Source organism: Streptomyces sp. NPDC058239 (assembly GCF_042882185.1).
Classification (GTDB): Bacteria; Actinomycetota; Actinomycetes; order Streptomycetales; family Streptomycetaceae; genus Streptomyces.
Genome location: NZ_JBHVWS010000071.1, coordinates 1 through 42532, shown reverse-complemented (window position 1 = coordinate 42532; position 42532 = coordinate 1). Strand labels below are relative to the sequence as shown.

The following is a 42532-nucleotide window of genomic DNA, read 5'->3' as shown; positions in this document are numbered from 1 at the left end:
CAGCGTGAACGCGCGATGAAGGGCTTCCGCAGCGTCGGCGGAGCGCAACGCTTCCTGTCCGCGTTCAGCGGCATCTCACCCCACTTCCGGCCCCGTCGGCACCTGATGACCGCGCCCGACCACCGCGCCGAGATGACCGTCCGCTTCGCCATCTGGGACCAGGTCACCGGCGCTGTCGGCCGACCCACCACGGCCTGAACACAGGCCCGGAACCCGGGTCGCCCCACCCCGACACACCCTCAGACCACCACGTACCCAACAACGTGACAGTGCCGGCGACCGGCCTGAACGGCCGCACCCTGCCATCATCACGCTCGCCCAGTCGCAACCGGCTCGCCAGTGACCCGCTGGGCCAGGACCTCCTTGCCGAAAGCAGCGGCAACATAGGCGTTGATCGCCGGTTGGTCAAACCGGCGATTCTGTGGACCATTGTTCTTCCAACCGCTTCCCATCTCGCATGCGCTGATCCGGCTCAGCCAGATCATGCGCTGCTGGGCCAACTACTTCCGGTATGCCGTCGCGAAGCACACGTTCCGCATGCTCGGGGCCTTCCTCTGGCATTGCGTGATCAAGTGGCTCAAGACGATGCACCGCTGGTCGTGGAAGGACGTCCGCAACGGGGTTCTTGGCCCTCACGGGTCATGGTTGCCGATCACCGCGGACGGGGTCGAACTGATCAACCTGGCGCGGACACTGTCGATCACCGGTACCGCTACCGGGGCGACGCGATCCCCAGCCCCTGGCCCACGGCCTGACAACCAGCCCGACGAAAGGAACTGTGGAGAGCCAGGTACTCGGAAACGGGTACGCCGGGTTCGGAGAGCGGCCTGGAGAAACGGGCCGGTGGCAACACCGGAACCGCGCTTCAGGCCGACTCAACCGCACCGGCGGCGAGGCCAGGATCCGGATCGCCACCTGTGTTGCCGACTTCTGCAACACCCTTCGGCTGCACGGTGTGTCCGGGTACAAGAGTCCGATCGACTGCGATCGTGACCACCGAGCCACCCGCGCTGAGGGACTCGCCGTATAGATCGTCTCCACGCTGCGAGGGGACTGGCAGGGTGATGGCTACGCGACGCCCGAGGGTATTCGAGGGAATCCAAGCTGTTCATGGCCTACCCCGGTGTCTTCTACAGCGACGACGGCCAGATCCTGCGCGCCATGCAACGGGCCTCCCACAACGGCGGCCTGATCATGATGCACGCGGAGAACGGCATCGCCATCGACGTCCTCGTCGAACAGGCACTGGCCGAGGGCCGCACCGACCCGCGCTACCACGGCGACGTCCGCAAGGTGGCGCTGGAGGCCGAGGCCACCCACCGCGCCATCCAGCTCGCCCGCGTCGCCGGATCCCCGCTCTACGTGGTCCACGTCTCGGCCGAGGAGGCCGTGGCCGAGCTGGCCGCCGCCCGGGACAAGGGGCTGCCCGTCTTCGGGGAGACCTGCCCGCAGTACCTGTTCCTCTCCACCGACAACCTGGAGGAGCCCGACTTCGAGGGCGCGAAGTACGTCTGCTCCACCCCCCTGCGCCCCAGGGAGCACCAAGCGGCGCTCTGGCGGGGGCTGCGGACCAACGACCTTCAGGTGGTCTCCACCGATCACTGCCCGTTCTGCTTCCGCGGTCAGAAGGAGCTGGGACGCGGGGACTTCTCGAAGATCCCGAACGGGCTGCCGGGGGTGGAGAACCGTATGGATCTCCTCCACCAGGCCGTCGTCGACGGGCACATCAGTCGCCGCCGCTGGATCGAGATCGCCTGCGCCTCCCCGGCCCGGATGTTCGGCCTCTATCCGAAGAAGGGCACCATCGCCCCCGGCGCCGACGCCGACGTGGTCATCTACGACCCCGCGGCCGAACAGACCATCTCCGCCGAGACCCATCACATGAACGTCGACTACTCGGCGTACGAAGGAAAGCGCATCACCGGCCAGGTCGAAACGGTCCTCTCGCGCGGTGAAGTCGTCATCGACGGACGGAAGTTCACCGGCCGGGCCGGCCACGGAATGTACACCCCGCGCGCCACCTGTCAGTACCTGGACTAGGAGCACCCGTCATGGACTTCGGACTCGTCCTCCAGACCGACCCGCCCGCCTCGGCCGTCGTCGGCCTGATGCGCCGCGCCGAGCGCAACGGCTTCCGCTACGGCTGGACCTTCGACTCGGCGGTGCTCTGGCAGGAGCCGTTCGTCATCTACAGCCAGATCCTCGAACACACCGAACACCTCGTCGTCGGCCCCATGGTCACCAACCCGGGCACCCGCACCTGGGAGGTCACCGCCTCCACCTTCGCCACCCTCAACGACATGTTCGGCAACCGCACCGTCTGCGGCATCGGGCGCGGCGACTCGGCGATGCGTGTCGCCGGACGCAAGCCCAATACCCTGGCCCGGCTCGGCGAGGCCATCGATGTCATCCGCGACCTCGCCGAGGGACGCGAGGCCACCGTCGACGGGCAGCCGGTCCAGATCCCCTGGGTGAAGGACGGCAGACTGCCCGTCTGGATGGGTGCGTACGGTCCGAAGGCGCTCGCCCTCGCCGGACAGAAGGCCGACGGCTTCATCCTCCAGCTCGCCGACCCGTTCCTCACGGAGTGGATGATCAAGGCGGTACGGGACGCGGCGGCACAGGCGGGCCGCGACCCGGACTCCGTGACCATCTGCGTCGCCGCCCCCGCATATGTGAGCGACGACCTCGGCCACGCCCGCGAGCAGTGCCGCTGGTTCGGCGGCATGGTCGGCAACCACGTGGCGGACCTGGTCTCCCGGTACGGCAAGCACTCCGGACTCGTCCCCGAGGCCCTGACCGAGTACATCGCCGGCCGGTCCGGCTACGACTACAGCCATCACGGCCGTGCCGGAAACCCCGACACGACCTTCGTACCGGACGAGATCGTCGACCGGTTCTGCCTGCTGGGCCCCGCCGAGGCGCACATCGAGAAGCTCCGGGCCCTGCGCGATCTGGGCGTCGACCAGTTCGCCGTCTACAACATGCACGACGCACGCGAGGCGACGATCGACGCCTACGGCTCCGAGATCATCCCCGCCCTGTCCACCTGACCCGTTCGCCCCACGGTTGTACGCACCCACAGGGTTGTACGTACCCCGGTTGCACGTACTCGGTTGTACGTATCTCTCCGCGCCCCGCCCCGCACGGCACCGCTCCCGAGCGAAGGGTCCAGCCGCCATGACATCGACCGTCCCACCCACTCCACCCCTGCCACCGCGTCCACCGCAGGACCGGATATCCGGCCCGTCGGGCCGCGTCGAACTCTCCCCCGGCACCGCCCCCACCGACAACCGGTTCGTCAACGAGGACCTGCTGCCCGTTCCGCTGGAACGGCGCCGCTGGACGACGTACAACTTCGCCGCGCTCTGGGTCGGCATGGCCCACAACATTCCGTCCTGGCTGCTCGCCTCCGGCCTGGTGGCCCTCGGCATGGACTGGAAGCAGGCCGTCCTCACCATCGCGCTCGCCAACCTGATCGTGCTCGGCCCGATGCTGCTCACCGGGCACGCCGGCCCCAAGTACGGCATCCCCTTCCCCGTTCTGGCCCGCGCCTCCTTCGGTCTGCGCGGCGCCAACCTGCCCGCACTGATCCGGGCCGCGGTGGCCTGTGCCTGGTTCGGCATCCAGACCTGGATCGGTGGCGTCGGCATCTTCACCCTGCTCGGGAAGATCTTCGGCGGCTGGGCGGAGGCGTCCGAGATCGGCGGGCAGCCGTGGACGCTCTGGCTCTGCTTCATCCTCTTCTGGGCGCTCGAACTCGCCATCATCTACCGGGGGATGGACGCCCTGCGACGGTTCGAGAACTGGGCCGCCCCGTTCGTCATCGTCGGCGCCGTGGTACTTCTGGTCTGGGTCGCCGTCAAGGCCGGTGGTTTCGGCCCGCTGCTCGACCAGCCCTCCAGGCTCGGCTGGGGCAAGGAGTTCTGGCCGGTCTTCTTCCCGTCCCTGATGGGAATGATCGCCTTCTGGGCGACGCTCTCCCTGAACATTCCCGACTTCACCCGCTTCGGGGCCGGCCAACGCGCCCAGATCCGGGGCCAGTCGCTCGGGCTGCCGACCACGATGACGCTCTTCGCCCTGCTCTCGGTTCTGGTCACCTCCGGCTCACAGGCCGTGTACGGGGAGGCGATCTGGGATCCGGTCCAACTCGTCGCCAGGACCGACAATGTCTTCGGTCTGCTCTACGCCCTGGTCACGGTGCTCGTCGCGACGGTCTCCGTGAACATCGCGGCGAACGTCGTGTCACCCGCGTACGACCTGGCGAACCTCGCACCCAAACTCATCAACTTCCGTACGGGTGCCCTGATCACGGGTGTTGTCGGCGTTCTCATCATGCCGTGGAAACTCACCGAGACCCCCGAGCTGTACATCTTCACCTGGCTCGGTCTGGTCGGCGGACTGCTCGGAACGGTCGCGGGCATTCTGATTGCCGACTACTGGATCGTCCGCCGCACCGTGCTCGACCTCCCGGACCTGTACCGTCCCGGCGGCCGCTACTGGTACACGAACGGCTGGAACTGGCGGGCGGTCGTCGCGTTCGCCGTCGGCGGCATCCTGGCGATCGGCGGCTCCCACTCCGCCCCCGGCACGGGCCCGTTCCCGGCCGACGGCCTGATCCCGTTCCTCAAGCCGCTCGCGGACTACGGCTGGGCGGTCGGGCTGGCCTCGTCGCTGGTGCTGTATGTGGTGCTCAGCGGTCGGTCCGGGGTCACACCGGCGACATCGGGCGGCTCAGCAGGGCGTTGATGTCGTACGTCTGGTCCGGTGGCGGCGTGGTCGTGGGAACCGGCTTGTCGAAAGCCGAGAGGCCCATGACCGCGCTCGCCCCACCGCCCTGCACCGTGACCCTCAGCGGGTACGGCTTGCCCGTGGCGGCGACGTACGTGGTCATCGTCCTGCCGTCCCTGAGCCTGGTCAGCGGTACCACCGAAGCCCTGCCGAGCGTGGTCTTCCTGCCCTTGTTCAGCGTCCCACGGTCATTGTTCGCATGGTCGCTGACCAGTTTCTGGAAGGTGTCCAGATCGCAGCCGTTCACCAGATCGCGCAGTCTCGGGTCGTCGGCCGAGCCCTTCATGTACCGCCCGTTGAGGATTGCGGCGAAGGCCGAGCCGACGCCGGGAACCTGGCTCTTCCAGAAGTTCGCATCCGGCTTGACCCAGACGTCGTCGCCGCGCTTCACGATCCGGGCCGACCCCTGATCGTTGCCGAGGTTCACCGAACCGTTGCAATTGCCGTCCCGGTCCAGGGTGAGATCCAGGGCCGGCGCCGGGCTGCCGCTGTCGTAGTGGCCACGCGCGCTGAGGTGCAGGGAATGCACGCTCAGCAGCGCGTCACGTGACCGGTCGGCGATCTGCTGGGCGGGGAGCTTGTCGATGTCGTTGTCCGCCCGTGCCGCACCGCCGCCGATGACGCTGCCGCTGGTGAGTGCCAGTACGAGGACCGCCGCCCAGGCGGCCTGGCGTGTGCCGATGAGTTGGCCGGTCACGGCGCCTCCCTCGAAGGGCCCGTCGGGCCTGTTCAGGTGTGCGATCCGATCCTCTTGAGCGTACGTCGGAGCGGAGCTGGTCGCGCGACGGAGGGAGCCGCAGGCCCAGCCACCGGCCCCGGTGGCCGGGCCAGTCCTCATCGCGGCCGGGCGCTCCGCTCCAGCAGTCGTGGAACCGCACCCGCCAACCGCTCCCGCAGCCGGCCCGGATCGCTGTCCACCCATGGATGGACGGCTCGGAACGCGGCCCAGTCCACCAGCCAGTCCAGCACCGCTCCAGGCGTGAACCCCTCCGCGTGCGGGCCGAGCACGGTGCGCAACAGGCGGGGCGACAGCCGGGTCGACGGGTGCTCCGCGAGCAGCACCGCGTCGTACAGGTCCTTGGCCGCCGACCGGCCCTCGGCCTCCTGGTCCTCGGCGAGCCACAGCAGCTTCCAAGCGAGTGAGAGTCCCGGACTCGCGGTACGGACCGGCGTGGGCGGTCCGCCGTCGCCGCGCGGGCAGGCGGTCCACACCGGGGCCTGGGGCAACCGCTCGTCCTGGGCGAAGTCCATCCGCAGTTCGCCCGGCGGCAGCCCGTCGGCCTGCCAGGGGACGACGACGCGCGTGCCGGGCGTCTCGTACTCCCGGTACATCCACACGCCGTCCGAGGTCACCGTGTACGCATCGATCCGTAGCCCCTCGGGCGGCGGCGGACCGGCCTGCAGGGCCCCGATGACCTCCTCGGCCGGGGAGAGGGACGGTTCCATGTCGTCGGAATCGATCCAGTGCAGTCCCTCGGGCGCGAGTACGGGCCGGGCGCCGCCGGTGGCGTGGCACTCGCCGTCCGTCCACAGCTCTGGGGCCGCCGCGCCGTGCGCAGCCTCCGGCCACTGCTGGACGACATCGATCCCGGCGACGTACGGGTAGGGATCGAGGCGGTCGGTGAAACCGTCCGCCGGTGGCTCCAGGACGATCCAGTCCAGATCGCCCGGTTCCCGGGCGGCAGCGCCCACCCAGGCCTGGAGCGGGAGGCTGCCCCGCAGGATCAGGCCGTCGCCCCAGGGCGACTCGGCGATCACTTGCAGCAGATGGTCCTGGACACTGCGCCGGGCGGCCCGCCAGCGCGGCGCCAGGGACGGGTCGTCGAACACCGGCTCCCCGGGGTACGGCCGGTCCGTCATGCTCATACGGGCGCCCCGGTCCGCTCGTCGATCCAGCCCGCGTCCACCGCCGGATGGTCGTCGTGCACCACGAACTCCTCCTCGACCTCCAGTACTTCGAGCCCGGCGGCGCCCAGCGCGCCGAGGAGCGCGGCGAGCCGGGCGCGGGCCTGCGGCCGGCCGACCGCGCGGCAGCGCTGGGTGACGAACCGCTCGTGACGCCCCTCCTGGACAGCGCGGCGGGCATTGCGTGAGAGGTGAGCGCTGTGCCGCTCGGCCACGGCCCGTGCGACTGCGAGCTCCGGCTCACCGGAGAGCAGCAGCTTGATGTGGTGCTCGAAATGGCAGACGGGGGGCAGCGCGGCCGCTTCGTCGGCCGTCCGCGGTATGTCCTCGTTCCACGGAGCGGCCTCGATCTTCACCCGTACGACGGGGAAACCCGCCGCGCGCAGCTCGGCCGACCGGAGCCGGGCCGCGGACCGCCGTCCGGTGAGCGAACCACGTCCCTGCTCGGTCAGCATGGGCTGGTCCGGCACGGCGCCGCGGTCCAGGACGATGCGGGAGAACTTCAGGCCGTTGCGTTCCGCCCAGCGCTCCAGACGGGCACTCCCGTCCGCCTCGCCGCCGCCCCTACCGGGGCGTGGATCGAACCGCACCGTCAGATGCGTCTCGAACTCTCCCTCGAACTCCGCTTCCACACGCCCCCCAGCAGTACTTTTGCTGTCCACTTCCGTCAGCGAACGTAGCAAGCGGAACTGACAGCCTCCGGCCGCTCTCCGCCGAACGGTTGAGCGGACCGCCCACTACTCGTTACCCTCCGGTAAGTTCGTTCGGGCGTACAGGTGCGGGCGCGCGCACCTGCCGAGACGAGGAAGGCAGGCAGCCCATGTCCTCAACGGAAGCCGTCGAAACCACCGAACCGGCCGGCCCGACCGGACTGGCCGACAGCGCACTGGAGCTGGCCGAAGGCCGTACCACCTCGACCGAGCAGGTGTCCGCCGCCCTGCGCCGTATCGAAGCGAGCCAGGGCACCCTCAACGCGTTCAGGCACCTGCGCGCCGAGGCCGCACTCGCCGAGGCCGCCGAGGCCGACCGCCGGCTCGCCGCGGGGGAGCGGCTGCCCCTGCTCGGGGTTCCGGTCGCCGTCAAGGACGACACCGATGTCGTCGGGATGCCGACATACTTCGGCTGCGACGGCGATCTGCCCGCCGCCACCGCCGACAGCGAGGCCGTACGCAGACTGCGGGCGGCCGGGGCCGTGATCGTCGGGAAGACCAATTCCTGCGAGCTGGGCCAGTGGCCGTTCACCGAGGGCCCGGCCTTCGGTGCCACCCGCAACCCCTGGAACACCGGACACACCCCCGGCGGCTCGTCCGGCGGTTCGGCGGCGGCCGTCGCGGCCGGGCTCGTACCCGCCGCGCTCGGCTCGGACGGCGCGGGGTCCGTCCGTATCCCCGCAGCGTGGACCCACCTCGTCGGCATCAAACCGCAGCGCGGCCGGATCTCCGTCCACCCGAACAGCGACGCCTTTCAGGGCCTGACTGTCAACGGCCCCCTGGCCAGGACCGTCGCCGACGCCGCCCTGCTGCTCGACGCGGTCGCCGGACCCCACCCCGACGACCCGCACCGCCCGCCCCCCGTCGAGGCATCGGCCGCAGCCCGCCGCGATCCGGGCAGACTGCGCATCGCCGTGGCCTGGCGCCCCCCGCTCACCCTCACCGGCTCCACGCCCCACCCCGATGTGCGGCGGGCCGTCACCGCACTGGCCGAGGCCCTCGCCCGCCTCGGCCACGACGTCGAGGAGGCCAGGCCCCGCTACGGACTGATCGGCCTCGGCTTCGTCCCCCGCGCCACCGCCGGGATCGCCGAGCTGGCCGCCCGCCACCCCGACCCCGCCCTCCTCGACCCGCGCACCCGCAGTGCCCTGCGTACCGGCACCCGGCTGGGAGGCCGGGTGGTGCGCGCGGCCAGGGAGCGGGAGGTGCGCCAGCACCGCAGGATCGGCGCGTTCTTCCACACGTCCCGGGCCGGCTCCGGGTACGACGTGCTGCTCACCCCGACGACCGCCCTGCCCCCGCCCCCGATCGGCAGGTTCGACGGGCTGAGCGCCTGGCGCACCGATGTGACGATGGCCGAGGCCTGCCCGTACGCCTGGCCCTGGAACGTACTGGGCTGGCCCGGCATCAACGTACCGGCCGGGTTCACCTCCGACGGGCTGCCCGTCGGCGCCCAGCTGCTGGGCCCCTCCCGCAGCGAGGAACGGCTGATCTCCCTCGCGGCCCAGTTGGAGGCCGACCGCCGCTGGTTCGAGCACCGGCCCCCCGCCCCGTCCACCTCGGTCAGAGCGGGCGGCGGGCGCTGACCACCCACACCCCCGCCCGCATCAGCACACCCTTTGGGGTCTCGTGCGGCAGCAGCACATCCGTCATCGAGGCCCGGGTGGCATCGGAGACGGCGAGCCCCGGCGTCCGGGAGACGAAGAACTCCACCGCGTCCGCCGCGTCCCGGCCCCAGCGGGTGGCCGCGGTCACGCCGGCCGCGGTGATCTCCGTGAACCCGGCCGCCTCCAGGACCTTGTGGAGACGCTCCGGATCCGACAGGGAGGCCATCGCCGTCGCCACCGCGTTCTGCGACGCATGGTCCCGCCCCAGCAGCGAGGCCAGCAGACCCAGCGCCTTGCCTTCCTCGCCGTCGGCCTGCGGGGGCTGCGGGCAGATGAAGGCCAGCCTGCCGCCGGGCCGCAGCGCACCGGCGATGTGGGTGAACGCGGCGATGTGGTCGGCGAAGAACATCACACCGCCCCTGCTGATCGCCACGTCGTAGCCGCCCGGCTCCAGCGGATGAACCTGTGCGTCACCCAACTCATAGGAAACGAAGGGGAATCGATCTGCGGAGGTGAGGGAACGGGCCCGTTCCAGGAGCGGTGCCGAGATGTCCACGCCGGTGACCCGCCCCTGCGGGGCATGCCGCGCGGCCATCCGGGTCGTGAGGCCGGTGCCGCAGCCGATGTCGAGGACCCGTTCGGCGGAACCGATCGCCGCCGCGTCGAACAGTGGCGCGTCGAATCCGGCCAGCATGGCGTTGTAGCGCTCCGGATGGTCGGCCCAGTGCAGGCCGAGCGGCCCGTTCCAGGCGTCGGCGACGGTCATGCGTGCTCCTTCGTGGTGGTGAGGGTGGCCTCGATGCGTTCGACGGCGCAGATCGCACCGAAGGCGATCAGCTGGACCAGGCAGTGATCGGTGTGCGGCGGTACGAGCCAGGCGGCCACGTCGTCGTCGGTGATCCGGTACGGCGCGCGGGCCGCGAGCAGCGCCAGCCGGGCGCCCGGCAGCTCGTCCCGGTCCGGCAGCTGTGCGCCGTGCAGCGGCAGGGGAGTGACGCCGTCCCAGGCCGCCACCGACTCCCGTACGAGAGTCAGCTCCTCGTCGCTCAGCAGCCCCGCGCCGAGATGCGCCGCCGTACGCAGCGCGCCGAATGCCGTGCCGATCGCCGTGCCCGCCGCCCAGCACGGTGACTCGCCCTCCGTTTCGAGCAGAGCCAGGCTTTCCCCGGACATCAGCTCACGGCGCACGGTGCCGGCCAGGGAGCGGCCCGCCACGGTCCGCACGAGGCGGTACTTCTCGGCGCCGCAGGGCAGCATGTCCTCGGTCAGCAGCGACGACACGATCCGGTTGATGAAATGGAAGGCGAGCGCCGTCCCGATGTACTCCGCGGCCTGCTCGGCCGGGAACGGCTGAGGGGTGCTCATGTCCTTTCCCCAGGCGAGCAGTTGGCGTTGTACGGGGTCCTTCGGCTGCTTGCCGCGCGCGATCGTCTCGGCCAGCCGGTGGTCGCCGGTGGCATGCAGCAGCACGGTGTGCGCGGCCACGCAGAACGGGCAGCGGTTGACGAGCGACACCCCGGCAGCCACCACCTCCTTGTCCGTGCGCGGCGCCCGCCCGGCCAGCAGGGACTCCCGCATCACGGCCCAGGTACCGGCCAGCAACGGTGGCGCGGCGGACAGCACGACAAAGGTCGAGGCACGTTCGATGCCGAAATCGGTGCCCAGTTGGGCGTACACATCGGCGACCGTGCCGGTCGCCGACTTCGGCGGTACGGGTGAGGTGTAACGGAAAGGTCCGGTCATGGCGACGATGCTCACCCGCCGACCCGCCCCCGGTCGTCGTACACCCGAAGGCGGTTGCCGCTGATCCCGTGTGATTCACCGCCGCCGCGACTACTTCCCCGGGAGTAGTCGTGTCCCCGTCCCTGCGGGTGATGCCGCCGCAGCCGTTCGGAGGCTAGGGTGCCGCACATGCGGGGGGACACGAAGGGCATCGATGGGCGAACTCGCCTGCTGGACACGGTACTTGCTGTTGTCGTCGCAGCGGCGGTCACCGCCGCGGCTTTCGTCGCCCAGGCGCCCGGCGCCCTCGACCTGCTGCTCATCGCGGTCGGCGCACTCGCACTGGCCGGGCACCGCAGCGCCCCGCGCGCGGTCCTCGCCGTCACCACGCTCTGCATGCTCGGGTACGTGATTCACGCCCACCCGGGAAGCTGGGCTGCGTTCCCCGTGCTGGCCGCCGTGCACGCGGTCGCCCGCAACGGACACCGCGCCTGGGGCGTCGCCGCGGGTGCCCTCTTCCTCACCGGCTACTTCACGGTCCTCGCCGTCACCGCACCGGCCACCCAGGACACCGTCGAACGTACCCTTCTGCTGCTCGGCTGGTTCCTCTGCGCAGGCGTCACCGGACTCATCGACAAGAACTGGCAGGCATATCTGCGCCAGACCGAACAACGGGCCCTGGACGCCGAACGCAGCCGGGACGAGACCGCGCTGCGCCGGGCGGGGGAGGAGCGGCTGCGGATCGCCCGCGAGCTGCACGACTCCCTCACCCACTCCATCTCGATCGTCAAGCTCCAGGCAGGAGTCGCCGTGCACCTCGCCCGCAAACGGGGCACCGAGGTGGAACCCGCACTGCTCGCCATCCAGGAGGCGAGCGGCGAGGCGATGCGTGAGCTGCGGGCAACGCTGGAAGTGCTCCGGACCGATGTCGTGGAGCCCGGCACCGGGCTCGACCGCATCGACGAGCTGGCCGAGCGGGCCCGTACCGCGGGCATCGCGCTCGCCGTCACGGTCAGCGGCGACGAACGGCCTCTGCCCCCGGCCGTCGACCGGGCCGCGTACCGCATCGTGCAGGAGGCCCTCACCAATGTCGCCCGGCATGCCGACCGTGCCAGGACGACCGTCCGCCTCACCTACACAGAACGGGCCCTGACCGTGCACGTCGACGACCAGGGCCCCTGCGCCGCCGGTGACACCGTCACCGCGGGCACCGGCCTCACCGGCATGCGGGAACGCGTCACCGCACTCGGCGGCACCCTTGACGCCGCACCCCGCCCGGCCGGCGGCTTCTCCGTACGCGCGGAGCTCCCCCTGCGCACCGCCGGAACCGTCGGATGACCGACGAAGACGCCCCGGCCATCCGGGTGCTGATCGTCGACGACCAGGCGCTGATGCGGGCCGGATTCCGGGCGCTGATCGAAGCGGAGGACGGCATCGAGGTGATCGGCGAGGCCGCCGACGGCCGCCACGGCCTGGAACTCGCCCGGCTGCACACTCCGGACGTCGCCCTCGTCGATGTACAGATGCCGGTGATGGGAGGCATCGAGGCCACTCGCGAGATCGCCGCCGACCCCCTGCTGGCGGGCGTCCATGTCGTGATTCTCACCAATTACGGCCTCGACGAGTACGTCTTCGACGCGCTGCGCGCCGGAGCCGCCGGTTTTCTCCTGAAGGACACCGAGCCCGCCGAACTCCTGAGGGCCATCCGTGTCGCGGCCGGCGGTGACGCACTGCTGTCGCCCGCCGTCACCCGCCGGCTGATCGGCGAATTCGTCGCCAGACCACCCGACCGGACCACTGCGCCCGGCTTCGAGACCCTCACCCGCCGGGAACGCGAAGTCAGCGCGCTCGCCGCCCGTGGTCTCACCAACGAGGAGATCGCCGCGCACATGGTGATCAGCCCGTTCACCGCGAAGACCCACATCAGCCGCGCCATGACGAAGCTGGGCGCCCGCGACCGGGCGCAGCTCGTCGTCTTCGCCTACGAATCGGGCCTCGTCGCACCCCGGGAACCCCGCCCCTGACGGCGTGGCGACGGCAGCCCCGCACGACCGGTCCACGGCGGCGGACGCTCGCACCGGAGCGCCGTAGGCGGGATCATGGACTGGAACGGAGTGGATGGGTGGTGACCAGTATGGCGTCGGAAGGCCCGCCGTCGGCGCCCGGATCCGAACCGTCGCAGCCCAGGACCCCCCAGCACTCCTTCGACACGGCGAACGACGCGACCGCGGTCCTCGCCGCTGCCGGAACGGTCATCGGCTGGACGCAAAGCGCACAGGACCTGCTGGGGTACCGCGCCGCCGAGGTGGTCGGGCGGTCCGCCGGCTTCCTCCTCGCGATGCCCGAGGACCCGGCGAGAGTAGCGAGGATCGCCGAGCGGTGCCGTACGGGCGTGGGGTGGAGCGGTGTCGCCGACGTGCGGCGGCGCGACGGCCGGCGGATCGAAGTGGATCTGCGGATCTCGGCCTCGTTCCACCTGGACGGCCGGGAGTGCTTCCTGGCCTCCGCACGTGAACGGCGACCGGTGTGGACGGTCGGGCAGTCGGTGTTCGACGCCTTCCTGACCAGTGCGCCGATCGGTATGGCGGTGATGAGCCCGCAACTGCGCTACGTCTGGATGAACGAAACCCTGGAACGCATCGGCGGCGTCCCGCGTGAGCAGCGCGTGGGCCGCCGGATGGGCGAAGTGCTCCCGGGACTGGAGACCGAGGCCATAGAACCCCTGATGCGCCGTGTGCTGGACACCGGGGTCCCCGTCATCGACTTCGAGTACCGGGGCTGGAGCTGGGCCGATCCGCACCGTGAGCGCGCCTACTCCACGTCGTTCTTCCCCCTGACCGACGGCGACGGCACCGTCACCGGCATCTGCTACATGGTCCTGGACGTCACCGACCGGTGGAAGGCCCAGCAGCGCCTGGCCCTGGTCAACGACGCCGGAGCCAGCATCGGCTCCACCCTGGACGTGATGCGCACGGCTCAGGAGCTGGCCGACTTCGCGGTGCCGCGGTTCGCCGACTTCGTCACCGTCGACCTGCTGGAGCCGGTCGCCAGCCCCGAGGAGCCCGGCCCATGGCCTTCGGGCACAGCGCCTTACGGCACCGGAGCCGCCCGCTCCGGTGGCGGTGGCGCGCCGTCCCGTCCGACGATGCGCCGGGCAGGGATGAGCTCGGTGCGGGAGGGCTGCCCCGAGGCTGTCTACCGGGTCGGGGACCGGGTGGATTCCTTGCCCCCGCCCCACGACGTCCGGTTCCTCAGGGACGGCGAACCCGTCCTGATCCCGGCCCTCGGCGCCGTCAGGCATCTGTGGGCGGCCGAACAGCCCGCCAGGGAAGCGAGCATCGGCGAGTTCGGTCTCCACTCCCTCATCGCCGTTCCCATGCGGGCCCGGGACACGGTGCTCGGCCTGACCACCTTCGTACGATCGGTGAATCAGGACCCTTTTGAGCCGGGTGACGTGCTGCCGGCCCGCGAACTGGTGGCACGGGCGGCGGTGTGCGTGGACAACGCCCGCCGCTACACCCGCGAGCACGCCGCGGCGCTCACACTGCAGCGCAGCCTGCTCCCGCACATGCTGCCCGGAGGGATGGCCCTGGACGTGGCCTCCTCCTACCTCCCGGCGGACGCCAAGGACGGTGTCGGGGGCGACTGGTTCGACGTGATCCCGCTGTCCAGCGCCCGGGTTGCTCTGGTCGTCGGCGACGTCGTCGGACACGGCATCAGCGCCGCGGCGACCATGGGCCGGCTCCGCACCGCGGTGCACACCCTCGCCGACATGGACCTTCCCCCCGATGAGCTGCTGGCCCACCTCGACGACCTCGTAATCCGCCTGAGCGACGAGGAATTCGACGGTGAGTCGAGCGGCACGACCGTGCTGGGCGCCACCTGCCTGTACGCCGTCTACGACCCGGTCACCCAGCTCTGCACGATGGCACGCGCCGGCCACCCGCCCCCCGTCGTCGTCTCCCCGGACGGGCGCGTCGACTTCCCCGAACTGCCCGCAGGTCCCCCGCTCGGCCTGGGCGGGCTGCCCTTCGAGACAGCGGAGATCGAGCTGCCCGAAGGCAGCCTGATCGCCCTCTACACCAACGGCCTCATCGAAGGCAGGGACCGGGACGCCGACCTCGGGATGTCCCGCCTCGGCGGTGCCCTGGCCCAGCGTGGACTTCCGCTCGACACACTCTGCGCGACGGTCGTGGAGCAGCTGCTTCCCGTGCCGCAGCCCGACGACGTCGCCCTGTTGCTCGCCCGCACCCACGAACTGGGCGCCGACCACGTCGTCTCGTGGGAGGTACCCGCCGACCCGGCAGCCGTCGCGGGCGTCCGGGCCCGGACGGCCCGACTGCTGAGGACCTGGGGCCTGGAGGAGCTGCAGATGACGACCGAGCTGATCGTCAGCGAGTTGGTCACCAACGCGCTGCGCCACGCCACCGGCCCGATCCGGCTGCGACTGCTGCGCCAGTCCGTCCTGATCTGCGAGGTCTCCGACGCCAGCAGCACCTCACCCCGGCTGCGGCATGCCAGGACCACGGACGAGGGCGGTCGCGGCCTCTTCCTCGTAGCCCAGCTCACCCACCGCTGGGGTACCCGCTACACGCCAGAAGGCAAGATCATCTGGACCGAGCAGGAACTGCCGTCGACGGGAACGTGAGGACGCTCCGGGGGGAGCCGTTCACGGCACCGGCTCTGCGGCACCGGCACTACGGCACCCGAGCGGTCCACTCCTCGGTGCCGAACTTCGTACGTACGAGCTCCTCGGCCCTGGCCATCTCCTCGTCCGTCACCCTGCCCTGCGTGAGGCCGTGCCGGTCACGGAAGGAGGCGATCATTCGCTCGATGACGGCCTCGCGCGCCAGTCCGGTCTGGCGGCGCAGCGGGTCGACACGCTTCTTCGCGCTCTTGGTGCCCTTGTCGGAAAGCTTCTCCTTGCCGATCCGGAGCACCTCCAGCATCTTGTCGGCGTCGATGTCGTACGACATGGTCACGTGGTGCAGAACGGCACCCTCCCCGCCGGCCACACGCTTCTGCGCCGCGCCCGCGATCTTCCCGGCGTCCGTGGCGATGTCGTTGAGCGGCTGATACCAGGCCTTGATACCCATGTCGCCCAGCGCACCGAGCACCCAGTCGTCGAGATAGGCGTAGCTGTCGGCGAACGAGAGGCCGGAGACGAGGGCGTCCGGGACGGAGAGCGAGTACGTGATGGTGTTGCCGGGCTCCACGAACATGGCCCCACCACCGGATATCCGGCGCACGACCGTGATGCCGTGGCGTTCGGCGCCTGCCGGGTCGACCTCGTTGCGCAGGGACTGGAAGCTGCCGATGATCACGGCGGGCGCGGCCCACTCCCACACCCGGAGCGTCGGCGGACGCCGTCCCGCGGCGACCTCGGCGGTGATGACCTCGTCGAGGGCCATGTGGAGTACGGGGGACTGCGGGGCCTCGTGGATGAGCTGCCAGTCGTAGTCGCTCCACTCGGTGGCGTGCGCGAGTGCCCGGCGCACGGCGACGGCGACGCCCTCGGAGGTGAGGCCGAGCATCACGGTCGAGGCGGGGAGCGCCGCGTCGATCCGGGCGGCGAGAGCGGCGGTGTCGGTGTTGGCAGGGGCGCCCTCCAGTGCCGCGTCGATCGCGAGGATCGCCTCGTCCGGCTCCAGGAAGAAGTCCCCGGCCACCCGTACGTTGCGCAGTGCCCCGCCCTCGACGTCCAGATCCACCACGACCAGCTTGCCGCCGGGGACCTTGTACTCACCGTGCACAGCCATGCCTCCAGTCTCGCCCGACTCTCATCGCCATGAATCGGCTCCGGTCCAGGACAACTCCGCCGCCGTACGGTTTAATCCGCGCATTCGCTGTGATGGACGGGCCGTCCGGGATCACGCCGCCTGCCGTACGGACGCGGTCCCGATGACGCATCGCGTGGAGCGAGTGGCCATCCTGGAGCCTGCCGCACAGTCCGCCCGACCTGCGGTTCTCGGTCGCGCGTATCCCGTCGCGGTCGGGGGCACTAGCCTGAGGGCAGGGCGTGCGTACCGTAGGAGCTGCCGTGGACGTCGACCTGCGCAAGCTGCGCTATTTCGTGGCCGTGGCCGAGGAGTTGCACTTCGACCGGGCCGCCGAGCGGCTGCATGTCACGCAACCGGTGCTCTCCCGGCAGATCCGCGCGCTGGAGCAGGAGTTGCGCGCGCAACTGTTCACCAGGAACAAGCGGTCCACGGAGCTGACGGCCGCCGGGCGCCAATTGCTGGAGGACGCCGGGCCCCTGCTCAACTCCGCGCAGGCGTTGTGCCGCCGTGTCCGGCGGGCCTCGCACGGGACATCGACGTTCACGATCGGCTTCATGCCCGGGATCATCGTCACCGGCGCTGTGCGGGCCTTCGCCGTCAGACATCCCGAGCTGAGCGTGCAGGTGGTGCGTACCTCCTGGGACGACCAGGTCCAGGGGGTGCACGAGGGCCTCCTCGACGTGAGCTTCGTGCGGTTGCCGGTCGACCATCGCGGTCTGGCACTGCGCCCGGTCTTCCGGGAACCGCGCGTTGCCGTCCTGCCGGCCGACCACCGGCTGGCGGGCAAGCAGTCCATCGGTATCGCGGACCTGGCGGCCGAGCGCCTGCTGCAGGCCCCCGACGCCGTCCCCGAGTGGCGCGACCTCCCTGAGCGGACCGGCGGCGACGGGGCCGGGCCGTGGCCCGCCTTTCGTACTGTCGAGGAGAAGCTGGAACACGTCGCGACATCCGGGGGAGTCCTCGTCCTTCCGCTGTCGACCGCGGCCTACTACACCCATGCCGATGTCGCTCATGTGCCCATCGACGACATCGGCCCCAACGAGGTGTGCCTTGCCTGGAGCGCCGACCGGTACTCCCCGCTGCTGTCGGAGTTCGCCGACATCGCCGCTGCCCAGCGGTGATGCCCTGAGGACATCACCGCTGACGGAAGAGGTCTTGGACGCCGTACGGGGCACGGCGCGAGGGTGGAGGAGCGGCGGATCTCCCGCCGCCATCCGAAAGGACACCGAGGGCGATGCAGGTCTTCATCACAGGCGGCTCCGGCTACATCGGCCGCTCCACCATTCGGGCGCTGATCCGGCACGGCATCGAGGTCACGGCGCTGGCGCGCAGCGAACACTCCGCGCGCACCGTGTCGGACCTGGGCGCCGACCCCGTAGCGGGGGCGCTCACCGACACCGGCGTCCTCCGGGAGGCGGCCCGCCGGGCCGACGGGGTCATCCACCTCGGGGTGGACTACGCCGAGGGCACGGCGGACGTCGACCGCGCCGCGGCACAGGCGCTGCAGGACGGCGCGGGAAGCCGCCCCTATGTGCACACCGGCGGAGTATGGGTGTACGGCGACACCGACGGGATCGTCGACGAGGACGCCCCGCTGAGCCCGCCGCGCATCACCGCCTGGCGGATGGAGAACGAGAAGCGTGTGCTCGGCCGGGCCGTCACCGGAGGGTGCCCGGTGGTGGTGATGCCAGGGCTGGTCTACGGCCGCTCCGGCGGGCTGGTGCAGTCGTTCTTCGTCGAGCCGGGACGTGCCGCCGGTGCTGTGCCCTGCATCGGGGACGGCTCCAACCACTGGGCGCTGGTCCACGTCGACGACATCGCCGAACTGTACGTCCTGGCACTGAACGCCCCGGCCGGTTCCGTCTACGCCGGTGTCAGCGGACAGAACCTCCCGCTGGCGGCCATCACCCGAGCCCTCGGCCACGCTGCCGGATGCCCGGGCAGGATCGACTCACTGACCCTCGACGAGGCCGTGCAGCGGATGGGCCCGATCGCCGAGGCGTTCGCCCTCGATCAGCAGCTCACCGGCGCCCGGGCCCGTCGGGAGCTCGGCTGGACACCCACCCGTCTCGATGCCCTGGCCGAACTGGCTCAGGGCTGAACCGCACCCGCCCCGGCGGCGCTGTCCGGTCCCGGCACCGCCAGGTGTGGGGGCGGGCCCGTACAGCACTCCTTACTCCTTCACCGCCTGCCACGCCGCCCGACCGGCGCACCGGTCCCGGCGTGCAGGCGGGGCTCGAACTGCGCCGCGCCCTCCGGGCCGGCGAACGGCTGTGCCGCAGGATCCGCGTGGCCGCGGGCCCAACTTGCCTGTTGGAGCCGCTGGAGAAGGCTCCACCGGTGCCCGCGCGGGTGCCTCGCCCTCCGGTTGTCCGGGACGGCAGGTGCCGGTCTCGCCGTGCTTCGTGGTACCGCTGCCCGTTTCCGTTGCCGAGTGGTGGCTCCGTTGTCGCGCGGGAGACTGGGATCAGGCACAGCTCGAGCGGACGAGGCTGGTGGCGATGGGTGCAGCCGATGTTGCTTACAGTAGTGACGGACGTGGTGGGCCCTCGGCGCAGGTCCGGGCTCGTGTCGTGGTCGACATGCGCGGCATGGTGGCCGGATGGAGCGCCGCGGCCGAGCAGCTGCTCGGCCACACGGCCGATCGGGTGCTGGGCCGGCCGGTGACCGAGCTCCTGGCCACGGCGGGGGAATCGGCTGCCCAAACGGGGAGCGGGGTTGTCGCCCTGCGCCATTGCGACGGCCGGACGGTGTCCTGCCGGCTGGGCATCCGCCCCGAAAGGGGCCTCAGCACCGATGCGGGAGCCGACGCCGAGCCACGCTGGGAAGTGATGCTGGCCCCGGCCGACCTGACGGACGCGGCGGCAGGTCCGACGTCGGAACAGGAGCTCGACCGGGCGCTCCTGGAGGCGCTGTTCACGCAGTCCCCCGTGGGACTGTTCGTCCTCGACCCTCAGTTGCGTTTCAGGCGGTTCAACACCGCCGCAGAATGGATGAGGGGCACCCGGGTCGCGGAGGCGCTGGGGAAGCGCCCGACAGAAATATGGCCCGACTTCAACGCCGGACTGACCGAACGAGTGATGGGCCAGGTGCTCGCCTCGGGGCAGTCGGTGATCGGATTCGAGAAGCGCGGGCGGCCTCCGGGCGACCCCGGTCGCGAGCACGTCTACTCGGCCTCCGCGTTCCGGCTCCAGGACACGCACGGCCGGATCCTGGGGGTCGCCGACGCAGTCGTCGACGTCACCGAACGTCATCTGGCGCAGCAGCGCCTCGCCCTGCTGGCGGAAGGCGGTGCCAGGATCGGAACCACGCTCGATGTGTTGCGCACGGCCCAGGAACTGGTCGATGTGGCGGTGCCGCGGCTTGCCGACAGTGCCGCGGTCGAGGTCCTGGAGCCCGTACTCACGGGCGAGGACGTCGCCCCCGGGCCGGTACCCCCAGGTGCGGAACTGCGCCGGGCGGCTTCCCGTTCCTCTCGGTCCGATGTGTCGCCCGGGGTGTACGAGATCGGAGAGGTGAGCACGCTCCCGCTCGCCGCACAGTGCCTCCCGGTGCTCGCCGACCTCCAGCCCCGTCTGGTCAGCCCGGTGCAGGCCGTCAGCGAGTGGGTGATCGGCGATCCGGTCCGCGGCGGGCGGATGCTGGAGGAGCGGGTGCACTCGGTCATGTTCGTGCCGCTGGTCACGCAGAACCATGCCCTGGGTCTCGCGGCCTTCTACCGCTGGGGAGAGCAGGGCCCGTTCGACGAGAACGATCTGACCCTGGCCACGGAACTCGCCCGCCGCACGGCCGTGTGCATGGACAACGCCCGCCGCTACCTGCGCGAGCGCAACTCCCTCGTGGCACTGCAACGCAGTCTGCTTCCGGGGGAACTGCCCCATCACAACGGTGTGGAGGTGGCCCACGAGTACGTGCACGCCGGCGCGGGCGGCGACTGGGTCGAGGTCGTACCGCTGTCCGGAGCCCGGGTCGCGCTCGTGGCCGGCAGTGTGCCCGGTCGAGGTGTGCACACCGCCGCAGCCATGGGACGGCTCCGCGCCGCCGTGCATACGCTGTCGGACCTGGACCTGGAGCCCGACGAACTGCTCGCCCGCCTCGACGACCTGGTACGCCGCCTGGCCGGGGGCGACGGAACGAGGGGCGCCGGCGCCGGGGACGACAGCTCCGCGGGCGCACTCGACGAACCGGAGCGAGAAGCGAGGGCCGGGCTGCCTCCGGTGAGCGACGAGGCCGGGTGCAGCCTGCTGTATGTGGTCTACGATCCCATCTCCCAGCGCTGCACCATGGCCGGCGCCGGGTGTCCCGGCCCCGTCGTCGCCTTCCCGGACGGCACGGTCAGGGCTCTGGACCTGCCCGCCTCCGGGCCACTCGGCAGCCCCGGACCCCCGTTCGAAAAAACGGACATCGAGCTGCCCGACGGCTCGACGCTCGCGCTCTACACCGCCGGGCTGCTTCAGGCGCAGCCCGGCGATTCGGGGCGGGCGGGGCTCATGGGACTGCTCGCCGGCTCGCCGGGCTCCGTGCGCGAGACCTGCCGGATGCTGACCGAAGCCCTGGTCCCCGCCCTGCCCGGAGAGGACGCAGCGGTGCTCGTCGTCCGTACGCACGCACTGGGCCCCGGCCGGGTCGCGTCGTGGGACCTGCCCAGTGACCCCGCCGTCGTCTCCACCGCCCGGTCACTCGTCACCCGCCAGCTCGGATCATGGGCCCTGGACGAGGCGGCCTTCGCCACTGAACTCATCGCCAGTGAGCTCGTCACCAACGCCATCCGGCACGCCAAGGCCCCCGTACGGCTGCGACTGATCCACGACGACGTTCTGACCTGCGAGGTCTCCGACGGCAGCAGTACATCACCACGGCTGCGGCATGCCCGCACCACCGATGAAGGCGGCCGTGGGCTGCTGCTCGTCGCTCAGTGCTCCGAGCGATGGGGTACCCGCTACACAGGCGAGGGCAAGACCATCTGGGCCGAACAGAGCGTCGAGATCGCTGTGTGATGAGGTGGCGCGCCGGGGACGACGCCGTTCGGTCGGCTCGCGGTGTGCCGGGATCCGCCGCCGGTGCCCGGTGAACATCTCGCCCGACTTCCTTGCGTCAGGCGGCGGTCCGGGGCGTGGACTGCTCGGCGCCGGCCGCCCACGAGGCGAGGAGGCGCAGTCCCTCGTAGGAGGGTGTGCCGGGTTCGGCGGTCCGGATGACGAGTTGCCGGTCGGAGTCGGTGCCGGCGGTCAAGGTCTCCCGGTCGAGGGCGAGGTCACCGGCGACGGGGTGGTGCACCGGTCCGGCCACCCACCGGGAGGGCGAGCCGCAGGACCGACCGGCAGCCGGAGAGAGGAACGTGCGGGCCACGGACGACATCGGTGATCCAGCCCGCGTCCGGTGATTCGCCGTCCGGGTGAATTCGACACCGTACAGCTCATTTGCAGTGTCATCAGAAGCACTGGTGGGGTTGTCTGGTGATCAGGAGTCCGGCGGGAGGTGTGCACATGGTGCCCAGCAGCGGCAATGCGATGCGCCTGCTGTCCCGTGCCCTCTGTGCGATCACGCTGATCACTCTGGCGACGCTGGCACACGCCGTCTCACCCCCGGCCTGGCAGCAGCCGACGTCCTCGCACATCGGCCTGGAAGGCCGCACTGTTCACACCGTGACCGAGGACATCGACAGTACCGCTCTCCCCGTAGTGGGGTCCGCCGTCCCGGACTCCGGAGGTCACACGGGCGGCCATGGCTGGCGAGTGGGTTCGACTTCCATCGGTAAGCCGAAGCATGCTGCCGACCTCGCGGGTGCTTCCTCTGTCATGTCGCACGCGGTCCGCCGGGATGCAGAGGCAGGCGGTGTTGCCGCAGGGCCCGCTCCTGCCGCAGCCGCGGGCGCTGCCGGGCTCTCCTCGGGGTGCGCCCTGCGCTGCTGAGCGAACCCGGCCTCTTCGACGTGCCTGCCAGTGGGCGGGGCGCCACGGAAGAGGCCTGCCGTCACAGCAGTTGACGCTCATTGACTCCGCAGGAGCACTCCGTCATGCCCGCAGACGTCTTTGCGGCCATGGGCGCGTTGGTACGCGCCGAGGCCGCCCGGAAAGTCACCTCACCTGCCCCGCCCGTGAACATCGCCCCATCCGCACTCAGCGATGGGTCCGTTCACGGCCCCGGTCCGCTGCCACAGGCACCACGTCCTACGAAGGCGCCGTCCCGGTGGTGGCGCCGGGTTGTGGTCACGCGGCACCCCTGGTGTGTCACATTGTGCCGCCACGACCCCATCGGAGACGGCTCACCCGAACCCCGCCTCTGACTGCTTCCCGGCGGCAGGCGGGCCCAGCGGCGTACGCCGCACCGGTCCCTTCTGCCCGGGTGCACTCACCCAAGTCACAGACGCGCCCCGGGCGCATTGGGGACACCCGCCTGACATGCAATCCTTCATCGATCACGCCTGCGTCCTTCGCCATCCACCCCTTCGACGCGGCGGTCACCCGGCCCGTCCGGCAATGGCGGACGGCTTCATCCCTCACCACAAGGGGAGGCGCATACAACTGCGCGCGTGGTGCTACGAAATCCACATCGGTACCGTGCTTGCCGATCGGCCGCACGAAGACGTGTCTCTCCCGTTGTGACCGGCACCCGCGTACCCGACCGCGATCGGCACCCCAGGGGCAAGGGGGACGGCCCCGCAGTCGGTGGACCGCGCGCCGGAGCGGTGGGACGTGAGGTGGCGGCGTCCTTCGTTGTCTTCCTCGTGGCGCTTCCCCTGTGTGTCGGAGTGGCGACTGCGTCCGGCGTTCCGGCTGAACTCGGCCTGGTCACCGGCATTGTCGGCGGACTGGTGGTCGGCTGCCTGCCCGGCAGCAGCCTGCAGGTGAGCGGCCCGGCGGCCGGCCTGACAGTACTGGTCCACGAGGCGGTCAGCGCCTATGGCATCACCGTGATGGGGGTGATTGTCCTGGCGGCAGGCGTGCTGCAGCTGGCCATGGGCCTCGCACGCATCGGAGGATGGTTCCGGGCAGTCTCTGTCGCCGTCGTACAAGGAATGCTCGCCGGAATCGGGCTCGTGCTGATCGCCGGTCAGCTCTACGCGATGGCGGACGCGACGTCACCGAGTACAGGCCCGGCGAAGATCATCGGCCTACCGGGACTGTTCGCGGGAGCAGTGGGCTCTTTCGAGGCACAGGCCGCTCTCGCACTCGGGGCCACAACGATCGCGGTGATGACCGTGTGGAGACATCTGCCGCGCGCTGTACGACGGGTACCGTCTCCGCTCGCAGGGGTCGGTGTGGCCACCGGGTTGGCGGTTCTGTTCGACGCCCCTGTGGCGAAGATCGAAGTACAGGGGGTGCTCCAGGCCATTCAGCCTCCGACCGCAGATGCCTTCGGGCAGTTGGCCGGGGTGGGTCTGGTCGGCACCGTGCTCGCCTTTGCCCTGATCGCCTCGGCGGAAAGCCTGTTCAGCGCGGCGGCTGTGGACCGGCTGCACGACGGGCCGCGTACCGACTACGACAAGGAGCTCGTTGCCCAGGGTGTCGGAAACACGGTCTGCGGGATGCTCGGCGCCCTGCCGTTGACGGCAGTCATCGTGCGCAGCGCGGCCAACGTCCAGGCAGGAGCGCACACCAAGGCTTCCCGTGTACTGCACGGCGTCTGGCTTCTGCTGTTCGCTGCGGTCCTGCCGTCCGCCCTCTCCGTGGTGCCGATCGCCTCGCTGGCCGGGGTCCTGATCTACTCGGGCGGCAAGCTGATCCCCGTCAGGGAATGGCGCGGACTGTGGCGCGAACAACGCGGAGAGGCTGTGATCCTCGTAGCAACGGCAGCCTCGATCGTCGTGGTCAACATGTTCGAGGGCGTGCTGATCGGTCTGGCGTTCGCCGTGGCCAAGACTGCTTGGGACACCTCCCACCTGCGCATGGAGGTGTCCGATCAGGGCAATGGGCCGGTCAAGGTGTACATGATCGGCAACGCCACCTTTCTGCGACTGCCGAAGATGCTGGACGCGTTGGAGGCACTGCCCCGAAACCGCAGCGTGGAAATCGACCTGACGGGCCTGCGGCACCTCGACCACGCATGCCGCACTGCATTGTCCACATGGGCGGAGCCGCGCAATGAAGGACGCACCCAACCGGTCACCGTCATCGATGCCTCATGAGCCGGCCCACGTACTCGGATACATCCGACAGACGTCGAGTGTTCCGCGCGCAGACCGGCAGCGTCGGGGAAGTCCCACATGCGACGGAGTGGAGCCTCGGCCACCGCGGATGTCGGCCGAGTCGCATGGCGAGGAGGACCGTTCGGATGGCCGATGCGCGGCGCCGGGCCCGTCGTTGCCGATGACCCCGCCGAGCAAGACGCCCGCGGAGCGCACCGCCGGGCTCACCGGCTGAGTTCTTTAGCAGATTCGCATTGCTCATACCGTATCGATGAGGTATTTCACCCTCACTTCCCCATAAATGCGCATTGCTTCCTGTTCGGCGATACGGTCGGGGCGTGCCGTCCGTTGTTGTCCCGGGGCCGGGTGTTCGCCGCCTCGTCATCACTCTGCTCCTGAGCCTGGCGATCGCCGCCGTGGCCCACGTGCTGACATGTGGTGTGCAGGCGCAGGACGGACACCACGTGTCACTCCTCAGCGGTCCGCCGCCCGCAGCCGACCCCCATGCGCGGGACACGGGGCCCGTGTCGGACACGGCGGAGACCACCGACAGCGACGTGTCCGAGACCGGGCATCATCCAGCGACTCCCGGCGGAGGCTGTGATTCGGCGGTGCTCCTGGTCGAGGTGCCGACGCGCTCCGGGCTCCCCCTCCTGGCAGCGCTGCTGAACACCCTGGCGGCGTGGGGACTCATGGAGGCGGGCCTCGCGAGTCTGTCGCGGCGCCGTCCCGTCGGTCTCGCAGCCGACAGGACGCCATGCCCCACGGGACTCCCTCTGCTGCAACTGGTCTGTGTCAGCCGTACGTGACACGGCTCGGTGCGCCCGGCCGCTCCCGCGACCGCCCGCACGAGCCGCCCGTACCCGTACCGCTCTCACGCGACGGCCCCGACCCGGTTCGCGGCCGTGGAAAGACCAGGTCGCCATGACCGCTGCCATGCGCAGCATTTCCACCGACGACGTGCACGCCTTCGTGGCGGCACACGAACTCCCCGAACCGGCAGGTGCGCCCCGCCGCACCCCCGCCGGCATGGTGGGCAACACCCCGGTCCTCTGGGTCGGAAGCCCTTTCACTCCCGCAGGCCGAGGCTTCTGGGCCAAGTTGGAGGGCGCCAATCCCGGCGGCATCAAGGACCGCCCGGCCCTTCACATGGTTGCGGCTGCCCGGGCCCGTGGAGAGCTCAGGCCCGAAGCCCCTGTCATCGAGTCCACCAGCGGGACGCTCGGACTCGGTCTCGCGCTCGCGGGCATCACCTACGGCCATCCGGTCACTCTGGTCACCGACCCCGGCATGGAACCGCTCATGGTCCACCGGCTCCGCGCCCTCGGCGCCCGGGTGGAGGTGGTGGCAGAACCGAGTCCGGCCGGCGGCTGGCAGCAGGCGCGCAGGGACCGCGTCCGCTCTCTGCTCGACGCGCATCCGGGCTCCTGGTGCCCCGACCAGTACCACAACCCGGACAACCCGGCGGCGTACGCGAACCTTGCCCTCGAACTCGTCGTACAGCTCGGCCGGGTGGACGTGCTGGTGGCCGCCGTCGGGACGGGCGGGCACTCGGCCGGGACCGCCCGTGCCCTGCGCGCGATCTCGCCGGGCGTGCGGCTGGTCGGCGTCGACTCGGTGCGCTCCACCATCTTCGGCCAGCCCGCCGGCGTCCGCCTGATGCGGGGTCTGGGCAGCAGCATCTACCCGCGCAACGTCGACCACGCCGCCTTCGACGAGGCCCATTGGGTCGCACCGGACGAGGCGGTCCGGGCGGCCCGACAGCTGGCGAGGCACCACTGTGCGAGTGGTGGCTGGAGCGTCGGCGCCGTTGCGCTGGTGGCCGGCTGGCTCGCCCGCACCAACCCCCCGGGTACCCGCATCGCGGCGATCTTCCCCGATGGAGTCCACCGCTACTGGGACACGGTCTACAGCGACGACTACTGCCGCACGCACGACCTCCTCTCACGCCGGCCCGCTGATGACCCCGATGAGATCGCCCATCCCGGCGAGCGCGTCGTGGAGCGCTGGACGCGCTGTGTGAACATCACCGCGCCCCGCGCCGACGGGGAGGCCACACGATGAGGGAGCTCGCCCGGCAGTTCCGCTCCTTCGACGGTGCCGTACGGCTGCTGATGGTCCAGCAGTTCACCATCAATACGGCGTTCTACATGCTCATGCCCTACCTTGCGATCCACCTCTCGGGTGGCCTGGGCATGGCAGCCTGGGCGGTCGGACTCGTGCTCGGCGTAAGGAACTTCAGCCAACAAGGCATGTTCCTCATCGGCGGCACGCTCGCGGACCGGCTGGGCTGCAAGAGCGTGATCATCGCCGGATGTGTGCTGCGGACCGTCGGCTTCGGACTGCTCGGCTTCGTCGACTCGCTGCCCGCGCTGATCGTCGCGTCGGCGCTGACAGGCTTCGCGGGGGCGTTGTTCAACCCGGCTGTGCGGGCCTTGCTCGCAGGGGAAGCGGGGGAGCGACGGGTGGAGGCGTTCGCGCTGTTCAACGTCTTCTACCAAGTGGGCATGTTCGCCGGCCCCTTGATCGGTCTTGCTCTGATCGCACTGAATTTCCGGCTGGTGTGCGCGGTGGCGGCACTGCTCTTCCTCGGACTCACCCTCGTACAGGTCAAGGTCCTGCCCGACCGCGGGCGCCCGCCGGCTGCGAAGGAGCGGCGCCAAGGAGTGCTCGCCGAGTGGCGCACTGTGGTGTCCAACCGCCCCTTCCTGCTCTTTTCCGCAGCAATGATCGGCTCGTACGTCCTGTCCTTCCAGGTCTACCTGGCGCTGCCGTTGCAGGCGCAGCGGGTGGCCCCGGGGAGCGGGGACGGCGTCACCACGGCGCTCTTCGCCGTATCGGCGGGCGTTGCCGCGGCCGGACAGCTGCGCATCAATGCCTGGGCGCGGGCGCGTTGGTCTCCGGGCCGGTCCGTCGTGTACGGCTTGACGCTGATGGGCGGCGCCTTCGCACCGCTCCTTGTCGCAGGTGCACCGCCCCGGGGCGAGGGACTGCTGATCCGGGCGGTGGCCCTGGCGCCGCTGTTCCTTGCGGCCGCCCTGCTCTCCCTCGGTACGGCCCTGGTGTATCCCTTCGAGATGGACACCGTCGTCGCGTTCTCCGGCGAGCGGCTGGTCGCCACCCACTACGGCCTGTACAACACCATCTCGGGCGTCGGGGTCACCGTCGGGAACCTCGCGACGGGCGCCGTGTGGGATGCCTCCATCGAGCAACCGCGTCTGCCCTGGCTCGTGTTGTGCGTCGTGGGCGTCGTGTGCGCCGCAGCGATCGCCGGCTTGACACGCACCGGGAGACTCGGGCCTCTCCGGGTCGGCCGGGCGGGGGAACCGGTTCCGCAGCGGTGAGGCAATGCCGTCCGGCGCGATGGCCTGCTCAGCTCACCGGGAAAACCGCGCTCACCGGGAAGCGGCTTTGACGTGGTCCTGCCGTTCCTCGGCATCAAGTCGATCGTCCCGGTCGTCTCCGTGGTCCGACCCGGGCCGGCCCGCTCGTCAGAGGGGTGTCAAGGACGGACCGGCCCTCTTGAAGTCTTCATGGGCAGGCGAGTTGGATGAACCATGTGAACAGCAGTCTGCGCCATGACGACCGGCCGCCGCATACGGTGCCGCCTGTCCTGCGCGCTGCTCACCTGCCGGTGCGTTGAGGTACTCGCTCTGAACGCCTGACGGCGGCCGCTCCTCTGCACGCGGGCCGACCCCACGCACCACCATCCTCCGCAAGGCCGACGCACTTCCCCTGCCCGAACAGGGAGAGAGCTGCGCGGCCGTGCCCGTTTCCAGGAATTGATCATGTCTTCTTCCTCCCAGCCCTCCCTTTCCGGACGGACCGTGCTGGTCACCGGAGCCACCTCCGGCATCGGTCGGGAGACCGCGCGCCAGTTGGCCGAGCGCGGTGCCACCGTCCTCGTCCACGGCCGTACCGCCGAAGAGGCGCGGGCGGTGTCCGACGAGCTTGCCGCCGCTGCCGGCATCGACAGTGGACTCCTCTGCTCGTTCGCCGCCGACTTCACCCGTCTCGAGGAGGTCGAACAACTCGCTCGCCGGGTGGCCGAGGAGCACCCGATCCTGGACGTTCTGGTCAACAACGCGGCCATGGCCGCCCCCGAGCGGCACACCGTCACCGCGGACCGCAACGAGATCACGTTCCAGGTCAACTTCCTCGCCCACTACCTGCTCACCCATCTGCTGGAGCCCGCCCTCACTCGCGCAATCGGCGGCCGGGTCGTGAGCATCTCGTCCTCGCTCCACCGCACCGCCTCGGTCCGGTGGAGCGACCCGAACCGCTCCCGTAACTACTCCCGCCTCGTCGCGTACGCCCAGTCGCAGCTGGCTCTCACGGTCTTCGCCGCCGACCCGCGCGTGACCGCGGTCTCCGTCCACCCCGGTATCTGCGACACCGCTCTGTTGCCGCTGTACTCCCTCAAGGGGGCTACGGCCGCCGAGGGCGCCGCACATGTTGTGCGGCTGTGCGACCCGGCGACAGGGATCGTCAACGGTGCCTACTACGACCGGGATCAGTGCGTCGAGCCGGCCCCGGCCGCCACCGAGGCGCGCACCGTCGAGCGACTGAACAAGCTCGCCTCCCTGCTCGTCGGTCAGAACACCTGAAGGAGCACGCATGTCCAAGCGCGCACGCAGGAAGAAGGCCCGCCGCAAGAAGAAGGCCAACCACGGCAGCAAGGCCGGCCAGAGCTGAACCCTGTGCGGGGCGGCACCGTCAGGGCCGCCCCGCACCCGAATCAGGTGGTCTCTCCCATGATCCAGATCCAGCTTCAGACGAACATTCTTCCCGCCCTCGCCCGGTGGTTCCCCGCCGGGGCACCGGGCCCCGCAGCTCTGGCCGAACACGTTCTGCGCTCCGGCTCCGGGCACTGGTGGGCGGACCGCGCCGTCGCCGGTACCTGGCCCACGCCTGCGTCGCCGGCCTCTGCGCGGACATCGCGGCCCGCGGACGCATCGCGAGCTGGTCCTGCTCCCGCGGCAATCGCCCCAGCCGCCTCCTGGCCTGGACCTCCGGATTCCGGCTGGAGCGCGAGTACGTCCACTACGCCACCAGGGAGACCACCGCGTCGCGACTCCAGAAGGCGGGCATCCACGCATGAGCGGATCCAGGAACGCCCGCCCCCTCGTCACCGTGCCGGTCCTCGACGGCCGCCTGCTGGACACCGGCGCCTGCTCGTCCATGGGGCGAAGGATGCTGCGGTGCGGGGCAACAGCGCCCCAGCAGTTGTCCGAGCGCCTTGTCCGCGAGACTGCTCATTCGGCTGTGACCGAGAGCTCTGGCCTGTCGTCCTGACCGCGGTAGTCGGCCAGGCAGGGTGGTTCGCCGGCCGTGGCGCAGCCCTCCGGCCGGCTCGGATCAGGTCAGGTTCAGTCCTCCGTCGAGCACGATGACCTCGCCGGTGAGATAGGTGCTGGCGATCACCGATGCCACCAGGTCGGCCACGTCGGCGGGCTGAGCCGGGCGGCGCATGGGCGCGCGGTCCCGCCACAACTCGTGCGCCTGAGCCCAGTCCTTCGTCATCGGCGTGTCCACCAGCCCCGGAGCGACCGCGTTGACCCGCACATCCGGCCCGAGCGCAGCCGCGAGCAGCCGGGTCACGTGATTCAGCGCGGCCTTGCTCGCTGCGTACGGCACCGACGAGCCCTTGGGGCGCACCCCGGCATGGCTGGTGATGTTCACGATGCTGCCGCCTGCGGGGGACCGGCGCAGCGCCGGAAGTGCCGCCGTGCACAGCACCCACGGTGCGATCAGGTTGACTTCCAGCAGCTGCCGCCAGTCCGCCGGCGTCGCAGCGGCCAAGTCGTCGTGCGGGATCGGCCAGCTGATGCCCGCGTTGTTCACCAGCACGTCCAGTCGCCCGAACCGGCCGAGTGCTGCCTCGACCAGCCCCCGGGCTTCCTCCTCCACCGCCAGATCCGCCCGTACGTACGCCCCGCCGAGCTCCGTCGCCAGCGCCTCCCCGGCCTCCGCACTGCGCCGCGAGTGCACGACGACCCGCATCCCGTCCGCCGCCAGCCTCCGCGCAACGGCCTCCCCGATCCCCGACGTGGACCCGCTGACCAGGGCGACGGGCCTGTCCGCTTGTTCAATCCTCATGCCGACGGATCCTGCCACGGTCTCCGGCGGAGATGTCGGGTCGTGGCCATCGCCACCCCACGCCGCGCCCGCGCCATCGACGCAGCCCTGCGTAACCGAGGCCCTGGTCGGGCGGACGGGCCGACCAGAGCGCCCGGTCACATCGGTGTTCAAGGAATCCGGCCTTGGGAGATGCCGCTGAGAGTGCAGCCCTCCCGCGCGAGGTGCTGCCGCATGGCCGGAGCCGGCCCGCAGGGACGCTGGTCAGAGCCAGCCGGCACGGCGGAAGCTTCGGTGGATGACGAGGCAGGCGGTGGCCATGACTCCCAGGGCGAGGGGATATCCGTAGGTCCAGCGCAGCTCCGGCATGTGGTCGAAGTTCATGCCGTAGACGCCGCAGACCATCGTCGGTACGGCGATGATCGCCGCCCATGCCGTGATCTTGCGCATGTCCTCGTTCTGGGCGACGGTCACCTGGGCGAGGTGGGCCTGGAGGATTGAATCGAGCAGGGCGTCGAACGACGTGATCTGTTCGGTGACGCGGGCCAGGTGGTCGGCGACGTCACGGAAGTACGGCTGGATGTCCGGGCCGACCGGCGGCATCGGCCGGGTGACCAAGGCCTGCAGCGGCCGGTCGAGTGGTGCCACCGCACGCTTGAGCTCCAGCAGTTCGCGCTTGAGCTGGTAGATCCGGCTCGCGTCACCACGGCCCGCTTGCCCACTGAAGACGTCGCTCTCGACGGCGTCGATGTCGATCTGCATCGAGTCCGCCACGGCCAGGTAGTCGTCGACCACCTGGTCGGCTATGGCGTGCAGTACGGCTGCGGGCCCCTTGGCCAGCTGCGCGGGGTCGGCCTCCAACGCCTCGCGGAGCGGACCGAGTGAACCGTGCGGGCCGTGCCGGACGGTGATCACGAAGTCGGCGCCGGTGAAAATCATGAGTTCTCCGGTGTCCACCACCTCGCTGGTGGCGGTGAGCTCCTCGTGCTCGACATAGCGGCAGGTCTTGAAGACGGCGAACAGCGTCTCGTCGTACCGTTCCACCTTTGGCCGCTGATGGGCGTGCACCGAATCCTCGACTGCAAGTGGATGCAGGCCGAACAGCTCGGCGATACCCGCGAATTCTGTCCCGGAGGGCTCGTGCAGCCCGATCCATACAAAGCCGCGGCCGGACTTGCGGACCCGCCGCAGAGCTTCGTCCGTCGGGCGGGTATCGGGCTGCCGTACGCCGTCTTCGTAGATCACGCAGTTGACCACCGTGCTGCCCAGCGGAGAGCGGGCCGGGTGGCTCAGGTCGACCTTCCGGCGGTAGGCGCGGCGCACCGCACGTCGGAGATTGCGGATCATCGGCACATCGAGCTCCTTCGGACAGCAGGTCGCCAGTGTGCCACCGGCCCTTGTGAACCTGGGAAGAGGAGGGGCGGGCGTACGACCGGAGCGTTTTCGACGAGGGCGTTCGGAAGCCCGCCCCAGGTCCTGGCCGCTGACGAGGCGATTCCACCTCAAGCACGGCGTACTTCGAGGAGCTCGCGCTCGAACGAGCGGACGCGGCCCACGTTGTGAGTGCGGCCCCGTCCGGCGACCGGGCACTGACGCGGGGGCGCTGGATTCAGTCGGCGCCGGCCTCGACAGCCGACGCCCTGGGAGCTGTCACTCGGTTCGCCCGGACCACCGAGGGTGAACCCGCTCACCGGATCGATGCCGACGGCAGCGAACAGTTCTGGACGTACGACGAGAACAGGCGAGTGGCCGCCTGTCGCACCACGCCTCTGCGGCCCTTCGGCACGAAAGCTGCGCCGTTCAGCGGTGCTGGGTCGCAGGCGGACGATCCGCGAAGTACTGCAGCCCTTGCTTGAGCGCAGCGCGGGCGCCGGGTTCCAGGTGACGAGACCAGAGCGGATCCGTTTCGCCCCGAAGCAGGCAGTAGCAGGCCAGGGCGTAGCCGAACTGACGCTCAGTAAGGTAGCCGAGGTGGTGGGTGGGGTCGAGGGCGGTTCCAGTGAGCATCCGCTCGGTGAGGTCGCCCAGCGGGAGGACAGAGAACCCCTGTACCGACTTGGTGAAGCGGTAGGCCGCGTTGGCGGTGAAGACGCCCATGCCGAGGAAGACCGTCACCAGGTCGGTCAGCCTCTCGTGGTCAACCTCGATGCCTTGGATGCGATCCTCACCGAGCAGACGGACGTGCCCGAGCTCGTGGGCGACGATGGCCGCGAGTACAGCTGGGTTCTCGGCCTCGCGGAGGTCAAGCTCGATCACCGCGTGGCCGTCGACCTTGCGGTACCTGCCGACTGTCCGATGCCTGCCACGGTTGCTCCGCAGGGCGCGGGATTCCTCTTCGGGGCTCTCGAAGTACTGCACGCCGACCGCATCAGGGTCGACCCCCATCACTGTGCAGACGCGCCCGACCATCTCCCCGACCTGATCCGGGGCGCCGACGAAGCCCGGAGGGAAGAAGTCCGAGACCGGAAGCGCAATCTCGCGCTTCACCACCTCAGGCCCGAACTCCTTTACGCACCACCTCATCCACCTCTCGACCCACTGCTGGTCCTTGGGCGGTACCGGGCACTGACCGAGCTGCTCGGAGCGGGCCCAGGGCTTCGCGCTCGTGGTCGTCACGGCACCGATTCGTGGGCGACGCCGTCGCCATTTGCGCCATGCCCGTGCCCATCGTGCTGGTGTCCTGGTCATCCCCGCCGATTCACCCCACCCCCAGGCCGCTCCAATGCTCGAATTCTAGGGGCCTGGAATGCTGTTCATCGAGAGGTGGCCTTGGTCACCGAGTGCTGCTGATCAACCGACAGTGCTCACGAAATCGCGGGCGCTATGTGATCACGAAGTCCGGCTGGATCACTACCCCTCCGCGAGCCTGTCCTGCAAGCGCTCCACAGGGCGGCCCTGCTCCGTAGCCAGCTCCAGGGCACGCCGCCAGCGTCTTTGGGCCTCTTCTGTCCGGCCTTGCGAGAAGAGGATCTCGCCGGTGAACTCCGCGTAGTCGAAGTCCACATGCCCGTTGCCCTGCGCCCGGCCCAGGGCGAGCAGGCGCTCCATCTGCTCCAGCGCATCCCCGGACCGGCCCAGCGCGTGCAGCGTCTGTGCGTACGTTTTCGTGAACAGCAGCAGGTACGGGTCGCCTGTCCGGCCGACCAGCAGAGCCAGCGACTCCTCGATGGCGGCCAACGCCTCGTCGGGCCGTTGGAGGTCCAGCCAGTTGTTGGCGATGTTGTTCAACGCCTGTGCCAGCACCCGATGGTCACCCAGCTCACGCGCCGCCGCCACGATCTCGATCTTCTCGGCGAGGGCGTCCTCAATCCGCCCGATGTCCGCCAGCACCGACGAGCGCAGCGCGCGATAGCGGTGCCGCAGCAGCGGCTCTCCGGCCGGATCCGCCAGCCGCCAGGCCCGCTCGGACTGTCGCAGCGCCTCGTCGAAACGCCCCTGCCAGGCCAGCGCCAGGCTGTGGTTGGAGTACAGATGCGGCCACTGCCCGGCCGCGCCCGCGGCCTCCACTGCGGCCAGGCAGCGCTCGGCCACCTGCTCCCAGGGACGGAACAGCCCGGCGTCGTTGTAGAGGAACCCCGCGTTCTCCACCAGGCGGCAGCCCGCATCCTGCAGCCCCCGGTCCGGAGCCCCTTGCACGAGCGCGCGCAGCGCCGGCTCCTCCCGCCGGAACCAGTCCAGCGCGGCCGCCGGATCTCTGAACGCCGGTACCCCGCCCGCCGGTTCCTGCTCCGGCCAGTGCGACCGGTGCCGGGGGCGCGCCTGCGACACCGCCGCAGCCGTCGCCGCCAGATAGTGGTCGAGCAGCCTGGCCGTCGCCTCCTGCTGGGCATGCGCGGGGAGTTCGTCCGACAGCAGCCGCCGGCAGTAGAGCCGTACCAGGTCGTGCGCCAGAAAGCGGCCCGGCCGGTCCTCGGCCAGCAGGTGCAGCGTCGCCAGCTCCGCGAGCGCGCTCCGGGCCTCCCCGTACGATGCACCGAGCAGCGCGGCTGCCCCATAGGCGTCCACGTCGGCCCCTGGATGCAGCGCGAGCAGTGGCAGCAGCCTGGTCGCATCCGGCGCCAAACGGCGCCGACTCAACCCCAGCTCCCGGTCGACACTCAGCTGCCCGCCGACGCCCAGGGCACCCAGCCGCGCCTGCTCATCGGCGAGTTCACCGACCAGATCGGCCACCGACCAGGCAGGGCGGGCCGCGAGCCGGGCGACCGCGATGGCGAGCGCGAGCGGCAGGTGGTCGCACAGCTCGGCCAGGCGCCGGGCGGCCCGCGGGTCGGCCAGCGCCCGCCGGTCACCCAGCCGCAGCCGCAGCAGCTCGTGCGCGGCGCTCGCCGTGAAGGACCCGACGGGCACCACCCTCGCCTCTTCGCGGACGACCAGCTCGTTCAGCCCGCTCCGACTGCACACGACGGTCAGGCACGGTCCGCTCGCGGGCAGGAACGGCAGCACGGCATCGGGCCCGGCTGCGTTGTCCAGGATCACCAGCAGCCGCCGGTCATGCACCTGCGCGCGGTACAGCCCCGCCCGTTCGTCCGGATCGGCGGGTATCCGGTCACCGGGCAGGCCCAGCGCGCGCAGGAAGCCGTGCAGCACATCGCCCGGGTCGGCGGGCCCATGCGGGCTGAAGCCCTGCAGGTCGCCGTAGAGCTGCCCGCCGGGGAACTGCCCGGTCACCGCGTGCGCCCAGCGCACAACAAGCGAGGTCTTCCCGCCGCCGGCGGGCCCCGTCACAATCGCGAGCCGAGCGTCCTCGGCGTCCGGCAGTTCCGACAGGGCCGCCAGCTCGGCGGGGCGGGCCACGAACTCCCGCAGCGCGCGCGGCAGTAGCTGCGGCCCGTTGCCCTGCTGCGCGGCCGGCTCGGGGCCCGCGGGCGCCGGGACGGCTGCCGCAGGCTCCACGAAGGGTGGCGGTTCCGTGGGCGGATCCGGGTGCAGGTTGGGATCGGCGCGCAGGACCCGCTCGTACAGCTCACGCAGCCCGGGCCCCGGCCGCACCCCCAGCTCCTCCGCGAGCCGCCGCTGCCCCTCCAGAAACGCCTCGATCGCCTCTGCCTGTCGGCCACTCCGGTACAGCGCCAGCATCAGCAGCTCCCGGGGCCGTTCCCGAAGCGGATGCCGCCCGGCCAGCTCGGCGAGTACGGGCACCAGCTCGACGTGCCGGCCCAGCGCAAGCCCGGCCTCCGCATGCTGTTGTTCGGCGGCCACGATCAGCTCGCCGAGCCGGTCGCGCTGTGCCGCTGCGTACGGTCCGGGCACGCCCGCCAGCGGGGTGCCGCACGGCAGGGCGAGCGCCCGGGCCAGCGCCGCGTCGGCCCCATCCGGCGAGTCGGCCGCCGCAGAGCGCACCGCCTCCTCGAACACCGCCAAATCGACGGCACCGGGGGCAAGTTCGAGCGCGTAGCCCCCGCCGTACGAGACGATCGGTTGCGCGCCGCCGGGCCCTTGGAGAAGGGTGCGCAGCCGCCACACGTACGTCCGCAGCGTGCGGACGGCCGAGGCCGGCAGCTCCTCGCCCCAGAGCGCGTGCAGCAGTTGGTCGAGCGGCACGGGGCGGCCCGAGTGCAGCAGGAGGGCGGCCAGTACGGCCTGCTGCCGGGGCGGTCCGACAGCGAGCGGGGCTCCGGCCCGCCAGGCCCGCACCGGTCCGAGCAGGGCGTAGGTCAGGTCGTCGCCCATGTGGCCCGGCATCCGCCCCCCCGGCTGAGGTCTGCAAGGAACGGGCACGATACCCGATCGTCACGATCGATCAGGATCCCTCTTCGTTCTTCTGCGGTTCTCTTGCGACCTTCTTGCGATCTGCCGCGGATCACAGGGTGTGAGGCTGCGTCACGCCACTGCTCCCACGCGCCGTGGGCCGAGAGAAAGCGTGCGTGCACCGATGAACACACGACGACACCTTCGACGTGCCTTTGTACTCGCCGCCCTGCCGGTCGGCGCGATCCTCGTCGTCGGCACCTCCGGTGCCCGCGCGGTCGACGGGGATTTCGCCGCGACAATCCGCCAGGACAGGAGAATTGACCAGACGGACGATCCGACTGCCCCGCCCACCGGCCTCGCTGACGCAATCCGGGAGAGCAAGAAGGCGGACGGCAGGGAGGCCCCCGCCCCCGCCAAGGCGCCCGGTGTCACGATGGCCGACGAGATCCGTGACGCAAAGAAGCGGCCACTGCCGGAGGACTCGCCGGATCCGGCCCGCCAGGCTCATGAGGAATTGAATCGGGTGACGGACGAGAACCCGGCGAAGCGGGCCAAGGAAATGCCCGACATCACGTGCAACGAGGACGGCGACCTCGTGATCACGGACTCTGCAGGGCACGTCACGCACAACGGAACCGGCGACATCTGCATCTCAAACCCCGATGGCAGGCAGCGGATCGACATCGACTGCGTCACGCACAATGGCGTGGGTGACATCCTCATCGGCGACGGCTGCCGGGACGTCGACGTCGAATGCATCAACACGGCGGGCGGCGGCATCAATTACTCGAACCGGCTCGACTGCGGGCCCGGCCGGTTCGACTCCACGAACGACGGGAGGGTTCCGGAGGACTGCACCGGCGACCTCGACGTCGGCGAGGTCAACCAGAACGGCTCCGGCGGGGTGTTCGTCTCGAACCGTTTCAACGGTCGCCCGAACGACGCACGGCCCGGAGTGAACTTCCGCTGCGGCGATGACCCTCGGGCACCGGAGAATGACGGTGCGGACGACTCTGCCCGCGGCTGCGACACACACGGCCAGAACTGCCCGCCTCGGAGCCGTTGCAACAATACGGCGGGCGGCGGCATCAACTTCGGCAATATCTACTACGCGTGCACGGATACGGGCGAGCCGGAGACCGCGGTCGACTCCGGCAACCCGGTCGGTGACGACGGCCCGGCCCCTGGCTCCGGCCCTGTCGGTGGCCCGGTGCCGTTCCCTGTGCCCCCGGTCCCCTTCCCCGGCCCGTTCCCGGCCCCGTTCTTCCCGGGCGGGGGCCCCTCCCCGTGGAGCGACAACGACCCGGGTGGCAACGGCAACCCGAACGACCCTGACAGCGCCTCTGACAGCGACCCGGATCCGGACACCGCGGACAAAGGCTCGGACCCGAACAACACGGGCAGCCAGACCGACCCCGACAACCCTTCCGCCGACGAGGGCGCGGACCCGAGCGGCGACCCGGTCATCGTTGTCGAGGACCATGATGACGACGACCGCCGGGTCGAGGAGTCCCCGTCGGAAGAGCCGCTCGCCGACCCGCAGTCGGAAGTCCCGGCCACCGAACCCGAGGCGGACGTCCCCGACCCGGGCGATCCGCAGACGACGCCGGTCGCTGATGGCGACGAGCACGACGAACCGGTCACGGACGATTCCCGCCCGCAGGAGCAGGACGCTGTCCCGGTCACGGACGATTCCCGCCCGCAGGAGCAGGACGCTGTCCCGGTCACGGAAGAGGACGCGCCTGCGGCAGAGCCGGAAGCCGGGCAGCCGTCCGGGCAGCAGGACGAGTCGGAGGAGCCCGAGACCGGTGTGCAGGACCCACAGGAGTCGCAGCAGCCCGTGCCGCACTCGCCGGATCAGACGGTCGGCGAGCAGACCCCGGACGACTCCCGTGATGCCCAACAGCCGGATGAGGCCAAGGAGTCGGCCCCCGACCCGGCGGACCAGTCCTCCGACGGGCAGGCACCGGAGAAGCCGGAGGAGTCGCACGACAGCGACGACCGGACCCTTGAGGTCTCCGATTCCGGCGAGGAGGGCGACCAGGAGTCGGACGACCGCGCGGCCGAAGAGCCGGCCGAGAGCGAAGACGGAGCCGACGACCACGAGAACGACAGCCCCGCCCTGCTCAACCAGTCGGCAGCCGTGAGCATCGGCGAAAGCCAGGAGGAGTCGAGCGACTCGGAGGAGTAGTCCCCGCCGGTCCGCCCCCGTCGACTCGCCGGGGGCGGACGGGGATCCACCTCACCATCCGTCATTGCCTCAAGGCGGTGGCACTACGCCGATGGCCCCATCACCGACCGGGGCTCCGGGCTGATCCGTTGCTGAGCGGGCCGCGGCCGGCGTCCCCCTGTGCGAACAGGACTACTTGGAACCGGCCATGTGGCACAGTCCCTGGCAACGGGCCGGACCACCGCGGGACATGACGTCGTGATGGGGTCGGCGAGTGGAATAGTCCCGGGCAGCAGTCGGCCCCTGCGTCGTCCCACGGGGGAAGGACGGCCCCGGTGCCGACAACCTCACGATGCACGCCGCTCACTGCTGCGCAACCCGCGTTTGAAGGGCCCGCCGGTCGCCGGTTGTTGCCGGTCATGGTGCTCCGATCCGTCCGGGGCGGGGCCCGGCCCGGACGTCAGCCGGCGGTGAGGCGAGTTGTCGGGATGGGGAAGCCCAGCTCGGCCTTCACCGCGTTCGCCGAGTCCCCGGTCGACGCCCTCGAAGACCAGGAGACCGCACGCACGAAGGGCAAGGCGATCGGCGGCGTCAAGGTCTCCGACGAGGACATGCTCGCCACCGTCCTGCGCCTGCGCGACGACGAACGCCTCTCGCTGCGCGAGACGCGGAACAGCAGGTGGAGGAGGCGATCGCCCGCTCCCCGGCACCGCGCATTCTCCCCAGATTCTCCCCAGGGCCTCGAAATGACCCCTCGGCGATGTTCACGACTGTGAAGTCAGTCAATGGATCCGCCTCACCGTCTACAGCCAGTCCCGCCGCTTGAAGATGAAGTACAGGCTCGTGCACACCGTTGCCATCAGCAGAATTGCGAACGGATAGCCAAAGGTCCAGTTCAGCTCCGGCATCGCGTCGAAGTTCATTCCGTAGATGGTCCCCACCAGTGTGGGTGCGAACAGAATGGCCGCCCATGACGAGATCTTCTTGATCTCCTCGTTCTGTGCGTGGCCGGCCTGCGCCAGCTGCTTCATCTCCTCGTTCTGCTGCTGGTTGACCAGCGTGGCATTGACCGCGAGGATGTCCTGCAGCGCCAGGCGGAAACCGTCGACGCGTTCGGTGACATGGGTGGAGTGGTCGGCCACATCGCGCAAGTACCTGCGCAGTTCCTCGTCGATTCCGTACTTCTCGAATCCGGCGCTCAGCCCTTCCAGGATTCTCGTCAGGGGACGGGTCGCGCGTGCGAACTCCACCACTTCCCGGGAGAGCTCATAGATACGGCGGGACACCTTCGGGTCGCCGCTGAAGACCTCGGTCTCGATCTCGTCGACGTCGTTCTCCACGCCGGCGACCACGGGTGCGTAACCGTCGACGACCGCATCGAGGATCGCGTACAGCACAGCCTCGGGGCCGCGCTTGAGCAGATCCGGGGTGGCTTCCATGCGACGCCGGACCGCTGCCAGATCCGGTGCGGCCCCGTGGCGCACGGTGATCACGAAGTCGGGTCCGACGAAGACGTGCAGCTCGCCGAAATCGACCTCTTCGGCGTCATCCAGGTAGCGGGCGGCGCGCAGCACCACGAACAGGGTGTCGCCGTAACGTTCCAGCTTGGGGCGCTGGTGCGCCTCCAACGCGTCCTCGACCGCGAGCGGATGCAGGTCGAACTCGCCCGCAACGGACAGCAGCTCGGCCTCGGTCGGCCGGTGCAGGCCGATCCACGCCATGCCGCCGTCCGCCTCGCGGAGCTTCTGGAAGGTCTCGGCGAGTGAGTCATGGGTGCTGGTTCGGTGGCCGTCGTGATACAGCGCGGCAGTGATGACGCTGGTTTCACGGGGCGGCTGCTGCTCGGCCGATGCAGCCGTGCCGGGCTGCTCATCAGCGGGGCGGGGCCCGGCCGGGCGCTTGGCCGGCTTCTTGAACGCGCGCAGTGCACGCAGACGACGCTCGGACATGACGGAGTCCTTCCGCAGGCAGGAAGTAGAAGGCGTAGGGATGGGCGAGGGCACGCCGCAGACGTCGCCTTCGGATCCGGCTAGGGTCCGGTCGTGGCAGCGTCCCGCGGCGTGCGACTGGGAGGTTCACCACACATCGTGGATCTCACCTGCCTTTCTGTACGCACGGGACGGGGCCGGTGAGCAGGCTATACCTTGCCGGGCGAACTCTCCGGACCGATGAAAACGGTGCCATGGGGTGCGCCTGCCGGGGCGAACCGCCTGCTCCTGGTGCGACCGGGGCCGCGGTCGGCCCGACGCTGCCGGCCGGGGTGGTGGTGACGAGCCTGTACGTCGCCGGCCTCAACCGTCTGCTGTGGCGCCGCCTCCACCCCTCGCAGAGGCCCACTGCTCAGTCGTGCACGGCGGCGCCGCTGAGGTGGTGGTCGGCGAGGCTCAGGACTTCGTCGACCACGCGTCGCAAGTGCCCGTCGGGCAGGCCGTAAATCATGCGCCGACCCTCCTTGCGTACGGACACGAGCCCCGCCAGCCGCAGCTTGGCCAAGTGCTGACTGACCGCCGGACGAGCGGCTGCGCAGGCTGCCGTCAGTGTGGTGACATCCGCTTCACCTTTGCCGAGGGTGTGCACCAGTGCGAGCCGGGTGCGGTCGGAGAGGAGGCCCAGGACCGCGGCGGCGTGGGTGAGCTGTTCGGCGCCTGGATCTTGCGGGTGCGTACCGTGTGCAGGTGATAGGTGCGTGCGTGCGCTCATATGCACATAATGGGTCGGGGCGCCCTGTGGTGTCCACATCCCTGTCCCGCGTCGAAAGGCCGGACCGTGAGCGAGCAGCCTGGACACACCCACCACCCGCACGAGTACCGGCACATTCGCGACCATGACCACGGGCGGGATCGCGGGCATGTGCATGGGCACGGTGGCACCGGCCGCCGGGCGCGATGGCGGCATCGGCTCGGCCACCTGGTGAAACCGCACTCGCACGAGTCCGCCGACAAGGTCGACCGTGCCCTGGAGTCCTCCGCGCGGGGCATGCGGGCGCTATGGATTTCTCTGGCGGTGCTCGGCGTCACGGCTGTGACACAGGCTGTGGTGGTCGTCCTGTCCGGCTCGGTGGCTCTGCTCGGCGACACCGTGCACAACGCGGCCGACGCACTGACCGCACTGCCGCTGGGCGTGGCCTTCGTCCTGGGTCGCCGGGCGGCGAACCGCCGCTTCACCTATGGCTACGGGCGGGCCGAGGACCTGGCCGGCATCGTCATCGTGCTGACCATTGCGGCCTCCGCATTCTTTGCCGCCTGGACCGCGATCGACCGGCTGCTGAACCCGCAGGGGATCAGCCACCTGCCCGCCGTCGCTGCCGCGGCCGTGGTCGGCTTCATCGGCAATGAGTGGGTGGCCCGCTACCGCATCCGAGTCGGACGCGAGATCGGCTCGGCTGCCTTGATCGCCGACGGACTGCACGCCCGAACCGACGGATTCACCTCGCTCGCCGTGTTGTTGGGCGCAGGCGGTGCCGCGATCGGCTGGCGGCTTGCCGACCCGGTCGTGGGTCTGGTCATCACCGCTGCGATTCTGCTGCTGCTGCGCGATGCCTGCAGGGAAGTCTGCCGCCGGGTGATGGACGCCGTCGATCCCGCCCTCGTCGACGCGGCCGAGCACGCGCTGGAACAGGTGCCGGGCGTAAGGGCGGTGGGTGAGCTGCGGCTGCGCTGGATCGGCCACAGGCTGCGTGCGGAGGTCGCGGTCGTCGTCGACGGCGAGCTGAATGCGCGTGAAGCCCACCAGGTGGCCGTGGCGGCCGAGCACGCCCTGCTGCACGCCGTACCGAAGCTGACCGCGGCCCTGGTCCATGCCGACCCGACTCCGGCGCCGGGTGCCCCGGACCCGCACCTGGTCCTGGCACACCACGGGACCTGAGCCGGGAGATCTGCCATGGCACCAGGACCATGAAACGGTCCGGGGCCGCGCGGTGTGTTCACACCGGGCGGCCCCGGACCGTCGGA

General features: G+C 70.4%; 34 protein-coding genes and 2 pseudogenes. 23 read left to right on the top strand and 13 right to left on the bottom strand.

Going from position 1 to position 42532, the window contains the following annotated elements:
- The 5 genes and pseudogenes from ACFVYE_RS41905 to ACFVYE_RS41885 all read left to right on the top strand — a co-directional run.
- Window positions 1-198 (top strand): annotated as a pseudogene (locus tag ACFVYE_RS41905) (IS6 family transposase); the annotation flags it as partial.
- 192 nt (window positions 199-390) lie between these two features.
- Window positions 391-993: a group II intron maturase-specific domain-containing protein gene (locus ACFVYE_RS41900; protein WP_389608706.1), complete on the top strand. Its 603-nt coding sequence runs from the start codon at window positions 391-393 to the stop codon at window positions 991-993.
- A 108-nt stretch (window positions 994-1101) separates the two neighbouring features.
- Window positions 1102-2040 (top strand): annotated as a pseudogene (locus ACFVYE_RS41895) (amidohydrolase family protein); the annotation flags it as partial.
- 11 nt (window positions 2041-2051) lie between these two features.
- Window positions 2052-3053 (top strand): TIGR03842 family LLM class F420-dependent oxidoreductase, encoded by a 1002-nt coding sequence (locus ACFVYE_RS41890; RefSeq protein ID WP_383978938.1) that lies wholly within the window; start codon window positions 2052-2054, stop codon window positions 3051-3053.
- A 127-nt stretch (window positions 3054-3180) separates the two neighbouring features.
- Window positions 3181-4749: an NCS1 family nucleobase:cation symporter-1 gene (locus ACFVYE_RS41885; protein ID WP_383978940.1), complete on the top strand. Its 1569-nt coding sequence runs from the start codon at window positions 3181-3183 to the stop codon at window positions 4747-4749.
- Here ACFVYE_RS41885 and ACFVYE_RS41880 read toward each other — a convergent pair.
- The 3 genes from ACFVYE_RS41880 to ACFVYE_RS41870 form a co-directional block, all read right to left on the bottom strand.
- Window positions 4712-5488, bottom strand: coding sequence for a hypothetical protein (locus ACFVYE_RS41880; RefSeq protein WP_383978943.1), 777 nt, complete (start codon window positions 5486-5488; stop codon window positions 4712-4714). The genes ACFVYE_RS41885 and ACFVYE_RS41880 overlap by 38 nt on opposite strands.
- A 137-nt stretch (window positions 5489-5625) precedes the next feature.
- Complete coding sequence (locus tag ACFVYE_RS41875) at window positions 5626-6651, bottom strand: nucleotidyl transferase AbiEii/AbiGii toxin family protein (protein ID WP_383968707.1); 1026 nt, start codon at window positions 6649-6651, stop codon at window positions 5626-5628.
- 2 nt (window positions 6652-6653) lie between these two features.
- The gene (locus ACFVYE_RS41870; RefSeq protein WP_383968710.1) at window positions 6654-7328 is read right to left on the bottom strand and encodes a hypothetical protein; all 675 of its coding nucleotides are present in this window, start codon (window positions 7326-7328) and stop codon (window positions 6654-6656) included.
- A gap of 188 nt (window positions 7329-7516) precedes the next feature.
- On the opposite strand from ACFVYE_RS41870, the gene ACFVYE_RS41865 reads away from it, so the two are divergent.
- Window positions 7517-8992, top strand: a complete 1476-nt coding sequence (locus tag ACFVYE_RS41865) for an amidase (protein WP_389608705.1) — start codon at window positions 7517-7519, stop codon at window positions 8990-8992.
- Here the strand turns inward: ACFVYE_RS41865 and ACFVYE_RS41860 are convergent.
- Window positions 8970-9779, bottom strand: a complete 810-nt coding sequence (locus tag ACFVYE_RS41860; protein ID WP_389608704.1) for a class I SAM-dependent methyltransferase — start codon at window positions 9777-9779, stop codon at window positions 8970-8972. The genes ACFVYE_RS41865 and ACFVYE_RS41860 overlap by 23 nt on opposite strands.
- Window positions 9776-10756 carry a carboxymuconolactone decarboxylase family protein gene (locus ACFVYE_RS41855; RefSeq protein ID WP_389608703.1) on the bottom strand — a complete coding sequence of 327 codons (981 nt, stop codon included), beginning with the start codon at window positions 10754-10756 and terminating at the stop codon, window positions 9776-9778. Before ACFVYE_RS41855 ends, ACFVYE_RS41860 begins: the two co-directional genes overlap by 4 nt.
- Window positions 10757-10924: 168 nt before the next feature.
- On the opposite strand from ACFVYE_RS41855, the gene ACFVYE_RS41850 reads away from it, so the two are divergent.
- From ACFVYE_RS41850 to ACFVYE_RS41840, 3 genes are all read left to right on the top strand, one after another.
- On the top strand, window positions 10925-12073 hold the full coding sequence (locus tag ACFVYE_RS41850) for a sensor histidine kinase (protein ID WP_389608702.1): 1149 nt from the start codon (window positions 10925-10927) through the stop codon (window positions 12071-12073).
- On the top strand, window positions 12070-12759 hold the full coding sequence (locus ACFVYE_RS41845; RefSeq protein WP_383968725.1) for a response regulator: 690 nt from the start codon (window positions 12070-12072) through the stop codon (window positions 12757-12759). Before ACFVYE_RS41850 ends, ACFVYE_RS41845 begins: the two co-directional genes overlap by 4 nt.
- 110 nt (window positions 12760-12869) lie before the next feature.
- Window positions 12870-15383, top strand: a complete 2514-nt coding sequence (locus ACFVYE_RS41840; RefSeq protein ID WP_389608709.1) for a SpoIIE family protein phosphatase — start codon at window positions 12870-12872, stop codon at window positions 15381-15383.
- 49 nt (window positions 15384-15432) lie between these two features.
- On the opposite strand, the gene ACFVYE_RS41835 is transcribed toward ACFVYE_RS41840, so the two are convergent.
- Window positions 15433-16488 (bottom strand): biotin/lipoate A/B protein ligase family protein, encoded by a 1056-nt coding sequence (locus tag ACFVYE_RS41835; RefSeq protein WP_389608708.1) that lies wholly within the window; start codon window positions 16486-16488, stop codon window positions 15433-15435.
- A gap of 287 nt (window positions 16489-16775) precedes the next feature.
- Here ACFVYE_RS41835 and ACFVYE_RS41830 point away from each other — a divergent pair, with 287 nt between their 5' ends.
- The 3 genes from ACFVYE_RS41830 (at window position 16776) to ACFVYE_RS41820 (ending at window position 21512) form a co-directional block, all read left to right on the top strand.
- The gene (locus tag ACFVYE_RS41830; protein WP_389608701.1) at window positions 16776-17636 is read left to right on the top strand and encodes a LysR family transcriptional regulator; all 861 of its coding nucleotides are present in this window, start codon (window positions 16776-16778) and stop codon (window positions 17634-17636) included.
- Window positions 17637-17749: 113 nt separating this feature from the next.
- Window positions 17750-18616, top strand: a complete 867-nt coding sequence (locus ACFVYE_RS41825) for an NAD-dependent epimerase/dehydratase family protein (RefSeq protein WP_389608700.1) — start codon at window positions 17750-17752, stop codon at window positions 18614-18616.
- Between the two features lie 481 nt (window positions 18617-19097).
- Complete coding sequence (locus tag ACFVYE_RS41820; RefSeq protein WP_389608707.1) at window positions 19098-21512, top strand: SpoIIE family protein phosphatase; 2415 nt, start codon at window positions 19098-19100, stop codon at window positions 21510-21512.
- Window positions 21513-21609: 97 nt separating this feature from the next.
- Here ACFVYE_RS41820 and ACFVYE_RS41815 read toward each other — a convergent pair whose 3' ends face one another.
- Complete coding sequence (locus tag ACFVYE_RS41815; protein WP_389608699.1) at window positions 21610-21873, bottom strand: hypothetical protein; 264 nt, start codon at window positions 21871-21873, stop codon at window positions 21610-21612.
- 128 nt (window positions 21874-22001) lie between these two features.
- Here ACFVYE_RS41815 and ACFVYE_RS41810 point away from each other — a divergent pair, with 128 nt between their 5' ends.
- The 8 genes from ACFVYE_RS41810 to ACFVYE_RS41775 all read left to right on the top strand — a co-directional run bounded on the left by ACFVYE_RS41810 (window position 22002) and on the right by ACFVYE_RS41775 (window position 29938).
- Window positions 22002-22427: a hypothetical protein gene (locus ACFVYE_RS41810; RefSeq protein ID WP_389608698.1), complete on the top strand. Its 426-nt coding sequence runs from the start codon at window positions 22002-22004 to the stop codon at window positions 22425-22427.
- 776 nt (window positions 22428-23203) lie between these two features.
- Window positions 23204-24643, top strand: coding sequence for a SulP family inorganic anion transporter (locus ACFVYE_RS41805; protein WP_389608697.1), 1440 nt, complete (start codon window positions 23204-23206; stop codon window positions 24641-24643).
- A gap of 338 nt (window positions 24644-24981) precedes the next feature.
- Window positions 24982-25452 (top strand): hypothetical protein, encoded by a 471-nt coding sequence (locus tag ACFVYE_RS41800; RefSeq protein WP_383968741.1) that lies wholly within the window; start codon window positions 24982-24984, stop codon window positions 25450-25452.
- A gap of 127 nt (window positions 25453-25579) precedes the next feature.
- Window positions 25580-26707 carry a PLP-dependent cysteine synthase family protein gene (locus ACFVYE_RS41795; RefSeq protein ID WP_383968744.1) on the top strand — a complete coding sequence of 376 codons (1128 nt, stop codon included), beginning with the start codon at window positions 25580-25582 and terminating at the stop codon, window positions 26705-26707.
- Entirely contained in the window at window positions 26704-27987 is a 1284-nt protein-coding gene (locus tag ACFVYE_RS41790) for an MFS transporter (protein WP_389608696.1), read from the top strand. The genes ACFVYE_RS41795 and ACFVYE_RS41790 overlap by 4 nt, the downstream gene beginning before the upstream one ends.
- A 444-nt stretch (window positions 27988-28431) precedes the next feature.
- Window positions 28432-29250, top strand: coding sequence for an SDR family NAD(P)-dependent oxidoreductase (locus tag ACFVYE_RS41785; RefSeq protein ID WP_389608695.1), 819 nt, complete (start codon window positions 28432-28434; stop codon window positions 29248-29250).
- Between the two features lie 266 nt (window positions 29251-29516).
- Window positions 29517-29744, top strand: coding sequence for a GNAT family N-acetyltransferase (locus tag ACFVYE_RS41780; protein WP_383968753.1), 228 nt, complete (start codon window positions 29517-29519; stop codon window positions 29742-29744).
- Entirely contained in the window at window positions 29741-29938 is a 198-nt protein-coding gene (locus ACFVYE_RS41775) for a hypothetical protein (protein WP_389608694.1), read from the top strand. Before ACFVYE_RS41780 ends, ACFVYE_RS41775 begins: the two co-directional genes overlap by 4 nt.
- 63 nt (window positions 29939-30001) lie before the next feature.
- On the opposite strand, the gene ACFVYE_RS41770 is transcribed toward ACFVYE_RS41775, so the two are convergent.
- The 4 genes from ACFVYE_RS41770 to ACFVYE_RS41755 all read right to left on the bottom strand — a co-directional run bounded on the left by ACFVYE_RS41770 (window position 30002) and on the right by ACFVYE_RS41755 (window position 36391).
- The gene (locus ACFVYE_RS41770) at window positions 30002-30742 is read right to left on the bottom strand and encodes an SDR family NAD(P)-dependent oxidoreductase (protein WP_383968758.1); all 741 of its coding nucleotides are present in this window, start codon (window positions 30740-30742) and stop codon (window positions 30002-30004) included.
- A gap of 243 nt (window positions 30743-30985) precedes the next feature.
- Window positions 30986-32068, bottom strand: a complete 1083-nt coding sequence (gene corA / locus ACFVYE_RS41765) for a magnesium/cobalt transporter CorA (RefSeq protein ID WP_389608693.1) — start codon at window positions 32066-32068, stop codon at window positions 30986-30988.
- A gap of 453 nt (window positions 32069-32521) precedes the next feature.
- On the bottom strand, window positions 32522-33337 hold the full coding sequence (locus ACFVYE_RS41760) for a hypothetical protein (protein WP_389608692.1): 816 nt from the start codon (window positions 33335-33337) through the stop codon (window positions 32522-32524).
- A 234-nt stretch (window positions 33338-33571) separates the two neighbouring features.
- Window positions 33572-36391: a BTAD domain-containing putative transcriptional regulator gene (locus ACFVYE_RS41755; protein WP_383968767.1), complete on the bottom strand. Its 2820-nt coding sequence runs from the start codon at window positions 36389-36391 to the stop codon at window positions 33572-33574.
- A 202-nt stretch (window positions 36392-36593) separates the two neighbouring features.
- On the opposite strand from ACFVYE_RS41755, the gene ACFVYE_RS41750 reads away from it, so the two are divergent.
- Both ACFVYE_RS41750 and ACFVYE_RS41745 read left to right on the top strand, forming a co-directional pair.
- On the top strand, window positions 36594-38603 hold the full coding sequence (locus ACFVYE_RS41750; RefSeq protein WP_389608691.1) for a hypothetical protein: 2010 nt from the start codon (window positions 36594-36596) through the stop codon (window positions 38601-38603).
- Between the two features lie 467 nt (window positions 38604-39070).
- Window positions 39071-39358, top strand: a complete 288-nt coding sequence (locus ACFVYE_RS41745; protein ID WP_389608690.1) for a hypothetical protein — start codon at window positions 39071-39073, stop codon at window positions 39356-39358.
- A 27-nt stretch (window positions 39359-39385) separates the two neighbouring features.
- Here the strand turns inward: ACFVYE_RS41745 and ACFVYE_RS41740 are convergent, their stop codons facing one another.
- Both ACFVYE_RS41740 and ACFVYE_RS41735 read right to left on the bottom strand, forming a co-directional pair.
- On the bottom strand, window positions 39386-40531 hold the full coding sequence (locus ACFVYE_RS41740; protein WP_389608689.1) for a magnesium and cobalt transport protein CorA: 1146 nt from the start codon (window positions 40529-40531) through the stop codon (window positions 39386-39388).
- Window positions 40532-40922: 391 nt separating this feature from the next.
- A complete protein-coding gene (locus ACFVYE_RS41735; RefSeq protein WP_383968778.1) occupies window positions 40923-41282 on the bottom strand; it encodes an ArsR/SmtB family transcription factor in 360 nt (119 codons plus the stop codon).
- A gap of 66 nt (window positions 41283-41348) precedes the next feature.
- On the opposite strand from ACFVYE_RS41735, the gene ACFVYE_RS41730 reads away from it, so the two are divergent.
- Window positions 41349-42446 (top strand): cation diffusion facilitator family transporter, encoded by a 1098-nt coding sequence (locus tag ACFVYE_RS41730; RefSeq protein ID WP_383968781.1) that lies wholly within the window; start codon window positions 41349-41351, stop codon window positions 42444-42446.
- The last annotated feature ends 86 nt before the right edge of the window (window positions 42447-42532 follow it).

Coding starts and splice junctions, on each gene's coding strand:
- ACFVYE_RS41770 (WP_383968758.1), bottom strand. CDS start 30,742: ATGAGGATTGAACAAGCGGACAGGCCCGTCGCCCTGGTCAGCGGGTCC.
- ACFVYE_RS41740 (WP_389608689.1), bottom strand. CDS start 40,531: ATGTCCGAGCGTCGTCTGCGTGCACTGCGCGCGTTCAAGAAGCCGGCC.
- ACFVYE_RS41785 (WP_389608695.1), top strand. CDS start 28,432: ATGTCTTCTTCCTCCCAGCCCTCCCTTTCCGGACGGACCGTGCTGGTC.
- ACFVYE_RS41840 (WP_389608709.1), top strand. CDS start 12,870: ATGGCGTCGGAAGGCCCGCCGTCGGCGCCCGGATCCGAACCGTCGCAG.
- ACFVYE_RS41735 (WP_383968778.1), bottom strand. CDS start 41,282: ATGAGCGCACGCACGCACCTATCACCTGCACACGGTACGCACCCGCAA.
- ACFVYE_RS41875 (WP_383968707.1), bottom strand. CDS start 6,651: ATGACGGACCGGCCGTACCCCGGGGAGCCGGTGTTCGACGACCCGTCC.
- corA (WP_389608693.1), bottom strand. CDS start 32,068: ATGATCCGCAATCTCCGACGTGCGGTGCGCCGCGCCTACCGCCGGAAG.
- ACFVYE_RS41815 (WP_389608699.1), bottom strand. CDS start 21,873: ATGTCGTCCGTGGCCCGCACGTTCCTCTCTCCGGCTGCCGGTCGGTCC.
- ACFVYE_RS41885 (WP_383978940.1), top strand. CDS start 3,181: ATGACATCGACCGTCCCACCCACTCCACCCCTGCCACCGCGTCCACCG.
- ACFVYE_RS41890 (WP_383978938.1), top strand. CDS start 2,052: ATGGACTTCGGACTCGTCCTCCAGACCGACCCGCCCGCCTCGGCCGTC.
- ACFVYE_RS41775 (WP_389608694.1), top strand. CDS start 29,741: ATGAGCGGATCCAGGAACGCCCGCCCCCTCGTCACCGTGCCGGTCCTC.
- ACFVYE_RS41825 (WP_389608700.1), top strand. CDS start 17,750: ATGCAGGTCTTCATCACAGGCGGCTCCGGCTACATCGGCCGCTCCACC.
- ACFVYE_RS41745 (WP_389608690.1), top strand. CDS start 39,071: ATGGGGAAGCCCAGCTCGGCCTTCACCGCGTTCGCCGAGTCCCCGGTC.
- ACFVYE_RS41810 (WP_389608698.1), top strand. CDS start 22,002: ATGGTGCCCAGCAGCGGCAATGCGATGCGCCTGCTGTCCCGTGCCCTC.
- ACFVYE_RS41790 (WP_389608696.1), top strand. CDS start 26,704: ATGAGGGAGCTCGCCCGGCAGTTCCGCTCCTTCGACGGTGCCGTACGG.
- ACFVYE_RS41845 (WP_383968725.1), top strand. CDS start 12,070: ATGACCGACGAAGACGCCCCGGCCATCCGGGTGCTGATCGTCGACGAC.
- ACFVYE_RS41750 (WP_389608691.1), top strand. CDS start 36,594: ATGAACACACGACGACACCTTCGACGTGCCTTTGTACTCGCCGCCCTG.
- ACFVYE_RS41795 (WP_383968744.1), top strand. CDS start 25,580: ATGCGCAGCATTTCCACCGACGACGTGCACGCCTTCGTGGCGGCACAC.
- ACFVYE_RS41860 (WP_389608704.1), bottom strand. CDS start 9,779: ATGACCGTCGCCGACGCCTGGAACGGGCCGCTCGGCCTGCACTGGGCC.
- ACFVYE_RS41865 (WP_389608705.1), top strand. CDS start 7,517: ATGTCCTCAACGGAAGCCGTCGAAACCACCGAACCGGCCGGCCCGACC.
- ACFVYE_RS41755 (WP_383968767.1), bottom strand. CDS start 36,391: ATGGGCGACGACCTGACCTACGCCCTGCTCGGACCGGTGCGGGCCTGG.
- ACFVYE_RS41850 (WP_389608702.1), top strand. CDS start 10,925: ATGCGGGGGGACACGAAGGGCATCGATGGGCGAACTCGCCTGCTGGAC.
- ACFVYE_RS41820 (WP_389608707.1), top strand. CDS start 19,098: ATGCGCGGCATGGTGGCCGGATGGAGCGCCGCGGCCGAGCAGCTGCTC.
- ACFVYE_RS41855 (WP_389608703.1), bottom strand. CDS start 10,756: ATGACCGGACCTTTCCGTTACACCTCACCCGTACCGCCGAAGTCGGCG.